This is a genomic window from Enterobacter cloacae complex sp. 277I4 (assembly GCF_050031465.1).
Classification (GTDB): Bacteria; Pseudomonadota; Gammaproteobacteria; order Enterobacterales; family Enterobacteriaceae; genus Enterobacter; species Enterobacter cloacae.
In genome coordinates this window covers 4,912,018-4,969,688 of the sequence record NZ_JBLGWC010000001.1, presented here as the reverse complement: position 1 = coordinate 4,969,688, position 57,671 = coordinate 4,912,018, and the positions used below count along the sequence as shown (strand labels likewise).

General features: G+C 54.8%; 47 protein-coding genes, 8 tRNA genes, 3 rRNA genes and 1 riboswitch (2 of these 59 only partly in view). Of the genes, 45 read left to right on the top strand and 13 right to left on the bottom strand.

The window, feature by feature from the left end; genetic code table 11:
* Together fabR and ACQG19_RS24185 are read left to right on the top strand one after the other, a co-directional pair.
* On the top strand, positions 1-256 hold the final stretch of the coding sequence (gene fabR / locus ACQG19_RS24190) for an HTH-type transcriptional repressor FabR (protein WP_008501784.1). It extends 383 nt beyond the left edge of the window; the window shows 256 of its 639 coding nt (coding positions 384-639); the start codon falls outside the window, past its left edge; the stop codon is at positions 254-256.
* A 9-nt stretch (positions 257-265) separates the two neighbouring features.
* Positions 266-625 carry a YijD family membrane protein gene (locus ACQG19_RS24185; protein ID WP_008501783.1) on the top strand — a complete coding sequence of 120 codons (360 nt, stop codon included), beginning with the start codon at positions 266-268 and terminating at the stop codon, positions 623-625.
* A 79-nt stretch (positions 626-704) separates the two neighbouring features.
* On the opposite strand, the gene trmA is transcribed toward ACQG19_RS24185, so the two are convergent.
* Positions 705-1,805 carry a tRNA (uridine(54)-C5)-methyltransferase TrmA gene (gene trmA, locus ACQG19_RS24180; protein WP_426725987.1) on the bottom strand — a complete coding sequence of 367 codons (1,101 nt, stop codon included), beginning with the start codon at positions 1,803-1,805 and terminating at the stop codon, positions 705-707.
* 104 nt (positions 1,806-1,909) lie between these two features.
* Positions 1,910-2,085, top strand: a riboswitch (cobalamin riboswitch).
* Positions 2,086-2,151: 66 nt separating this feature from the next.
* Here trmA and btuB point away from each other — a divergent pair.
* The 9 genes from btuB (at position 2,152) to ACQG19_RS24135 (ending at position 10,569) form a co-directional block, all read left to right on the top strand.
* The gene (gene btuB, locus ACQG19_RS24175) at positions 2,152-4,005 is read left to right on the top strand and encodes a TonB-dependent vitamin B12 receptor BtuB (RefSeq protein WP_246932927.1); all 1,854 of its coding nucleotides are present in this window, start codon (positions 2,152-2,154) and stop codon (positions 4,003-4,005) included.
* Positions 3,950-4,801 (top strand): glutamate racemase, encoded by an 852-nt coding sequence (gene murI, locus ACQG19_RS24170; RefSeq protein WP_150058075.1) that lies wholly within the window; start codon positions 3,950-3,952, stop codon positions 4,799-4,801. Before btuB ends, murI begins: the two co-directional genes overlap by 56 nt.
* A 384-nt stretch (positions 4,802-5,185) precedes the next feature.
* A 16S ribosomal RNA gene (locus ACQG19_RS24165) occupies positions 5,186-6,725 on the top strand.
* 69 nt (positions 6,726-6,794) lie between these two features.
* Positions 6,795-6,871 (top strand) — tRNA-Ile (locus ACQG19_RS24160).
* Between the two features lie 107 nt (positions 6,872-6,978).
* A tRNA-Ala gene (locus ACQG19_RS24155) sits at positions 6,979-7,054 on the top strand.
* Positions 7,055-7,225: 171 nt separating this feature from the next.
* A 23S ribosomal RNA gene (locus tag ACQG19_RS24150) occupies positions 7,226-10,128 on the top strand.
* Positions 10,129-10,192: 64 nt separating this feature from the next.
* Positions 10,193-10,308: ribosomal RNA gene (gene rrf, locus ACQG19_RS24145) — 5S ribosomal RNA — on the top strand.
* Together the 16S, 23S and 5S rRNA genes with 4 tRNA genes alongside form the textbook arrangement of a ribosomal RNA operon.
* 55 nt (positions 10,309-10,363) lie before the next feature.
* A tRNA-Asp gene (locus ACQG19_RS24140) sits at positions 10,364-10,440 on the top strand.
* A gap of 53 nt (positions 10,441-10,493) precedes the next feature.
* Positions 10,494-10,569 (top strand) — tRNA-Trp (locus ACQG19_RS24135).
* A gap of 102 nt (positions 10,570-10,671) precedes the next feature.
* Here ACQG19_RS24135 and hdfR read toward each other — a convergent pair.
* A complete protein-coding gene (gene hdfR, locus ACQG19_RS24130) occupies positions 10,672-11,493 on the bottom strand; it encodes an HTH-type transcriptional regulator HdfR (protein WP_020685959.1) in 822 nt (273 codons plus the stop codon).
* A gap of 118 nt (positions 11,494-11,611) precedes the next feature.
* Here hdfR and ACQG19_RS24125 point away from each other — a divergent pair, with 118 nt between their 5' ends.
* Positions 11,612-11,950 carry a DUF413 domain-containing protein gene (locus tag ACQG19_RS24125; protein WP_013099290.1) on the top strand — a complete coding sequence of 113 codons (339 nt, stop codon included), beginning with the start codon at positions 11,612-11,614 and terminating at the stop codon, positions 11,948-11,950.
* A 32-nt stretch (positions 11,951-11,982) separates the two neighbouring features.
* Here the strand turns inward: ACQG19_RS24125 and ACQG19_RS24120 are convergent, their stop codons facing one another.
* Positions 11,983-13,503, bottom strand: a complete 1,521-nt coding sequence (locus tag ACQG19_RS24120; protein ID WP_102752780.1) for a YifB family Mg chelatase-like AAA ATPase — start codon at positions 13,501-13,503, stop codon at positions 11,983-11,985.
* Positions 13,504-13,844: 341 nt separating this feature from the next.
* Here ACQG19_RS24120 and ilvL point away from each other — a divergent pair, with 341 nt between their 5' ends.
* The 7 genes from ilvL (at position 13,845) to ilvA (ending at position 20,395) form a co-directional block, all read left to right on the top strand.
* The gene (ilvL, locus tag ACQG19_RS24115; protein ID WP_023620831.1) at positions 13,845-13,943 is read left to right on the top strand and encodes an ilv operon leader peptide; all 99 of its coding nucleotides are present in this window, start codon (positions 13,845-13,847) and stop codon (positions 13,941-13,943) included.
* An 86-nt stretch (positions 13,944-14,029) separates the two neighbouring features.
* On the top strand, positions 14,030-14,080 hold the full coding sequence (ilvX, locus tag ACQG19_RS24110) for a peptide IlvX (protein ID WP_102046757.1): 51 nt from the start codon (positions 14,030-14,032) through the stop codon (positions 14,078-14,080).
* Between the two features lie 2 nt (positions 14,081-14,082).
* Complete coding sequence (ilvG, locus tag ACQG19_RS24105; RefSeq protein WP_023620832.1) at positions 14,083-15,729, top strand: acetolactate synthase 2 catalytic subunit; 1,647 nt, start codon at positions 14,083-14,085, stop codon at positions 15,727-15,729.
* Positions 15,726-15,989 carry an acetolactate synthase 2 small subunit gene (gene ilvM, locus ACQG19_RS24100; RefSeq protein ID WP_003860184.1) on the top strand — a complete coding sequence of 88 codons (264 nt, stop codon included), beginning with the start codon at positions 15,726-15,728 and terminating at the stop codon, positions 15,987-15,989. Before ilvG ends, ilvM begins: the two co-directional genes overlap by 4 nt.
* Positions 15,990-16,007: 18 nt before the next feature.
* Positions 16,008-16,937: a branched-chain-amino-acid transaminase gene (gene ilvE, locus ACQG19_RS24095; protein WP_013099287.1), complete on the top strand. Its 930-nt coding sequence runs from the start codon at positions 16,008-16,010 to the stop codon at positions 16,935-16,937.
* A 60-nt stretch (positions 16,938-16,997) separates the two neighbouring features.
* Positions 16,998-18,848, top strand: a complete 1,851-nt coding sequence (gene ilvD, locus ACQG19_RS24090; RefSeq protein ID WP_013099286.1) for a dihydroxy-acid dehydratase — start codon at positions 16,998-17,000, stop codon at positions 18,846-18,848.
* A gap of 2 nt (positions 18,849-18,850) precedes the next feature.
* Positions 18,851-20,395 carry a threonine ammonia-lyase, biosynthetic gene (gene ilvA / locus ACQG19_RS24085; RefSeq protein WP_014833732.1) on the top strand — a complete coding sequence of 515 codons (1,545 nt, stop codon included), beginning with the start codon at positions 18,851-18,853 and terminating at the stop codon, positions 20,393-20,395.
* 45 nt (positions 20,396-20,440) lie between these two features.
* Here ilvA and ilvY read toward each other — a convergent pair whose 3' ends face one another.
* Positions 20,441-21,331 (bottom strand): HTH-type transcriptional activator IlvY, encoded by an 891-nt coding sequence (ilvY, locus tag ACQG19_RS24080; RefSeq protein WP_038420965.1) that lies wholly within the window; start codon positions 21,329-21,331, stop codon positions 20,441-20,443.
* A gap of 152 nt (positions 21,332-21,483) precedes the next feature.
* Between ilvY and ilvC the strand changes: the two genes are divergently transcribed.
* Entirely contained in the window at positions 21,484-22,959 is a 1,476-nt protein-coding gene (gene ilvC, locus ACQG19_RS24075) for a ketol-acid reductoisomerase (RefSeq protein ID WP_013099283.1), read from the top strand.
* Between the two features lie 85 nt (positions 22,960-23,044).
* On the opposite strand, the gene ppiC is transcribed toward ilvC, so the two are convergent.
* Positions 23,045-23,326, bottom strand: a complete 282-nt coding sequence (gene ppiC / locus ACQG19_RS24070; protein ID WP_013099282.1) for a peptidylprolyl isomerase PpiC — start codon at positions 23,324-23,326, stop codon at positions 23,045-23,047.
* An 85-nt stretch (positions 23,327-23,411) separates the two neighbouring features.
* On the opposite strand from ppiC, the gene rep reads away from it, so the two are divergent.
* Positions 23,412-25,436: a DNA helicase Rep gene (gene rep / locus ACQG19_RS24065; protein WP_013099281.1), complete on the top strand. Its 2,025-nt coding sequence runs from the start codon at positions 23,412-23,414 to the stop codon at positions 25,434-25,436.
* Between the two features lie 51 nt (positions 25,437-25,487).
* On the opposite strand, the gene gppA is transcribed toward rep, so the two are convergent.
* Together gppA and rhlB are read right to left on the bottom strand one after the other, a co-directional pair.
* The gene (gene gppA, locus ACQG19_RS24060; RefSeq protein WP_222169260.1) at positions 25,488-26,972 is read right to left on the bottom strand and encodes a guanosine-5'-triphosphate,3'-diphosphate diphosphatase; all 1,485 of its coding nucleotides are present in this window, start codon (positions 26,970-26,972) and stop codon (positions 25,488-25,490) included.
* Between the two features lie 6 nt (positions 26,973-26,978).
* Complete coding sequence (gene rhlB, locus ACQG19_RS24055; protein ID WP_013099279.1) at positions 26,979-28,244, bottom strand: ATP-dependent RNA helicase RhlB; 1,266 nt, start codon at positions 28,242-28,244, stop codon at positions 26,979-26,981.
* Positions 28,245-28,388: 144 nt separating this feature from the next.
* Here rhlB and trxA point away from each other — a divergent pair, with 144 nt between their 5' ends.
* The 17 genes from trxA to ACQG19_RS23970 all read left to right on the top strand — a co-directional run bounded on the left by trxA (position 28,389) and on the right by ACQG19_RS23970 (position 43,540).
* Positions 28,389-28,718: a thioredoxin TrxA gene (trxA, locus tag ACQG19_RS24050; protein ID WP_004386384.1), complete on the top strand. Its 330-nt coding sequence runs from the start codon at positions 28,389-28,391 to the stop codon at positions 28,716-28,718.
* A 340-nt stretch (positions 28,719-29,058) separates the two neighbouring features.
* Positions 29,059-30,318: a transcription termination factor Rho gene (rho, locus tag ACQG19_RS24045; protein ID WP_001054528.1), complete on the top strand. Its 1,260-nt coding sequence runs from the start codon at positions 29,059-29,061 to the stop codon at positions 30,316-30,318.
* Positions 30,319-30,560: 242 nt separating this feature from the next.
* Positions 30,561-31,664 (top strand): UDP-N-acetylglucosamine--undecaprenyl-phosphate N-acetylglucosaminephosphotransferase, encoded by a 1,104-nt coding sequence (gene wecA / locus ACQG19_RS24040; protein ID WP_014833726.1) that lies wholly within the window; start codon positions 30,561-30,563, stop codon positions 31,662-31,664.
* A 13-nt stretch (positions 31,665-31,677) separates the two neighbouring features.
* Positions 31,678-32,724 carry an ECA polysaccharide chain length modulation protein gene (gene wzzE, locus ACQG19_RS24035; protein ID WP_028028025.1) on the top strand — a complete coding sequence of 349 codons (1,047 nt, stop codon included), beginning with the start codon at positions 31,678-31,680 and terminating at the stop codon, positions 32,722-32,724.
* 56 nt (positions 32,725-32,780) lie between these two features.
* Complete coding sequence (wecB, locus tag ACQG19_RS24030) at positions 32,781-33,911, top strand: non-hydrolyzing UDP-N-acetylglucosamine 2-epimerase (protein WP_028028026.1); 1,131 nt, start codon at positions 32,781-32,783, stop codon at positions 33,909-33,911.
* Complete coding sequence (gene wecC, locus ACQG19_RS24025; protein ID WP_013099275.1) at positions 33,908-35,170, top strand: UDP-N-acetyl-D-mannosamine dehydrogenase; 1,263 nt, start codon at positions 33,908-33,910, stop codon at positions 35,168-35,170. The genes wecB and wecC overlap by 4 nt, the downstream gene beginning before the upstream one ends.
* Entirely contained in the window at positions 35,167-35,844 is a 678-nt protein-coding gene (rffC, locus tag ACQG19_RS24020; RefSeq protein WP_057071198.1) for a dTDP-4-amino-4,6-dideoxy-D-galactose acyltransferase, read from the top strand. The genes wecC and rffC overlap by 4 nt, the downstream gene beginning before the upstream one ends.
* A gap of 4 nt (positions 35,845-35,848) precedes the next feature.
* Positions 35,849-36,979: a dTDP-4-amino-4,6-dideoxygalactose transaminase gene (gene rffA / locus ACQG19_RS24015; protein WP_048971965.1), complete on the top strand. Its 1,131-nt coding sequence runs from the start codon at positions 35,849-35,851 to the stop codon at positions 36,977-36,979.
* 1 nt (position 36,980) lies between these two features.
* Positions 36,981-38,231, top strand: coding sequence for a lipid III flippase WzxE (gene wzxE / locus ACQG19_RS24010; RefSeq protein WP_222169261.1), 1,251 nt, complete (start codon positions 36,981-36,983; stop codon positions 38,229-38,231).
* Positions 38,228-39,307: a TDP-N-acetylfucosamine:lipid II N-acetylfucosaminyltransferase gene (locus tag ACQG19_RS24005; protein ID WP_222169262.1), complete on the top strand. Its 1,080-nt coding sequence runs from the start codon at positions 38,228-38,230 to the stop codon at positions 39,305-39,307. Before wzxE ends, ACQG19_RS24005 begins: the two co-directional genes overlap by 4 nt.
* On the top strand, positions 39,304-40,656 hold the full coding sequence (wzyE, locus tag ACQG19_RS24000) for an ECA oligosaccharide polymerase (RefSeq protein WP_062935472.1): 1,353 nt from the start codon (positions 39,304-39,306) through the stop codon (positions 40,654-40,656). The genes ACQG19_RS24005 and wzyE overlap by 4 nt, the downstream gene beginning before the upstream one ends.
* 12 nt (positions 40,657-40,668) lie before the next feature.
* Complete coding sequence (gene wecG / locus ACQG19_RS23995) at positions 40,669-41,409, top strand: lipopolysaccharide N-acetylmannosaminouronosyltransferase (protein ID WP_013099269.1); 741 nt, start codon at positions 40,669-40,671, stop codon at positions 41,407-41,409.
* 197 nt (positions 41,410-41,606) lie between these two features.
* Positions 41,607-42,992, top strand: a complete 1,386-nt coding sequence (gene thrP, locus ACQG19_RS23990) for a bifunctional threonine/serine APC transporter ThrP (protein WP_222169263.1) — start codon at positions 41,607-41,609, stop codon at positions 42,990-42,992.
* 102 nt (positions 42,993-43,094) lie between these two features.
* Positions 43,095-43,171, top strand: a tRNA-Arg gene (locus ACQG19_RS23985).
* Positions 43,172-43,238: 67 nt separating this feature from the next.
* A tRNA-His gene (locus tag ACQG19_RS23980) sits at positions 43,239-43,314 on the top strand.
* 20 nt (positions 43,315-43,334) lie between these two features.
* A tRNA-Leu gene (locus ACQG19_RS23975) sits at positions 43,335-43,421 on the top strand.
* A 42-nt stretch (positions 43,422-43,463) separates the two neighbouring features.
* Positions 43,464-43,540: transfer RNA gene (locus ACQG19_RS23970), tRNA-Pro, on the top strand.
* Positions 43,541-44,046: 506 nt separating this feature from the next.
* Here ACQG19_RS23970 and ACQG19_RS23965 read toward each other — a convergent pair.
* From ACQG19_RS23965 to hemC, 5 genes are all read right to left on the bottom strand, one after another.
* Positions 44,047-45,258, bottom strand: coding sequence for an MFS transporter (locus tag ACQG19_RS23965; protein ID WP_222169264.1), 1,212 nt, complete (start codon positions 45,256-45,258; stop codon positions 44,047-44,049).
* Positions 45,259-45,413: 155 nt separating this feature from the next.
* Entirely contained in the window at positions 45,414-46,613 is a 1,200-nt protein-coding gene (gene hemY / locus ACQG19_RS23960) for a protoheme IX biogenesis protein HemY (RefSeq protein ID WP_246932788.1), read from the bottom strand.
* 2 nt (positions 46,614-46,615) lie between these two features.
* Complete coding sequence (gene hemX / locus ACQG19_RS23955) at positions 46,616-47,812, bottom strand: uroporphyrinogen-III C-methyltransferase (RefSeq protein ID WP_045902197.1); 1,197 nt, start codon at positions 47,810-47,812, stop codon at positions 46,616-46,618.
* A 21-nt stretch (positions 47,813-47,833) separates the two neighbouring features.
* Positions 47,834-48,574, bottom strand: a complete 741-nt coding sequence (gene hemD / locus ACQG19_RS23950; protein ID WP_222169265.1) for a uroporphyrinogen-III synthase — start codon at positions 48,572-48,574, stop codon at positions 47,834-47,836.
* Positions 48,571-49,512, bottom strand: coding sequence for a hydroxymethylbilane synthase (hemC, locus tag ACQG19_RS23945; RefSeq protein WP_058683738.1), 942 nt, complete (start codon positions 49,510-49,512; stop codon positions 48,571-48,573). The genes hemD and hemC overlap by 4 nt, the downstream gene beginning before the upstream one ends.
* A gap of 350 nt (positions 49,513-49,862) precedes the next feature.
* Between hemC and cyaA the strand changes: the two genes are divergently transcribed.
* Positions 49,863-52,406: a class I adenylate cyclase gene (gene cyaA / locus ACQG19_RS23940; protein WP_013099262.1), complete on the top strand. Its 2,544-nt coding sequence runs from the start codon at positions 49,863-49,865 to the stop codon at positions 52,404-52,406.
* Between the two features lie 73 nt (positions 52,407-52,479).
* On the opposite strand, the gene cyaY is transcribed toward cyaA, so the two are convergent.
* Positions 52,480-52,800, bottom strand: coding sequence for an iron donor protein CyaY (gene cyaY, locus ACQG19_RS23935; RefSeq protein WP_013099261.1), 321 nt, complete (start codon positions 52,798-52,800; stop codon positions 52,480-52,482).
* A 135-nt stretch (positions 52,801-52,935) separates the two neighbouring features.
* Here cyaY and lptM point away from each other — a divergent pair, with 135 nt between their 5' ends.
* The 6 genes from lptM to uvrD all read left to right on the top strand — a co-directional run.
* Positions 52,936-53,139, top strand: a complete 204-nt coding sequence (gene lptM, locus ACQG19_RS23930; RefSeq protein ID WP_013099260.1) for an LPS translocon maturation chaperone LptM — start codon at positions 52,936-52,938, stop codon at positions 53,137-53,139.
* Between the two features lie 35 nt (positions 53,140-53,174).
* On the top strand, positions 53,175-53,999 hold the full coding sequence (gene dapF / locus ACQG19_RS23925; RefSeq protein WP_013099259.1) for a diaminopimelate epimerase: 825 nt from the start codon (positions 53,175-53,177) through the stop codon (positions 53,997-53,999).
* A complete protein-coding gene (locus ACQG19_RS23920; RefSeq protein ID WP_013099258.1) occupies positions 53,996-54,703 on the top strand; it encodes a DUF484 domain-containing protein in 708 nt (235 codons plus the stop codon). The genes dapF and ACQG19_RS23920 overlap by 4 nt, the downstream gene beginning before the upstream one ends.
* On the top strand, positions 54,700-55,602 hold the full coding sequence (xerC, locus tag ACQG19_RS23915) for a tyrosine recombinase XerC (protein WP_013099257.1): 903 nt from the start codon (positions 54,700-54,702) through the stop codon (positions 55,600-55,602). Before ACQG19_RS23920 ends, xerC begins: the two co-directional genes overlap by 4 nt.
* Entirely contained in the window at positions 55,602-56,318 is a 717-nt protein-coding gene (yigB, locus tag ACQG19_RS23910) for a 5-amino-6-(5-phospho-D-ribitylamino)uracil phosphatase YigB (RefSeq protein ID WP_013099256.1), read from the top strand. Before xerC ends, yigB begins: the two co-directional genes overlap by 1 nt.
* A 108-nt stretch (positions 56,319-56,426) precedes the next feature.
* On the top strand, positions 56,427-57,671 hold the 5' portion of the coding sequence (uvrD, locus tag ACQG19_RS23905; RefSeq protein WP_013099255.1) for a DNA helicase II. The gene runs 918 nt beyond the window's last position; only the first 1,245 of its 2,163 coding nucleotides appear in the window; it begins with the start codon at positions 56,427-56,429; its stop codon lies off the right edge, out of view.

The window sequence follows — 57,671 nt, the reverse complement described above, 5'->3', positions numbered from 1 at the left end:
AATTCAGCATTTCATTGCGGAACTTGCCGACTATCTTGAACTCGAAAACCATATGCCGCGTGCGTTCACCGAAGCACAGGCTGAAGCAATGGTGACGATTGTTTTCAGTGCAGGTGCCGAAGCGCTGGATGTCAGCATTGAACAACGTAAGCAACTCGAAGAGCGACTGGTATTGCAGCTCAGGATGATCTCCAAAGGTGCGTACTACTGGTATCGCCGTGAACAAGAGAAACTGGCACATCAAACCGAAGAGTGAAGGTGAGTAATGAAACAGTCAGGTCAGGATAAAGGGACGCTGTTGCTGGCATTGATCGCTGGCTTATCCATTAATGGTACGTTTGCCGCAATTTTTAGCTCCATCGTACCCTTCTCGATTTTCCCGCTTATCGCCCTGGTGCTGACGGTTTACTGCCTGCACCAGCGTTATCTGAACCGCACCATGCCGGTGGGGTTACCGGGCCTGGCCGCTGCCTGCTTTATTCTGGGTGTGTTGCTGTACAGCACGGTGGTGCGTGCAGAGTATCCGGATATCGGCTCTAACTTCTTCCCTGCTGTTCTGTCTGTGGCGCTGGTGTTCTGGATTGGCTCTCGCATGCGCAGCCGTAAGAGCCAGTTGCCGGAGTAAGGAATTATTTGTAGGGCAGGTAAGCGAAGCGCCACCTGCCAAAAACGCCGGATGGCGCTACGCTTATCCGGCCTACAGATCACCGTGCGGTAAGTAAAACACCGCACTCCATATGGTGCGTATACGGGAACTGATCGAACAGCGCCAGACGTTCAACCTTATGCGTCTGGCTTAATGTTTCCAGGTTTTTGCACAGCGTTTCCGGGTTACAGGAAATGTACAAAATACGCGGGTATGCCTGCACCATCTTCTCGGTTTCGCTGTCCAGGCCACTGCGCGGCGGATCGACAAAAATCGTCTCGCACTGATAGCCCTTCAGATCGATCCCCTCAAGACGGTTAAATTCGCGCACGCCGTTCATGGCCTGCGTAAACTCTTCTGCTGCCATACGAATAATCTGCACGTTGTCGATATGGTTGGCGGCAATGTTGTACTGCGCGGCCGCAACGGACGGTTTGGCAATTTCCGTTGCCAGTACGCGCTCGAAATTGCGCGCCAGTGCCAGCGAGAAGTTGCCATTCCCACAGTACAGCTCAAGCAGATCGCCCTTTGACCCTTCGGTCGCTTTCAGCGCCCACTCCAGCATTTGCACGTTCATCGCCGCGTTAGGTTGGGTGAAGCTGTTCTCTACCTGACGGTAAACCATCTCTTTTCCTGCCACCGACAGGCGCTCATCGATGTAATCCTGATCCAGCATGATTTTGGTTTTTGTCGCGCGGCCAATCAGGTGAACGTTGATGTTTTGCGCCCGCAGCGCATCGCGCAGCGCTTCTGCCTGCTCGCGCCACTCGTCGTTAAGCGCCTCGTGGTACAGCAGAGAGACAATGGCCTGATTGCTTTGGGTGGTCAGGTAGTCAATCTGGAACAGCTTATGGCGCAGCACCGGGTTGTTGCGCACACCGTCAATCATCAGAGTCATGAGCTGGTTAATCAGCTCACTCGCCGCCGGGAAGCTGTTAACCCGGATACGGGATTTAGTCTGCTGATCGAAGATGATGTGATACAGGTCGTCGCCATCGTGCCAGATGCGGAACTCGGCGCGCATACGGTAGTGGCTGACGGGGGAACGGAACACCTCAGGAACGGGCGCGTTGAAAGGCGTCATCATACTTTGCAGGCGGACAACTTTCTCTGCCAGCTGTGCGTCGTACTGTTCTGTCGGGAGGTGTTCGGGGGTCATGATGCGTCCTGAGTGATAAAGAATTACGCGAGGATTGTAGGGATTGTGCAGTGGATGTCCAGATTTAATGGCTAATAGCTATCTGGACATCTATACGTGTCTAATTGTAGCATTCTGTTTCCGGTCTCCTGAGAGTGAAAAGGGAATCCAGTGTAAATCTGGAGCTGACGCGCAGCGGTAAAGACTGGCGGGATGAGAGTTGCAGACACTGTGAAAATGGGAAGTCTTCATCCACAAAACGCCACCCAGCCCGAAGACCTGCCGGGATCACGTCGCATTTGGTTTCATCATCGCGTGCTATAGATGAGGCCTGCGGCATCCTTCTTATATTGTGGATGCTTTAACAATGATTAAAAAAGTATCGCTGTTAACGGCGTTGTCCGTTACGGCATTTTCGGGCTGGGCGCAGGATAGCGCTGACTCGTTGGTGGTGACAGCAAATCGTTTTGAACAACCGGCAAAAACAGTTCTGGCACCGACGTCCGTGGTGACGCGTGAAGATATTGAGCGCTGGCAGGCAAAGAGCATTGTGGAGATTATGTCACGTCTGCCGGGTGTAGATATCGCGCAAAGCGGTGGCCTGGGTGCCACCTCTTCTACCTTTATTCGCGGCACTGAATCCCGTCATGTTCTGGTCCTGATTGACGGTGTACCGTTGAACAGCGCCGGGATTAGCAACGTTCCCGATCTGAGCCAAATCCCAACCTCGCTGATTCAGCGAATCGAATACGTCCGTGGCCCGCGTTCTGCGCTGTATGGCTCCGACGCGATTGGCGGCGTGATTAACATCATCACCGGGCGTGATAAGCCGGGTGCGGAAATCTCAGCGGGCGTCGGCTCTAAGGGCTACCAGACCTATGATGGCGCTTTCCAGCAGGTGCTGAATAAAACCAAAATCACTATGGCGGGTAACTACATCTATACCCGCGGCTTTGATATTGCTGCCCAGGATGCGCCGCGCCAGCCTGACCGCGATGGTTTTATGAGTAAATCGCTGTACGGCTCCGTGGAACAGCAAATTACCGACAGCGTGAGCGGGTTCTTCCGTGGCTTTGGTTATGACAACCGCACCGCGTATGACGGTTACGATCATTACGACGCCAATTTTATGGTGGATGGCCGACCTGATACTCGCCAGCTTTACAGCCAGAACTGGGATACCGGTTTGCGTTACAGCCAGGGGATTTTCCAGTCACAGCTGGTGGCGGGCTACGGCCGCAGTAAAGATCAGAACTATGATCCGAAGAAAGGGCGCTACGCTGATTCCGCAACCATGGATGACGTGAAGCAGTACACCACCCAATGGCTCAACACTATAGAAGTTGGCCATGGCAATATCGGCGCAGGCCTGGACTGGCAAAAGCAGAAGACGCAGGCCGGGACCGGTTACCTGGAAAAAGGTTACGAGCAGCGTAATACCGGTGTGTTCGCGTCTGCGATGCAGCAGTTCAACAGCGTGACGCTGGAAGCGGCGGCGCGTAATGACGACAACTCCAACTTTGGCAACCATGGCACGTGGCAAACCAGCGCAGCGTGGGAGTTTGTGGATGGCTATCGCGTGATTGCCTCCTACGGCACCGCTTTTAAAGCACCGACGATGAGCCAGATCCACAGCGCTTCTTACGGCAATCCGGACCTTAAACCGGAGGAGAGTAAACAGTGGGAAGGGGGCTTTGAAGGCCTGACGGGACCGGTCAACTGGCGTATCACTGGTTATCGTAATGATATTGATAACCTGATTAGCAGCGATCCGCATACGTATCGGTACTACAACGTTGACGAAGCGCGTATTAAAGGTGTGGAAGCGACGGCACAGTTCGAAACTGGACCGGTTGGACACCAGATCTCCTATGATTATGTTGACCCGCGTAACGCCAAAACTCATGAAGTGCTGGCCCGCCGTTCTAAGCAGCAGGTTAAGTATCAGCTTGACTGGCAGGTATGGGATCTCGACTGGAACCTCGCTTACCGTTACCTCGGCACCCGCTATGATGTCGCGATCGATCCAGACACTTATGCGTCAGAACGCGTGAAAATGGGCGGGGTAAGCCTGTGGGATGTCGCAGTTTCATATCCTGTCACCTCTCACCTTACAGTTCGTGGTAAAATAGCCAACCTGTTCGATAAAGATTACGAGACAGTTTATGGCTACCAAACTGCAGGACGGGAATACACCTTGTCTGGCAGCTACACCTTCTAATCCGCGTCCCACCGTGCTGGTATTTGATTCCGGCGTCGGTGGGCTTTCGGTCTATGATGAGATTCGGCATCTCCTGCCGGATCTCCATTATATCTACGCCTTCGATAACGTCGCTTTCCCTTATGGGGAGAAGAGCGAGGACTTTATTGTTGAGCGTGTCGTTGAAATCGTCACCGCGGTACAGCAGCGTTATCCCCTGGCGCTGGCGGTCATCGCCTGTAATACGGCAAGCACGGTATCGCTGCCAGCCTTGCGCGCAAAATTTCAGTTCCCGGTTGTGGGCGTGGTTCCCGCAATAAAGCCTGCTGCGCGCCTGACTGCGAATGGTATTGTGGGTCTGCTGGCTACGCGCGGCACGGTGAAGCGTCCTTATACGCGTGAATTGATCGATCGTTTTGCCAATGAATGTCAGATCGCGATGCTCGGTTCGGCAGAGCTGGTGGAGATGGCTGAAGCGAAGCTGCATGGCAAGACGGTGCCACTTGAGGAGCTGCGTCGTATTCTTCGCCCGTGGCTGCGTATGCCGGAACCGCCGGATACCGTCGTTCTGGGCTGCACTCATTTCCCGCTCTTACAGGACGAATTGTTAGAAGTACTGCCGGAGGGGACGCGTCTGGTGGATTCCGGTGCGGCTATTGCCCGTCGTACTGCCTGGCTGCTGGAACATGAAGCGCCGGATGCCAAATCTGCCGATGCGAATATCGCGTTTTGTATGGCACTAACAAACGAGACTGAACAACTTTTACCCGTTTTGCGCCGTTATGGGTTTGAAACGCTCGAAAAACTCGCGCTGTAGCACGGTTTTGAGCAAAAAAGAGACGGTTGAACGTTTTTTTTTAAAGAGGGGTTGTCAACGTCTGAGAACTCCCTATAATGCGCCTCCACTGACACGGAACAACGGCTTGCAAGCCGCCGGGTTAGCGGGGTTCAGAGATGAATGCCGACAGAGAAAAGTGAAAATAATCACTTGACTCTGAATGAGGAAAACGTATTATACGTGACCTCGCAACGGTGAGCGAAAGCCGCGTTGCACTGCTCTTTAACAATTTATCAGACAATCTGTGTGGGCACTCAAAGTGACATGGATTCTTAATGTCTTCGGACAAAAAATGAATACCAAGTCTCAACGAGTGAACACGTAATTCATTACGAAGTTTAATTCATTGAGCATCAAACTTTTAAATTGAAGAGTTTGATCATGGCTCAGATTGAACGCTGGCGGCAGGCCTAACACATGCAAGTCGAACGGTAGCACAGAGAGCTTGCTCTCGGGTGACGAGTGGCGGACGGGTGAGTAATGTCTGGGAAACTGCCTGATGGAGGGGGATAACTACTGGAAACGGTAGCTAATACCGCATAACGTCGCAAGACCAAAGAGGGGGACCTTCGGGCCTCTTGCCATCAGATGTGCCCAGATGGGATTAGCTAGTAGGTGGGGTAACGGCTCACCTAGGCGACGATCCCTAGCTGGTCTGAGAGGATGACCAGCCACACTGGAACTGAGACACGGTCCAGACTCCTACGGGAGGCAGCAGTGGGGAATATTGCACAATGGGCGCAAGCCTGATGCAGCCATGCCGCGTGTATGAAGAAGGCCTTCGGGTTGTAAAGTACTTTCAGCGGGGAGGAAGGTGTTGTGGTTAATAACCGCAGCAATTGACGTTACCCGCAGAAGAAGCACCGGCTAACTCCGTGCCAGCAGCCGCGGTAATACGGAGGGTGCAAGCGTTAATCGGAATTACTGGGCGTAAAGCGCACGCAGGCGGTCTGTCAAGTCGGATGTGAAATCCCCGGGCTCAACCTGGGAACTGCATTCGAAACTGGCAGGCTGGAGTCTTGTAGAGGGGGGTAGAATTCCAGGTGTAGCGGTGAAATGCGTAGAGATCTGGAGGAATACCGGTGGCGAAGGCGGCCCCCTGGACAAAGACTGACGCTCAGGTGCGAAAGCGTGGGGAGCAAACAGGATTAGATACCCTGGTAGTCCACGCCGTAAACGATGTCGATTTGGAGGTTGTGCCCTTGAGGCGTGGCTTCCGGAGCTAACGCGTTAAATCGACCGCCTGGGGAGTACGGCCGCAAGGTTAAAACTCAAATGAATTGACGGGGGCCCGCACAAGCGGTGGAGCATGTGGTTTAATTCGATGCAACGCGAAGAACCTTACCTGGTCTTGACATCCACAGAACTTTCCAGAGATGGATTGGTGCCTTCGGGAACTGTGAGACAGGTGCTGCATGGCTGTCGTCAGCTCGTGTTGTGAAATGTTGGGTTAAGTCCCGCAACGAGCGCAACCCTTATCCTTTGTTGCCAGCGGTCCGGCCGGGAACTCAAAGGAGACTGCCAGTGATAAACTGGAGGAAGGTGGGGATGACGTCAAGTCATCATGGCCCTTACGACCAGGGCTACACACGTGCTACAATGGCGCATACAAAGAGAAGCGACCTCGCGAGAGCAAGCGGACCTCATAAAGTGCGTCGTAGTCCGGATTGGAGTCTGCAACTCGACTCCATGAAGTCGGAATCGCTAGTAATCGTAGATCAGAATGCTACGGTGAATACGTTCCCGGGCCTTGTACACACCGCCCGTCACACCATGGGAGTGGGTTGCAAAAGAAGTAGGTAGCTTAACCTTCGGGAGGGCGCTTACCACTTTGTGATTCATGACTGGGGTGAAGTCGTAACAAGGTAACCGTAGGGGAACCTGCGGTTGGATCACCTCCTTACCTTAAAGAACCTGCCTTTGCAGTGCTCACACAGATTGTCTGATGAAAAACAGCAGTAAAAACCTCTACAGGCTTGTAGCTCAGGTGGTTAGAGCGCACCCCTGATAAGGGTGAGGTCGGTGGTTCAAGTCCACTCAGGCCTACCAAATTTTCCCTGATACTGCGTTGCGGCAACGCTCACATACTGATGTATGCGTCGCGTTACCACGCCTTGTCTCAGGAAAAATTACCGGTACAGAGGTTTGCAAACGATGGGGCTATAGCTCAGCTGGGAGAGCGCCTGCTTTGCACGCAGGAGGTCTGCGGTTCGATCCCGCATAGCTCCACCATCTTTTACTGCGAACACAAGAAAACTTCAGAGTGAACCTGAAAAGGTGCACTGCGAAGTTTTGCTCTTTAAAAATCTGGATCAAGCTGAAAATTGAAACGACACATCTTTAATGGTGTGTTCGAGTCTCTCAAATTTTCGCAATCAGAAGTGAAACATCTTCGGGTTGTGAGGTTAAGCGACTAAGCGTACACGGTGGATGCCCTGGCAGTCAGAGGCGATGAAGGACGTGCTAATCTGCGAAAAGCGCCGGCGAGGTGATATGAACCCTTGACCCGGCGATGTCCGAATGGGGAAACCCAGTGTGATTCGTCACACTATCGTTAACTGAATACATAGGTTAACGAGGCGAACCGGGGGAACTGAAACATCTAAGTACCCCGAGGAAAAGAAATCAACCGAGATTCCCCCAGTAGCGGCGAGCGAACGGGGAGCAGCCCAGAGTCTGAATCAGCTTGTGTGTTAGTGGAAGCGTCTGGAAAGTCGCACGGTACAGGGTGAAAGTCCCGTACACGAAAACACACAGGCTGTGAACTCGAAGAGTAGGGCGGGACACGTGGTATCCTGTCTGAATATGGGGGGACCATCCTCCAAGGCTAAATACTCCTGACTGACCGATAGTGAACCAGTACCGTGAGGGAAAGGCGAAAAGAACCCCGGCGAGGGGAGTGAAAAAGAACCTGAAACCGTGTACGTACAAGCAGTGGGAGCACCTTCGGGTGTGACTGCGTACCTTTTGTATAATGGGTCAGCGACTTATATTCTGTAGCAAGGTTAACCGTATAGGGGAGCCGAAGGGAAACCGAGTCTTAACTGGGCGTTAAGTTGCAGGGTATAGACCCGAAACCCGGTGATCTAGCCATGGGCAGGTTGAAGGTTGGGTAACACTAACTGGAGGACCGAACCGACTAATGTTGAAAAATTAGCGGATGACCTGTGGCTGGGGGTGAAAGGCCAATCAAACCGGGAGATAGCTGGTTCTCCCCGAAAGCTATTTAGGTAGCGCCTCGTGAACTCATCTTCGGGGGTAGAGCACTGTTTCGGCTAGGGGGCCATCCCGGCTTACCAACCCGATGCAAACTACGAATACCGAAGAATGTTATCACGGGAGACACACGGCGGGTGCTAACGTCCGTCGTGAAGAGGGAAACAACCCAGACCGCCAGCTAAGGTCCCAAAGTCATGGTTAAGTGGGAAACGATGTGGGAAGGCCCAGACAGCCAGGATGTTGGCTTAGAAGCAGCCATCATTTAAAGAAAGCGTAATAGCTCACTGGTCGAGTCGGCCTGCGCGGAAGATGTAACGGGGCTAAACCATGCACCGAAGCTGCGGCAGCGACACTCTGTGTTGTTGGGTAGGGGAGCGTTCTGTAAGCCGTTGAAGGTGGCCTGTGAGGGCTGCTGGAGGTATCAGAAGTGCGAATGCTGACATAAGTAACGATAAAGCGGGTGAAAAGCCCGCTCGCCGGAAGACCAAGGGTTCCTGTCCAACGTTAATCGGGGCAGGGTGAGTCGACCCCTAAGGCGAGGCCGAAAGGCGTAGTCGATGGGAAACAGGTTAATATTCCTGTACTTGGTGTTACTGCGAAGGGGGGACGGAGAAGGCTATGTTAGCCGGGCGACGGTTGTCCCGGTTTAAGCATGTAGGCGGAGGTTCCAGGTAAATCCGGTACCTTTTAACGCTGAGGTGTGATGACGAGGCACTACGGTGCTGAAGTAACAAATGCCCTGCTTCCAGGAAAAGCCTCTAAGCATCAGGTAACACGAAATCGTACCCCAAACCGACACAGGTGGTCAGGTAGAGAATACCAAGGCGCTTGAGAGAACTCGGGTGAAGGAACTAGGCAAAATGGTGCCGTAACTTCGGGAGAAGGCACGCTGATATGTAGGTGAAGCCCCTGCGGGTGGAGCTGAAATCAGTCGAAGATACCAGCTGGCTGCAACTGTTTATTAAAAACACAGCACTGTGCAAACACGAAAGTGGACGTATACGGTGTGACGCCTGCCCGGTGCCGGAAGGTTAATTGATGGGGTTAGCGGTAACGCGAAGCTCTTGATCGAAGCCCCGGTAAACGGCGGCCGTAACTATAACGGTCCTAAGGTAGCGAAATTCCTTGTCGGGTAAGTTCCGACCTGCACGAATGGCGTAATGATGGCCAGGCTGTCTCCACCCGAGACTCAGTGAAATTGAACTCGCTGTGAAGATGCAGTGTACCCGCGGCAAGACGGAAAGACCCCGTGAACCTTTACTATAGCTTGACACTGAACACTGGTCCTTGATGTGTAGGATAGGTGGGAGGCTTTGAAGCGTGGACGCCAGTCTGCGTGGAGCCATCCTTGAAATACCACCCTTTAATGGCTGGTGTTCTAACGTAGACCCGTTACCCGGGTTGCGGACAGTGTCTGGTGGGTAGTTTGACTGGGGCGGTCTCCTCCCAAAGAGTAACGGAGGAGCACGAAGGTTAGCTAATCCTGGTCGGACATCAGGAGGTTAGTGCAATGGCATAAGCTAGCTTGACTGCGAGAGTGACGGCTCGAGCAGGTGCGAAAGCAGGTCATAGTGATCCGGTGGTTCTGAATGGAAGGGCCATCGCTCAACGGATAAAAGGTACTCCGGGGATAACAGGCTGATACCGCCCAAGAGTTCATATCGACGGCGGTGTTTGGCACCTCGATGTCGGCTCATCACATCCTGGGGCTGAAGTAGGTCCCAAGGGTATGGCTGTTCGCCATTTAAAGTGGTACGCGAGCTGGGTTTAGAACGTCGTGAGACAGTTCGGTCCCTATCTGCCGTGGGCGCTGGAGAATTGAGGGGGGCTGCTCCTAGTACGAGAGGACCGGAGTGGACGCATCACTGGTGTTCGGGTTGTCATGCCAATGGCACTGCCCGGTAGCTAAATGCGGAAGAGATAAGTGCTGAAAGCATCTAAGCACGAAACTTGCCCCGAGATGAGTTCTCCCTGAGACTTAAAGTCTCCTGAAGGAACGTTGAAGACGACGACGTTGATAGGTCGGGTGTGTAAGCGCAGCGATGCGTTGAGCTAACCGATACTAATGAACCGTGAGGCTTAACCTTACAACGCCGAAGGTGTTTTGGCGAAGAGACAGATTTTCAGCCTGATACAGATTAACAGAATTTGCCTGGCGGCTTTAGCGCGGTGGTCCCACCTGACCCCATGCCGAACTCAGAAGTGAAACGCCGTAGCGCCGATGGTAGTGTGGGGTCTCCCCATGTGAGAGTAGGGAACTGCCAGGCATCAAATTAAGTAGTAAGCCGGTGCATCAATCCGGTGGTTACAGCAGTCTTCGGTGGAGCGGTAGTTCAGTCGGTTAGAATACCTGCCTGTCACGCAGGGGGTCGCGGGTTCGAGTCCCGTCCGTTCCGCCACTTATTAAGACATTAAGCCTGCCTTATCGGCAGGCTTAATGGCAAAAAACTTTAGGGGCGTAGCTCAGTTGGTAGAGCACCGGTCTCCAAAACCGGGTGTCGCGAGTTCGAGTCTCTCCGCCCCTGCCATATAGAATCCTTTGCTTCGGCAAAGGATTTTTTTTGCCTTCAACATGGCCAAAATCCCTTCCTAATCAAAAACTGCAGCCAGCTATTATGCTGGCTGGTCAATCATTCCATAATATTGATTTTTAATAGATCTTTTATCTGCGATTGCTTATCGCTGTTCTGCAGCCAGATTGCATACAGCGGCCTGGAAAGCGTAGTGGAATCCAGTACGGTATGGAGTCCCGGTTTACTGTCTGCCCAGCAAACGGGTAACCACGTGCAGCCCTTTAGCAAGGAAAGCTGTTGGCAGGCGATCTCCGCTGAGCTGGTTGTTAGCTGTGGAACATCGTCAGGGGCGATCAAACCGGTTTCATGCTGTTGAAAATCGGGGCCCCATTCAAGCCGCAGATAGGTTAGATCGGACTTCATCATCGCAGGCTCAGAAGCATACAGAGCCAGACCAAACTGCCCAACAATCTGGCTGCTAAATTCGTCCATCTTGGGGGCTTCAGTGGTGATCAGCAGATCAAGCTGGCGCTCGTGAAGTTGCTTAACCAGCGACTGCCGTTGCGCAATTCTGGCCTCAAATTGCAAATGCCCATGCGAATGGTATAACCGCGAAAGCCACTGACTGAGCATACATTCCCACAGGGAGGCGCTGGCCCCGATCGAGAACTCATTGTGCCTGGACGTATGAGCCACCTCTTTACGGGCCGCCTGCCAGGTATTCATCAACGTTTCTGCATACGGGAGCAGTTTCTCACCGGCCGGCGTTAAGCGGATATTGTTGCGGTGGCGGGTAAATAGATTCACACCCAATTGATTTTCCAGCTGTCGAATACGAAAACTGACCGCTGACTGCGTCAGATAGAGGGCTTCAGCTGCTCGCCCGAAGTGGCGTGTCCTGCTCACTTCAAGGAAAGTTTTTAGCAATTCCGTATCCACATCTTTCTCCACAAAATTATTTGTCGTTATGATTTAAATGTTTTGTTTTACACTCTGTCAAGCGTAACTAATACTCCGCGCCATAAATAGCTCGGCCAAAGAATTAGGAGCGTGTAGGATGGCGGAAAGCTTTACGACGACTAATCGTTTTTTCGACAATAAAAATTATCCACGCGGGTTCTCTCGTCACGGCGATTTCACCATCAAAGAGGCGCAATTGCTTGAGCGTCATGGTTATGCCTTTAACGAGCTGGATCTGGGTAAACGTGAGCCTGCGACTGAAGACGAAAAACAGTTTGTTGCTGTTTGTCGCGGTGAGCGTGAGCCGCAGTCTGAAGCAGAACGTGTATGGATCAAGTACATGGCACGCATCAAGCGTCCAAAGCGTTTCCATACGCTGTCTGGCGGTAAGCCGCAGATGGAAGGTGCTGAAGACTACACCGAGTCTGACGACTAAGTTGATGAGAAAAGGAGCTTCGGCTCCTTTTTTTATGCCAGTAATTTTTGCAGGTGCAGCAACAACCGATCTATGGCGCGATAGCTCAGCGCTTCCTGCAGATGGTGTTTTTCAATCTCTGGGTCTCCTTCCACATCGGCAATAGTGCGAGCCACTTTCAGCAGGCGCTGCCATGCACGGATCGAGAGCCCAAATCGCGTCAATGTCTCTTCAAGCCAGCAGGCATCCTCAGCCTTAAGATGGCAAAACTGCCGAATCTCAGCATTATCCAGACGCGCATTCAGCTTATGTTGACGAGCGTACTGTCGGGCCTGTGAGGCGATAACCCGTTCGCGAACCTTCGCTGTGCTCTCACCGCGTATCGTTGTCTGGCTGAGCAAACCAGGGGGCGGTAATGGGATCTCCAGGGATAAATCAAAACGATCGAGGAAAGGGCCTGACAGCTTCCCCAGATAGCGCAGCGTCTGCTCAGGCGTGCAGCGATTATGATTTCCCTGATAATGGCCTGATGGGCTGGGGTTCATGGCGGCAACCAGCTGGAACTGTGCCGGGTAGCTTATTTTGGCGCGCGTGCGGGAGATATGGATCTCGCCAGATTCGATAGGTTCCCGCAGGGCATCCAGTACGCGGCGTTCAAACTCAGGCAGTTCATCAAGGAACAGGATGCCATTGTGTGCCAGCGAGATCTCTCCCGGCCCCGGAATGGAGCCCCCTCCGACCATGGCCGTCAGGGAGGCACTGTGATGGGGAGAGCGAAAAGGGCGTCGTCGCCACTGTTTTTGCAATGATGCAGAGCTCACCAGGCTAAATATCGCTGCGCTTTCAAGTGCCTCATGATTATTGAGTGGTGGCAATAACCCATTCAGCCTGCTCGCCAGCATGGTTTTCCCTGTTCCCGGCGGGCCAATCAGCAACAGGTTATGTCCTCCGGCTGCGGTGATCTCCAGTGCCCGCTTCCCCTGCTCCTGCCCGATAATATCGCTGAGGTCGTCCGGGCTTTCAGGCAGGATATCTCCGGTTTCCTCTGGCTCGGAGAGCGTATGTCGGCCTTCAAGGTGCGCGCAGACTTCCTGCAAATGCCCCGCGACCAGGCACCCTTTCTCGGCAATCAGGCTCACTTCTGAGGCATTTTCATTGGCTACAATAATTTGTCGACCAGCATGAATGGCTTCCAGCGCACCAGAGATGGCGCCAGGAACGCCTCTTAACGCGCCTGTAAGCGCCAGTTCGCCAATGAACTCGTACGAGCCTAGCCTCGCTGTGTTGAGCTGCTCAGAGGCTGCGAGAAGCGCAATAGCGATAGGTAAATCGTATCGTCCGCCCTCCTTGGGCAGATCCGCGGGGGCAAGATTGATCGTAATCTTCTTTGCGGGGAAGGTATAACCGCTATTGATAATTGCGCTGCGAACCCGATCTCTGGCTTCTTTGACCGTGGTTTCTGGCAAGCCGACAAGCGTTAGCCCAGGGAGCCCATTACTCAGATGAACCTCCACAGAAATAAGCGGTGCCTTTACTCCGATCGCCGCACGCGTGTAAACAACTGACAGTGACATAAGCACCTCCTCAGTGAGTCACTATGTCAGTATTGATTTTGCCTGTTGAGCGTCAGTTGGCTGATTTACGACGCTCATTCCTGCTTTTTAGCGACATAGTGTAACTATTTCACTCATTCGGAAGCCATCTCGCAAAGAGAAGGACGGAACGTTGCAGAGTGCTAAAACACGCCAAAAAAATGAAAAATATTCACTATCTAATTTCCTTATATAAAACAAAGCTTTTCAGGAATATGATTTGCCTGCTAATCAAATCCGTCATAAATAAATCTTGTGTTTGGTTTGATAACTGTGATAACTCTTTAGGCATTCCTTCGAACAAGATGCACAAAGAACTGAAAATGACAGCCCTTCTACTAGTGATTAGCCTGGTCGTGATTAGCGTGGTGGTGATTATTATCCCACCGTGCGGGGCTGCACTTGGACGAGGAAAGGCTTAGAAATCAAGCCTTAACGAACTAAGACCCCCGCACCGAAAGGTCCGGGGGTTTTTTTATGACTAAAAAACTTAAACGAGGAGCAGAGAATGACAAATAGCACAAAATTCTGTTTCTCCCGATTTATGACGGGGAACTAACTATGAATGGGGCACAGTGGGTAGTACATGCGTTGCGCGCACAGGGAGTCGAAACCGTCTTTGGTTATCCGGGAGGCGCAATTATGCCGATTTACGATGCACTGTATGACGGCGGCGTGGAACACCTCTTGTGCCGACACGAGCAGGGCGCAGCCATGGCGGCCATTGGCTATGCACGTGCCACCGGTAAAACGGGCGTCTGCATGGCAACGTCTGGACCGGGCGCCACAAACCTGATCACCGGTCTGGCTGACGCGCTGCTCGATTCCGTTCCCGTGGTGGCGATCACCGGCCAGGTGGCCTCACCCTTCATCGGTACCGATGCCTTCCAGGAAGTCGATGTGCTCGGCTTGTCGCTGGCCTGTACCAAACACAGCTTCCTCGTGCAGTCCCTCGAAGAACTGCCTGGCGTGATGGCGGAAGCGTTCCGTATTGCCAGCTCTGGCCGTCCTGGCCCGGTTCTGGTGGATATCCCGAAAGATATTCAGGTCGCACTCGGCGAGCTGGAACCGCACTTCTCCACCGTTGAAAGTGACGACGCGTTCCCACATGCGGAAGTCGAAGAGGCGCGTCGGATGCTGGCGCAGGCAGCCCAGCCGATGCTGTACGTCGGCGGCGGCGTTGGCATGGCACAGGCAGTTCCGGCCCTGCGCGAATTTATCGCGGTAACGCAAATGCCTGCCACCTGCACGCTGAAAGGGTTGGGCGCAGTGGATGCTGACTACCCATACTACCTGGGCATGCTGGGGATGCACGGCACCAAAGCGGCAAACCTGGCGGTGCAGGAGTGTGATTTGCTGATTGCCGTCGGTGCCCGTTTTGACGATCGCGTGACCGGCAAGCTGAATACCTTCGCGCCAAACGCCAAAGTTATCCATATGGATATCGACCCGGCGGAAATGAACAAGCTGCGTCAGGCGCATGTTGCGCTGCAGGGCGATCTCAACACGCTGCTGCCGGCGTTACAGCAGCCTCTGAATATCGGCGAGTGGCGCCAGCACACGGCTGAAATGCGTGCCGAGCACGCCTGGCGTTACGACCATCCGGGTGAGGCCATCTATGCGCCGCTGTTGTTGAAGCAGTTGTCTGACCGTAAACCGGCAGACAGTGTAGTGACGACCGATGTCGGCCAGCACCAGATGTGGTCTGCGCAGCACATGACCTACACCCGCCCGGAAAACTTCATCACCTCCAGCGGATTAGGCACGATGGGCTTCGGCCTGCCTGCCGCGGTGGGTGCTCAGGTTGCGCGTCCAAACGATACGGTCATCTGTATCTCCGGTGACGGCTCCTTCATGATGAACGTTCAGGAGTTGGGCACCGTTAAGCGTAAACAATTGCCGCTGAAGATCGTGTTGCTTGATAACCAGCGTTTAGGGATGGTGCGCCAGTGGCAGCAGCTGTTCTTCGAGGAGCGCTACAGCGAAACCACCCTGACTGATAACCCCGATTTCCTCACTCTGGCCAGCGCCTTTGGCATTCCTGGACAGCACATCACCCGTAAAGACCAGGTTGAAGCGGCACTCGACACCATGCTGTCAAGCGAAGGGCCTTACCTGCTTCATGTCTCAATCGACGAGCTTGAGAACGTCTGGCCGTTGGTACCGCCAGGTGCCAGTAACTCACAAATGCTGGAGAAATTATCATGATGCAACATCAGGTCGCCGTTCAGGCTCGCTTCAATCCAGAGACATTAGAACGCGTTTTGCGCGTGGTCCGTCATCGTGGCTTTCAGATTTGCTCTATGAATATGGAGACGGCCACTGACGCACAAAATATCAGTATCGAATTAACCGTTGCCAGCCCGCGCCCGGTCGACTTACTGTTTAGTCAATTATCAAAGCTGGTGGATGTTGCCCATGTTGCCATCTGCCAGAGCACAACCACATCACAACAAATCCGCGCCTGAGCGTGACAGGAAGAGAAAATGACGACAAAAAAAGCTGATTACATTTGGTTCAATGGTGAGATGGTTCGTTGGGAGGACGCGAAGGTCCACGTGATGTCCCATGCGCTGCACTACGGTACGTCTGTGTTTGAAGGCATCCGTTGCTACGACTCTCACAAAGGGCCAGTGGTGTTCCGTCATCGTGAACATATGCAGCGTCTGCATGACTCAGCCAAAATTTATCGTTTCCCGGTTTCTCAGAGCGTTGATGAGCTGATGGAAGCCTGCCGCGAGGTGATTCGTAAGAACAACCTGACCAGCGCCTATATTCGTCCGCTGGTCTTCGTGGGTGACGTGGGCATGGGCGTAAACCCGCCAGCTGGTTACACCACTGACGTGATCATTGCTGCGTTCCCGTGGGGGGCGTACCTGGGTGCAGAAGCGCTGGAGCAGGGGATCGACGCAATGGTCTCGTCCTGGAACCGCGTGGCGCCTAATACCATCCCAACTGCGGCCAAGGCGGGCGGTAACTACCTCTCCTCACTGCTGGTCGGCAGTGAAGCGCGCCGCCACGGCTATCAGGAAGGCATCGCGCTGGATGTGAACGGTTATATCTCTGAAGGCGCAGGTGAAAACCTGTTTGAAGTGAAAGACGGTATCCTGTTCACCCCGCCATTTACCTCTTCAGCCCTGCCGGGTATTACCCGTGACGCCATCATTAAGCTGGCGAAAGATCTGGGTATCGAAGTGCGTGAACAGGTTCTGTCCCGCGAATCCCTGTATCTGGCCGATGAAGTCTTTATGTCCGGTACGGCGGCTGAGATCACGCCGGTTCGCAGTGTAGACGGTATTCAGGTGGGCGCAGGCCGCTGTGGCCCGGTTACCAAACGTATTCAGCAAGCCTTCTTTGGCCTCTTCACCGGCGAAACAGAAGATAAATACGGCTGGTTGGATCAGGTTAATCAATAAGCATAAATATGGGACGGCACGCACCGTCCCATTTAATAGTCAGACGGGAGTAAATAAAGCATGCCTAAGTATCGTTCCGCCACCACCACCCACGGCCGTAACATGGCGGGTGCCCGCGCACTGTGGCGCGCCACCGGGATGACCGACGCTGATTTCGGTAAACCTATTATCGCCGTGGTGAACTCCTTCACCCAGTTTGTGCCGGGCCATGTGCACCTGCGCGATCTCGGCAAACTGGTTGCTGAGCAAATTGAAGCTGCGGGCGGTGTGGCGAAAGAATTCAACACCATTGCGGTGGATGACGGTATCGCGATGGGGCACGGGGGCATGCTCTATTCACTGCCGTCGCGCGAGCTGATTGCCGACTCGGTGGAATATATGGTTAACGCTCACTGTGCGGATGCCATGGTCTGTATCTCCAACTGCGACAAAATCACCCCGGGGATGCTGATGGCTTCCCTGCGTCTGAACATTCCGGTAATTTTCGTCTCCGGTGGTCCTATGGAAGCGGGCAAGACCAAGCTTTCTGACAAAATCATCAAGCTCGACCTGGTCGATGCGATGATCCAGGGCGCGGATCCAAAAGTGTCTGACGAGCAGAGCAACCAGGTGGAACGCTCCGCGTGCCCAACCTGCGGCTCCTGTTCCGGGATGTTCACTGCCAACTCCATGAACTGTCTGACCGAAGCACTGGGCCTCTCTCAGCCGGGCAACGGTTCGCTGCTGGCGACGCACGCTGACCGTAAAGCGTTGTTCCTCAACGCCGGTAAGCGCATTGTTGAACTGACCAAACGTTACTACGAGCAGGACGATGCCAGCGCGCTGCCGCGCAACATCGCCAGCAAGGCGGCGTTCGAAAATGCCATGACGCTGGATATCGCCATGGGCGGTTCTACTAACACCGTTTTGCACCTGCTGGCTGCGGCGCAGGAAGCGGAAATCGACTTCACCATGAGCGATATCGATAAGCTGTCCCGCAAAGTGCCGCAACTGTGTAAAGTCGCGCCAAGCACCCAGAAATACCACATGGAAGACGTACACCGTGCGGGTGGCGTCATCGGTATTCTTGGCGAGCTGGATCGCGCCGGGCTGCTGAACCGCGATGTGAAGAACGTTCTCGGTCTGACGTTGCCGCAGACGCTGGATAAATATGACGTGATGCTGACTCAGGATGAGGCGGTGAAAAACATGTTCCGCGCGGGTCCGGCCGGTATTCGTACCACGCAGGCCTTCTCCCAGGATTGTCGCTGGGACACCCTGGATGATGACCGCGCCGAAGGCTGCATCCGTTCGCTGGAGCACGCCTACAGCAAAGACGGCGGTCTGGCCGTGCTGTACGGCAACTTTGCGGAAAACGGCTGTATCGTAAAAACCGCGGGCGTGGATGACAGCATCCTGAAATTCACCGGCCCGGCCAAAGTGTACGAAAGCCAGGACGAGGCGGTAGACGCCATCCTGGGCGGCAAAGTTGTGGAAGGCGACGTGGTAGTCATCCGTTACGAAGGGCCGAAAGGCGGTCCAGGCATGCAGGAGATGCTCTACCCAACCACCTTCCTGAAATCGATGGGCCTTGGTAAAGCCTGTGCGTTGATCACCGACGGACGTTTCTCGGGCGGTACGTCCGGCCTCTCCATCGGCCACGTATCACCGGAAGCAGCGAGCGGCGGCAACATTGCGATCATCGAAGACGGTGACCTGATCGAAATCGACATTCCGAATCGCGGGATCCAGCTCAAGCTGAGCGATCAGGAGATCGCGGCTCGGCGTGAAGCACAGGAAGCGCGCGGCGATAAAGCCTGGACGCCGAAGGACCGCCAGCGTGAAGTCTCCTTCGCCCTGCGCGCTTACGCGAGCCTTGCGACCAGTGCAGACAAAGGCGCGGTACGCGATAAATCGAAACTTGGGGGCTAATGATGGCCGAGTCACAACCCTTATCCGCCGCCCCTGAGGGGGCGGAATATCTCCGGGCAGTGCTACGCGCGCCGGTCTATGAAGCGGTGCAGGTCACCCCGCTGCAGAAAATGGAAAAACTCTCTTCGCGCCTCGACAACGTGATTCTGGTGAAGCGCGAAGACCGTCAGCCGGTGCACAGCTTCAAGCTGCGCGGGGCCTACGCGATGATGGCCGGGTTGACCGACGAGCAAAAAGCACGCGGCGTGATTACCGCGTCGGCGGGCAACCACGCGCAGGGTGTGGCGTTCTCGTCTGCCCGTTTGGGGTTGAAAGCGCTGATCGTGATGCCGGTTGCCACGGCGGATATCAAAGTGGATGCGGTGCGTGGTTTCGGCGGCGAAGTGCTGCTCCACGGCGCTAACTTTGACGAAGCAAAAGCCAAAGCGATCGAGCTGGCGCAGCAGCAGGGCTTTACCTGGGTACCGCCGTTCGATCATCCGATGGTGATTGCAGGACAAGGTACCCTGGCGCTGGAACTGCTGCAGCAGGATGCCCATCTTGACCGCGTTTTTGTTCCGGTGGGCGGCGGTGGCTTAGCCGCAGGCGTGGCGGTGCTGATCAAACAGCTGATGCCGCAGATCAAAGTGATTGCCGTGGAAGCGGAAGATTCAGCCTGCCTGAAGGCCGCGCTGGATGCGGGTCATCCGGTCGATCTTCCGCGCGTTGGGCTGTTTGCCGAAGGCGTGGCGGTGAAACGTATTGGCGACGAAACCTTCCGTCTGTGCCAGGAGTATCTTGACGACATCGTCACCGTCGACAGCGATGCGATCTGTGCGGCGATGAAAGATCTCTTCGAGGATGTGCGTGCGGTGGCGGAACCGTCCGGCGCGCTGGCATTGGCTGGAATGAAAAAATACATCGCCCAGCACAACATTCGCGGCGAGCGCCTGGCGCACGTGCTCTCGGGCGCTAACGTCAACTTCCATGGTCTGCGTTACGTTTCTGAACGCTGCGAGCTGGGTGAGCAGCGTGAGGCCCTGCTGGCGGTGACCATTCCGGAAGAGAAGGGCAGCTTCCTGAAGTTCTGTCAGCTGCTTGGCGGCCGTTCGGTAACGGAGTTCAACTACCGTTTTGCCGATGCGAAAGACGCCTGTATTTTTGTCGGCGTGCGTTTAAGCCGCGGTCTGGAAGAGCGCAAAGAGATCCTCAACCTGCTGCACGAAGGCGGCTACAGCGTGGTCGATCTCTCTGACGATGAGATGGCGAAGCTGCACGTGCGTTATATGGTCGGTGGTCGTCCGTCGAAGCCGCTTAAAGAACGTCTTTACAGCTTTGAATTCCCGGAATCCCCGGGCGCGTTGCTGAAGTTCCTGCATACGCTGGGCACGCACTGGAACATCTCGCTGTTCCACTACCGCAGCCACGGCACCGACTATGGCCGCGTGCTGGCCGCGTTTGAACTGGCCGAGCACGAGCCGGATTTCGAAACGCGTCTGAACGAGCTGGGCTATGAGTGCCATGATGAAACCCACAACCCGGCGTTCCGCTTCTTCCTCGCGGGCTAAGGGGAGGTCTGCGTATAGGTCGGGTAAGCGTAGCGCCACCCGACTTTAATGGTTCGGCAATATCTTCCAGAACGCATCAATAAGCGGCTCATGCAGCCGCTTTTTTTGTGCACACACGCCAAGCTCGAACGGCGTCTTTTCGTCGCTGCGCTCCAGAATCATCACGCGATTGCGCACCGGTTCCGGGCTGTTTTCCAGCACCACTTCCGGCAGCAGCGCCACGCCGCAGCCAAGCGCCACCATTGAGACCATCGCCTCGTGTCCACCCACCGTCGCGTAAATCGACGGATTACTGATTTTCTGACGACGGAACCAGAGTTCGATACGGCGTCGCACCGGACCCTGATCGGCCATGATAAACGGCACCGATGACCAGTCCGGCTTTTCCACCGACACCTGATTACGCACCGGGCAGGGTAGCGCCGGGGCGATCAGCACCACCGCCAGATTCTCCAGCATAGAGAACGCCACCGCGCCCGGCAGGGTTTCGGGCTTCCCGGCAATGGCCAGATCGGCTTCGCCTGTGACGACTTTTTCCATGGCATCGGCGGCATCGCCGGTGGTGAGCTTAATTTCAACCGAGGGATGCTCCGCGCGGAAACGGTCAAGGATAGGGGGAAGATGGCTATAGGCGGCCGTTACGGAGCAGAAAATATGTAGCTCGCCGGATAAAGACGGCCCTTTCTGATCGATGGCGTGTCGAAGCTGCTGATACTGCAGCAACGTCTGCTGAGCAAAGATCCGCAGCTCTTCGCCCGCTTCCGTGAGGGTAACGGTGCGATTATCCCGCACAAACAGCGGCTGGCCGAGGTCCTCTTCAAGGCGCTGGATCTGGCGCGAAAGCGTGGACGGGCTAACGTGCATGGCCCGGGCGCTACGGCCAAAATGGCGGCTTTCCGCCAGATGCAGGAACATTTTCAGATCGCGTAAATCCACGGATTCCACTCCCCCTTTTTACATTGCAGATATTGCAACGTGACGTTGTGAATATATCAATTTCCGCAATAAATTTCCTGTTGTAATGTGGGTACATTCTCGCTGAAACGCGAACCGAACAATAAGACACACAACATCACGAGGTATCACCCATGGCTAACTACTTTAATACACTGAACTTGCGCCAGCAGCTGGCGCAGCTGGGCAAATGCCGCTTCATGGCGCGCGATGAATTTGCTGATGGCGCGAGCTACCTTCAGGGTAAAAAAGTGGTCATCGTCGGCTGTGGCGCGCAGGGTCTGAACCAGGGCCTGAACATGCGTGACTCCGGGCTGGATATCTCTTACGCCCTGCGCAAAGAAGCAATTGCTGAAAAACGCGCTTCCTGGCGTAAAGCGACCGAAAACGGCTTCAAAGTGGGTACCTACGAAGAGCTGATCCCGCAGGCGGATCTGGTTGTTAACCTGACGCCAGACAAACAGCACTCTGATGTTGTGCGCTCCGTTCAGCCGCTGATGAAAGACGGCGCGGCGCTGGGTTACTCTCACGGCTTCAACATCGTTGAAGTGGGCGAGCAGATCCGTAAAGACATCACCGTAGTGATGGTGGCTCCGAAGTGTCCGGGTACAGAAGTCCGTGAAGAGTACAAGCGTGGCTTCGGCGTGCCGACGCTGATCGCGGTTCACCCGGAAAACGATCCGAAAGGCGAAGGGATGGCGATCGCTAAAGCATGGGCAGCGGCTACCGGTGGCCACCGTGCGGGCGTTCTGGAATCTTCCTTCGTGGCTGAAGTGAAATCTGACCTGATGGGCGAGCAGACCATTCTGTGCGGCATGCTGCAGGCCGGTTCACTGCTGTGCTTCGATAAGCTGGTGGAAGAGGGTACCGACCCGGCATACGCAGAAAAACTGATTCAGTTCGGCTGGGAAACCATCACCGAAGCGCTGAAGCAGGGCGGTATCACGCTGATGATGGATCGTCTGTCCAACCCGGCGAAACTGCGTGCTTTCGCGCTGTCCGAACAGCTGAAAACCATTATGGCGCCGCTGTTCCAGAAACATATGGACGACATCATCTCCGGCGAGTTCTCTTCCGGCATGATGGCTGACTGGGCGAATGATGATAAGAAACTGCTGACCTGGCGTGAAGAGACCGGTAAGACCGCGTTCGAAACTGCGCCACAGTATGAAGGTAAAATCGGCGAGCAAGAGTACTTCGACAAAGGCGTACTGATGATCGCGATGGTAAAAGCGGGTGTTGAGCTGGCGTTCGAAACCATGGTGGATTCCGGCATCATCGAAGAGTCTGCGTACTACGAATCACTGCACGAGCTGCCGCTGATCGCGAACACCATCGCCCGTAAGCGTCTGTACGAAATGAACGTGGTTATCTCCGATACCGCTGAGTACGGCAACTACCTGTTCTCTTATGCATGCGTACCGCTGCTGAAAGAGTTCATGACCACCCTGCAACCGGGCGATCTGGGCAAAGCCATTGCGGAAGGTGCGGTAGATAACGCGCAACTGCGCGATGTGAACGAAGCGATTCGCAGCCACCAGATCGAGAAAGTAGGTCACAAACTGCGTGGCTACATGACTGATATGAAACGTATCGCGGTAGCGGGTTAACAACCTTGTCGGGTGACGCTTCGCTTACCCGACCTACAAAACGCTAAGACGTAGGCCGGGTAAGGCGCAGCCGCCACCCGGCTTTTTATTTGCGATAGAGGACCTTGATCACGTGATAGCCGAACTGCGTATGCAGTGGGCCAGTCGGCTCCAGTACCGGGCAGGAGAAGACCACTTTGTCGAACGCCGGAACCATCTGACCCTGACGGAATTCACCTAAGTCACCGCCGCGTTTGCCTGACGGACAAATGGAGTGCTTCTTCGCCAGCTTGCCGAAGTCGGCGCCGTTTTTGAGCTGCTCCAGAAGATCCAGAGCCAGTTTCTCTTCTTTAACAAGGATATGCAGTGCTGCTGCTGTTTTTGCCATGATCGTGCCTTGAGTGGTATGGATTAGGCTCGCTATACTACCACGCTGTTATTCTCCCCTCCTGACTTTCATTGAGTGATCATTTATGCGTTTAAACCCCGGACAACAACAAGCTGTCGAATTTGTCACCGGACCGTGTCTGGTGCTGGCGGGGGCTGGCTCCGGCAAAACGCGTGTGATCACGAACAAAATCGCCCACCTGATCCGCGGCTGCGGCTATCAGGCCCGGCATATCGCTGCGGTGACCTTTACCAACAAAGCGGCGCGCGAAATGAAAGAGCGTGTCGGCCAGACGCTGGGGCGTAAAGAGGCGCGAGGCCTGATGATCTCCACGTTCCACACGCTGGGGCTGGATATCATCAAACGTGAATACGCGGCGCTGGGGATGAAGTCTAACTTCTCGCTCTTCGACGACACCGATCAGGTGGCATTGCTTAAAGAGCTTACCGAGGGGCTGATTGAAGATGACAAAGTGCTGTTGCAGCAGCTGATCTCGACGATCTCCAACTGGAAAAACGATCTGATGACCCCCGCTCAGGCGGCGGCAAGCGCCAAAGGTGAGCGGGATCGGATCTTCGCTCACTGCTACGGTCTGTACGATGCACATATGAAAGCGTGTAACGTGCTGGATTTTGACGATCTGATCCTGCTGCCCACGCTGCTGTTGCAGCGTAATGAAGAGGTGCGTGAACGCTGGCAGAACAAAATCCGCTATCTGCTGGTGGATGAATACCAGGACACCAACACCAGCCAGTATGAGCTGGTGAAGCTGTTGGTGGGACAGCGCGCGCGTTTCACCGTGGTAGGCGATGACGACCAGTCAATCTACTCCTGGCGCGGTGCGCGCCCACAAAACCTGGTGCTGCTGAGCAAAGATTTTCCGGCGCTGCAGGTGATCAAGCTGGAACAGAACTACCGCTCATCCGGGCGCATCCTGAAAGCGGCAAATATCCTGATTGCCAATAACCCGCACGTCTTCGAAAAACGCCTTTTCTCGGAACTTGGCTATGGCACGGAGCTCAAAGTGCTCAGTGCCAATAATGAAGAGCATGAAGCGGAGCGCGTGACGGGCGAGCTGATTGCGCACCACTTCGTCAATAAAACGGAATATAAAGATTACGCGATCCTGTATCGCGGCAACCACCAGTCGCGCGTCTTTGAAAAGATGCTGATGCAGAACCGCATCCCCTACAAAATTTCCGGCGGAACCTCCTTCTTCTCGCGCCCTGAAATCAAAGATCTGCTGGCCTATCTGCGTGTACTCACCAACCCGGATGACGACAGCGCCTTTCTGCGTATCGTGAACACGCCGAAACGTGAAATCGGCCCGGCGACGCTGCAAAAGCTCGGTGAATGGGCGATGACGCGCAACAAAAGCCTGTTCACCGCCAGCTTCGATATGGGGCTGAGCCAGACGTTAACCGGGCGCGGTTATGATTCCTTAACCCGCTTTACCCACTGGCTTGGCGAAGTCCAGCGTCTGGCGGAGCGCGAACCGGTTGCTGCCGTTCGCGATCTGATCCACGGCATCGATTATGAGTCCTGGCTGTATGAAACCTCTGCCAGCCCGAAGGCGGCAGAGATGCGCATGAAAAACGTTAACCAGCTGTTCAGCTGGATGACGGAAATGCTGGAAGGCTCAGAAATCGACGAGCCGATGACCCTGACCCAGGTCGTTACCCGCTTTACGCTGCGCGACATGATGGAGCGCGGTGAGAGCGAAGAGGAAGCCGATCAGGTTCAGCTGATGACGCTGCATGCGTCTAAAGGGCTGGAGTTTCCGTATGTCTACCTGGTCGGCATGGAAGAGGGCTTACTGCCGCACCAGAGCAGCATTGATGAAGATAACGTCGATGAAGAGCGTCGTCTGGCCTACGTGGGCATTACCCGCGCACAGAAAGAACTAACGTTCACGCTGTGTAAAGAGCGCCGTCAGTATGGCGAACTGGTTCGCCCTGAGCCGAGCCGTTTCCTGCTGGAGTTGCCGCAGGATGACCTGATCTGGGAGCAGGAGCGCAAAGTGATTACCGCTGAAGAACGGATGCACAAAGGTCAGGCTAACGTCGCGAACATTCGCGCCATGCTGGCAAAAGCCAAAGAGAAGGGATAAGAACTTGCAGGCCGGGTCAGGCGAAGCCGCCGCCCGGCAATGCACAGCGTGTTACTTCACTTCAAGCGCCCAGTGGACATAGCTCTGCCACTGGCACTCCTGCTCAATCATCTCTGCCCCAAGCGGGTGATTATCAATCCAGTTTTCCGGCAGCGTCAGAGACAGTCTTTCGTCATCCGCCACCAGATGAATATTGGGCAGCAAATCATCGCGGCGCCGGCTGGCAAACAGAATTGCCAGACGCAGCAGGCGGCACAGATGCTCGGCCACGCGCGGCGGCACGGCGTTTTGCTGATGTAACGAGGAGAGGTCAACGGCGTTGGTCTGGTTCAGCAGTAACGTTGCCAGCAGCTTCTTTTGTGCCGGCGTGTAGCCCGGCAGATCGAGATTACGCACCAGCCATGCTGCGTGCAGCGGCGCCTGCTTATACTCGACGCTCAGCCCAATTTCATGCAGCGCGCAGGCACTTAGCAGCAGATCGCGGCTTAACGGGTCAATATCCCAGCTGTTTTTTACCTGATCGGCAAACAGTGATGCCAGCTGACCTACCCGTTGCGCTTGATCGGTATCGACAATAAAGCGACGCTGTACGTTACGCAGGGTTCGGGTGCGGATGTCCTGATCAACCGAAAGATGCAGCATTCCGTAGACCAGCCCTTCACGCAGCGCACCACCGGCCAGCGTCATACACTGGATGCTCAGCTCGGTAAAAATGGCGATCAAAATGGCCAGGCCGCTCGGGAAGACCAGCGCGCGTTCCAGCGTCAGGCCTTCTATTTCCAGCTCTTCCAGGCGACCACATTGAATCGCGCGCTGTTTTAACTGCTGGAGCTTGGTAAGCGTGATCCGCTCGTCCATCCCCTGGGCCATCATGATTTCCTGCAACGCCTGCACGGTACCTGACGCACCCACGCAAACTTTCCAGCCGTGATAGCGCAGTTCGTCCATTACCGGACGTAACACCTCGCGGGCAGCATTTTCCGCTTCGTCGAAGTTCTCTTTACCCAGATTTCGATCGGCAAAGTAGCGCTCAAGCCAGGTCACACAGCCCATCGACAGGCTGAACAGCGAAGTCGCCTGCGCGCCCGTGCCGGTGACGAGCTCGGTGCTGGCACCCCCGATATCGACGACCAGACGGCGATCGTCGCCGCCCGTCGTGTGCGCAACACCCTGATAGATCAGACGTGCTTCTTCTTCACCGCTGATAACCTGAACCGGGCACCCGAGAATTTCCTGCGCTTTGGCAATAAAATCCACGGCATTGACTGCCAGGCGCAGCGTCGCGGTGGCGACAACGGTAATTTGCGAATGGGGAATATCCTGCAGGCGTTCGGCAAAGAGACGTAGACACTGCCAGCCACGTTCCATGGCTTCGGGAGAGAGATAATTATCGCTGCTCAGGCCCGCCGCGAGGCGGACCTTGCGCTTAATGCGCGTCAGCGTTTGTATGCTTCCCGCCACCTCGCGCACAACCAGCATATGAAAACTATTCGAACCGAGATCAATTGCCGCATAAAGCGAGGTGGAGCTGAGCATATTTTCTTAACCTGAACGACGACGATTACGCGGTGCGCCAGAACGACGCGGGCCATTGCCGGAGCGGGCGCGGGTAAGGCGCTTAGGCGGCGGCAGTTCGCTTAACAGCGCATCCGGATTGTATTTACTCTGTGGAATAGAGTGACCAATGTAGGCCTCAATCGCCGGGAGATTCAGCGCATATTCTTCACACGCAAGGCTAATGGAGTGACCGCTTGCGCCAGCACGACCGGTACGACCAATGCGGTGTACGTAGTCTTCGCAGTCATCCGGCAGGTCATAGTTGAAGACGTGCGTGACGGCGGGAATGTGCAGACCACGCGCGGCCACGTCGGTTGCGACCAGAATATCGAGATCGCCACGGGTAAATTCGTCGAGAATACGCAGGCGTTTTTTCTGTGCCACATCGCCGGTCAGCAGACCCACACGGTGACCATCCGCAGCCAGATGGCCCCAGATATCTTCACAGCGGTGTTTGGTGTTCGCGAAGATAATGGCGCGATCTGGCCACTCTTCTTCGATCAGCGTTTGCAGCAGACGCATTTTCTCTTCATTGGAAGGATAGAAGAGCTCTTCTTTAATGCGGTGACCTGTTTTCTGCTCCGGCTCCACTTCCACATATTCGGCGTTGTTCATCTGCTCGAACGCCAGCTCGCGTACGCGATAAGAAAGGGTAGCGGAGAACAGCATGTTCAGACGCTGGTTCGCTGGGGGCATGCGACGGAACAGCCAGCGGATGTCTTTGATAAAGCCCAGATCGTACATGCGGTCGGCTTCATCCAGCACCACAACCTGGATTGCGCCGAGGTTAATGTGATTCTGTTTTGCATAATCTATAAGACGGCCAGTGGTACCGATCAGGATATCCACGCCGCTTTCCAGCACTTTCAGCTGCTTATCGTAGCCATCGCCGCCGTAAGCCAGGCCAATCTTCAGGCCGGTCGCCTGCGTCAGAGGTTCAGCGTCTGCGTGGATCTGTACCGCCAGTTCTCGCGTCGGAGCCATGATAAGCGCGCGCGGCTGGTTAACTTTGCGGTCTGCAATCGCTGGATGAGAAAGTAAATAATGAAACGTTGACGTTAAAAACGCCATCGTTTTGCCAGTACCGGTTTGCGCCTGCCCTGCTACGTCACGACCGGCCAGCGTCAGCGGCAGGGCGAGAGCCTGAATGGGCGTGCAGTTATGAAACCCTTTATTTTCAAGGGCTTCAATCACTTTTGGGTGCAGGGCGAAGTCGGAAAACTTCTGTTCTGTTAAATGTGTTTTGCTCATAGTGTGGTAGAATATCAGCTTACTATTGCTTTACGAAAGCGTATCCGGTGAAATAAAGTCAACCTTTAGTTGGTTAATGCGACATCAACACGTCGTTGATGAAGGCGAAACCAACGCACCAGGCTTATTCCTGTGGAGTTATATATGAGCGATAAAATTATTCACCTGACTGACGACAGTTTTGACACGGACGTACTTAAGGCTGACGGGCTGACCCTCGTCGATTTCTGGGCTGAATGGTGTGGTCCTTGCAAAATGATCGCCCCGATTCTGGATGAGATCGCTGACGAATATCAGGGCAAACTGACCGTTGCCAAGCTGAACATCGACCAGAACCCGGGTACCGCGCCAAAATACGGTATCCGTGGCATCCCGACCCTGCTGTTGTTTAAAAACGGCGAAGTGGCGGCGACCAAAGTGGGCGCACTGTCCAAAGGTCAACTGAAAGAGTTCCTCGACGCTAACCTGGCGTAAGGTTTCTCCGCTGCGCGTCCAGAGGCCAAAATGATGTGCAACTCTGGACGCCCGGCTTAAGTCGTGCTAAGTTAGCTATGACTTCGTTTTAAACATATCTTGTTGTTTGAATCTTGTTTTACCCGAAACTTCCCGTTGTTAACTTAAACAGTGCGTGAAGTGGCTAAATTCCGGGCTTGTCACTCAATCCGTCTTGTCGTTTCAGATCTGCGTTCTTTCCCTGTGACCAGACAGCGAACAGACATGAGTTGATGGCCGCTAAACAGGCATGGATGACCCTGCCATACCATTCACAACATTAAGTTCGAGAATCACCCCGAGTTTAAGAACCCACACCATTATGAATCTTACCGAATTAAAGAATACGCCGGTTTCTGAGCTGATCACTCTCGGCGAAAATATGGGACTGGAAAACCAGGCTCGTATGCGCAAGCAGGACATCATTTTCGCCATCCTGAAGCAGCACGCTAAGAGTGGCGAAGATATCTTTGGCGACGGTGTGCTGGAGATATTGCAAGACGGATTTGGTTTCCTCCGCTCTGCAGACAGCTCCTACCTCGCCGGCCCTGACGACATCTACGTATCCCCCAGCCAAATCCGCCGTTTCAACCTCCGCACTGGTGACACCATTTCAGGTAAGATTCGTCCTCCAAAAGAGGGTGAACGCTACTTTGCGCTGTTGAAAGTTAACGAAGTTAACTACGACAAACCGGAAAACTCGCGTAATAAGATCCTCTTCGAGAACTTAACGCCGCTGCATGCGAACTCTCGTCTGCGTATGGAGCGTGGTAACGGTTCTACCGAAGACTTAACCGCGCGCGTGCTGGATCTGGCTTCGCCAATTGGTCGTGGTCAACGTGGTCTGATTGTGGCACCGCCAAAAGCGGGTAAAACCATGCTGCTGCAGAACATCGCGCAGAGCATTGCCTACAACCACCCTGACTGTGTGCTAATGGTACTGCTGATTGACGAACGTCCGGAAGAAGTGACCGAGATGCAGCGTCTGGTGAAAGGTGAAGTTGTGGCGTCGACCTTTGACGAGCCAGCATCCCGTCACGTTCAGGTTGCGGAAATGGTTATTGAGAAGGCGAAACGCCTGGTTGAGCACAAGAAAGACGTTATCATTCTGCTCGACTCCATCACCCGTCTGGCGCGTGCCTACAACACCGTGGTTCCGGCTTCCGGTAAAGTACTGACCGGTGGTGTGGATGCCAACGCCCTGCATCGTCCGAAGCGCTTCTTCGGTGCTGCACGTAATGTGGAAGAGGGCGGTAGCCTGACCATCATCGCGACGGCGCTGATCGATACTGGCTCCAAAATGGACGAAGTGATCTACGAAGAGTTTAAAGGGACAGGTAACATGGAACTGCACCTCTCTCGTAAGATTGCAGAAAAACGTGTCTTCCCGGCTATCGACTACAACCGTTCCGGTACCCGTAAGGAAGAGCTGCTCACCACTCAGGAAGAGCTGCAGAAAATGTGGATCCTGCGCAAAATTATCCACCCAATGGGTGAAATCGACGCAATGGAATTCCTCATTAACAAACTGGCGATGACCAAAACCAACGACGATTTCTTCGACATGATGAAGCGCTCGTAACGCAAATAAAGCCAGTGAACGCCACGTTTTTACGTGGCGTTTTTCTTTTATGGACTATACGCTATTACCACACACTCCCAATTTTGACCGGTCGGTGCGACAATAGGACCTTTTGTACAGTCAAAGAAATAATTGATTGAAAAACATACAAAGGGAGTTGTAAGAAGCCACCTTTAATACTTCTGAGGCGGAGGCTTCATGGTTATACTTCCGGGACTAACATTTGTTGAGAGCAATCCATTGTGAATCTACTCACCGCCGTTACTGAGCTGATCAGTATTTTTTTATTCACAACCTGTTTTTTGTTCATCGCGCGTAAGGTGGCAAAAAGAATAGGGTTGGTGGATAAGCCCAATTTCCGTAAACGTCATCAGGGACTTATTCCTCTGGTTGGAGGGATTTCTGTTTACGCTGGCATTTGTTTCACATTTGGCATTGCGGATTATTATATTCCACACGCAGCACTCTATCTTGCCTGTGCGGGTGTCCTGGTCCTTGTCGGGGCACTAGATGACCGATTCGATATCGCGGTGAAAATCCGCGCCACCGTTCAGGCGGCGATTGGCGTGATAATGATGGTCGTCGGCGGACTTTACCTGAGAAGCCTCGGCTATGTCTTTGGCCCATGGGAGTTAGTCCTGGGTCCATTTGGCTTCTTCCTGACGCTTTTTGCCGTCTGGGCGGCGATTAACGCTTTCAACATGGTGGATGGTATTGACGGTCTGCTTGGCGGATTGTCATCGGTTTCGTTTGCCGCAATCGGCATCATTCTCTGGTTTGATGGTCAGTACAGCCTGTCAATGTGGTGTTTTGCCATGATTGCCGCCATCCTGCCTTATATTCTCCTTAATCTCGGTGCGCTGGGGCGTCGCTATAAAGTCTTTATGGGTGACGCCGGCAGTACGCTAATCGGTTTTACCGTTATCTGGATTTTGCTCGAAACTACGCAGGGTAAAACTCACCCGATTAGCCCGGTAACCGCGCTGTGGATTATCGCCATTCCATTAATGGATATGGTGGCGATTATGTATCGCCGTCTGCGTAAAGGGATGAGTCCTTTCTCTCCCGATCGCCAGCATATTCATCATCTCATCATGCGTGCGGGCTTTACTTCCCGTCAGGCGTTTGTCCTGATTACCCTTGCCGCCGCTATTCTGGCCGCGATTGGCGTTGCCGCAGAATATGCTCATTTCATTCCTGAATGGGTAATGTTGGTATTATTCTTGCTAGCATTTTTCCTGTACGGCTACTGCATTAAGCGCGCATGGAAAGTGGCGCGATTCATTAAACGTCTGAAACGCAGGATGCGTCGTAACAATGACAAAAACACAACATTAACTAAGTAAAACCGGGACTATGATGACTCAACCGTTGGCGGGAGCGAAATCAGTGGTAACTGAGAATGAACTGGATATTCGGGGTTTGTTTCGCGTGTTATGGGCAGGCAAACTTTGGATTGCGGGGATCGCGCTGGGGTTCGCACTGTTAGCGCTGGCCTACACTTTCTTTGCAAAGCAGGAGTGGAGCGCCACGGCAATTACAGACAGACCAACGGTTAACATGCTCGGCGGGTTTTATTCCCAGCAGCAGTTCCTGCGCAACCTGGATATCAAGGCGAATCTGGCGACGCCCGATCAGGCTTCCGTTATGGATGAGGCGTATAAAGAGTTTGTCATGCAGCTGGCCTCCTGGGACACGCGTCGTGATTTCTGGAGCCAGACGGATTATTACAAGCAACGCATGGTGGGCAACAGCAAAGCCGATGCCGCGCTACTGGATGACCTGATTAACAACATTCAGTTTATGCCGGGCGATGCGCTGCGTAATGTTAATGACAGCGTCAAACTGATTGCAGAGACGGCGCCGGATGCCAATAACCTGTTGCGCCAGTATGTCGCTTTTGCCAGCCAGCGCGCCGCAAGTCATCTTAATGAAGAACTCAAAGGCGCCTGGGCGGCCCGTACCATCCAGATGAAAGCGCAGGTAAAACGTCAGGAAGAGGTGGCTAAAGCCATATTCTCCCGCCGTGTTCATAACATTGAACAGGCACTCAAAATTGCGGAACAGCACAATATTTCTCGCAGCGAAACGGACGTTCCGGCGGATGAACTGCCTGATTCTGAAATGTTCCTGCTTGGTCGTCCAATGCTGCAGGCTCGTCTGGAAAACCTGCAGGCCGTTGGCCCTGATTTTGACCTCGACTACGATCAAAACCGCGCCATGCTCACCACCCTGAATGTTGGTCCAACGCTGGACCCGCGTTTTCAGACCTATCGTTATTTGCGAACGCCTGAAGAACCTGTAAAACGCGATAGTCCGCGTCGTGCATTCCTGATGATCATGTGGGGGATTGTAGGCGCACTGACGGGCGCTGGCGTGGCGTTAATACGTCGTCGCACAAATTAAGAACGCCGTCTACGATGAAGGCTACGGCCTTCATCGCCTAATCGAAGAGAATCGATGTGAAAGTACTTACCGTATTTGGCACCAGGCCGGAGGCCATCAAGATGGCGCCTCTGGTGCATGCGCTGGCCAGCGATCCTGATATTGAAGCGAAAGTGTGCGTCACGGCGCAACACCGGGAGATGCTCGATCAGGTTTTAACGCTCTTTTCCATCGTCCCGGACTATGACCTCAATATAATGAAGCCGGGGCAGGGATTAACGGAGATTACCTGCCGTATCTTGCAAGAGTTAAAGCCCATTCTGGAATCCTTTAAGCCTGATGTCGTGCTGGTGCATGGCGACACCACCACCACTGTGGCAACCAGTCTGGCAGCGTTTTATCAACGTATTCCTGTCGGCCACGTTGAAGCGGGCCTGCGTACCGGCAACCTTTATTCGCCGTGGCCGGAAGAAGCCAACCGCACGCTTACCGGGCACCTGGCGATGTACCACTTTGCACCCACCGAAAATTCGCGCCAGAACCTGCTGCGTGAAAATATTGCCGACAAAAAAATCTTTGTGACCGGCAATACGGTTATTGATGCCCTGATTTGGGTGCGTGACCGTGTGCTGGCTAACAACGAACTTCAGGCAGAACTCGCTGCGCGCTACCCGTTCCTGAACAACGGCAAAAAAACCATTCTTGTCACCGGCCACCGTCGTGAAAGCTTTGGCCGGGGTTTCGAGCAAATCTGTCATGCGCTGGCTGAAATCGCCGCGCAAAACGAAGATGTGCAGATTGTCTATCCGGTGCATCTCAACCCTAACGTCAGCGAGCCGGTCAACCGCATTCTGGGACATGTTGAAAATGTCCTTTTAATTGAGCCGCAGGACTACATGCCGTTTGTCTGGCTTATGAATCATGCCTGGCTGATCCTCACCGATTCAGGCGGTATTCAGGAAGAAGCACCTTCACTCGGCAAGCCGGTGCTGGTAATGCGTGAAACCACCGAGCGCCCGGAGGCGGTAAAAGCGGGCACGGTGCGTCTGGTCGGCACGGATAAGCAGCGTATCGTCGATGAAGTGACACACCTGCTGCACGACGAAGAAGCGTATCAGGCGATGAGCCGGGCCCATAACCCGTACGGTGATGGGCTGGCTTGTGGCCGTATTTTGCATGCACTTAAACACAATCGGGTATCGCTATGAGTTTTACTACCATCTCTGTCATTGGTCTTGGCTATATTGGCTTGCCTACTGCGGCAGCATTTGCCTCTCGTCAAAAACAGGTTGTAGGCGTGGACATCAATGCGCGCGCGGTGGAAACCATTAACCGTGGCGAAATCCATATTGTGGAGCCCGATCTCGACCGCGTGGTCAAAGAGGCCGTTGATGGGGGATACCTGCGCGCCAGTACCACGCCGGTTGAAGCCGATGCTTATCTCATTGCTGTGCCGACGCCATTCAAAGGCGACCATGAACCCGACATGGTCTACGTCGAGGCCGCTGCGAAATCTATTGCACCTGTGCTCAAGAAAGGGGCGCTGGTGATCCTGGAGTCCACTTCTCCGGTTGGCGCAACCGAGCAGATGGCACAGTGGCTGGCAGAAGCCCGGCCGGATTTAAGCTTCCCGCAGCAGGCGGGAGAGCAGGCCGATATCAATATTGCCTACTGTCCGGAGCGCGTGCTGCCGGGGCAGGTGATGGTCGAACTGATTAAAAACGACCGCGTGATTGGCGGGATGACGCCTGTTTGTTCCGCTCGTGCCAGCGCGCTGTACAAGATTTTCCTCGAAGGCGAATGCGTGGTGACGAACTCCCGTACCGCAGAAATGTGCAAACTGACGGAAAACAGCTTCCGCGACGTGAACATCGCTTTTGCCAACGAACTGTCGCTCATTTGTGCCGATCAGGGGATTAACGTCTGGGAATTAATCAGCCTGGCGAATCGTCATCCGCGCGTTAACATTCTGCAGCCAGGCCCGGGCGTGGGCGGTCACTGTATCGCCGTCGATCCATGGTTTATCGTGGCGCAAAACCCCGATCAGGCACGCCTGATCCGCACCGCGCGCGAAGTTAACGACAGCAAGCCACACTGGGTTCTCAACCAGGTTAAAACCACGGTGGCAGATTGTCTGGCTGAGAGTGGCAAACGGGCCAGCGAACTGAAAATTGCCTGTTTTGGCCTGGCATTCAAACCTAACATCGACGATCTGCGCGAAAGCCCGGCGATGGAAATTGCTGAGATGATTGCCCAATGGCACACGGGCGAAACGCTGGTAGTCGAGCCGAATATTCATGAACTGCCGGCAAAACTGGCGGGGAACTGCACGCTTACCGCGCTGGATGACGCGCTGGCCACGGCGGACGTACTGGTGCTGCTGGTGGATCATAAAGAGTTTAAAGCGACCCCCGCTGATGCCGTACAGCAGCGTTACATTGTTGATACCAAAGGTGTCTGGCGTTGAGCAACCTGAACGGGACGCTTGAGTCCCTTGAGTGGGAGAGCCATTTTTTTGGCCTGCCTTCAGCCATTCTGCGTCTGCGCGAAACTGCACCGGCACTGACTGACGCCGACTTTCGCGTCTGGCAGCGGGTACAGGCGAAGATCCCGGCGGACCGCGCCGACCTGCTTGATGCGCTTCAGCAACACGGTTTTCAGCTGGTGGAAGGCGAAGTCGATCTTGCCATTACGCTAACCCGGCATGAGGCGCCAGGTGCGGAGGTTGCCGCTAAGCAGGATATCCCGGTGCTGCGCGAAATGGCGGCGCAGGCGTTTGCCCGCAGCCGCTTTCGTGCCCCCTGGTATGCACCTGAGGACAGCGGACGTTTCTATGCCCAGTGGATTGAGAATGCGGTAAAAGGGACGTTCGATCATGTTTGTCTGGTGTTCCGCGCGGCGGACGGCCAGATCCAGGGTTTTGTTTCGCTTCGCAAGCTCAACGAGCGCGAGGCGCGTATCGGCTTATTAGCCGGCCGGGGTATGGGCGAGAAACTCATGCAGGCGGCGCTACACTGGGCGCAGCAGCAACAGGTCTCGACGCTGCGGGTGGCAACCCAGATGGGCAACACCGCTGCGCTTAAACGTTATATTGCGAGTGGTGCCAACATCGACGCCACCGCCTACTGGTTATACAGGTGACAAGATGATTCCATTTAACGCACCACCCGTCGTGGGAACCGAACTCGACTATATGCAGTCTGCTATGGGCAGCGGCAAACTCTGCGGTGATGGTGGGTTTACCCGTCGCTGCCAGCAGTGGATGGAACAGCGTTTTCACAGCGCTAAAGTGCTGCTGACCCCTTCCTGTACGGCGTCGCTGGAAATGGCTGCGCTGTTGCTGGATATTCAGCCCGGTGATGAAGTCATTATGCCGAGCTACACCTTCGTCTCCACGGCGAACGCGTTTGTGTTACGCGGGGCGAAAATCGTCTTTGTGGATATTCGTCCGGACACCATGAATATCGATGAAACGCTGATTGAAGCGGCGATCACTGATAAAACGCGGGCGATTGTTCCGGTGCATTACGCGGGCGTGGCCTGTGAAATGGACACCATTATGGCGCTCGCGAAAAAGCATAACCTGTTTGTGGTGGAAGATGCCGCTCAGGGCGTGATGTCCACCTACAAAGGACGCGCGCTCGGCACCATCGGCCATATCGGCTGCTTTAGCTTCCACGAAACCAAAAACTATACCGCAGGTGGTGAAGGCGGCGCGACGCTGATTAACGACCGCGCGTTGGTTGAGCGTGCGGAAGTGATCCGCGAAAAAGGCACCAACCGCAGCCAGTTCTTCCGTGGCCAGGTTGATAAGTATACCTGGCGCGATATTGGCTCAAGCTATCTGATGGCGGATCTGCAGGCGGCGTACCTGTGGGCACAGCTGGAGGCGGCAGAGCGCATTAACCTGCAGCGTTTGTCCCTGTGGCAGACCTATTACGACGCGCTGGCACCGCTGGCAAAAGCCGGGCGTATTGCGCTGCCGACCATTCCAGCAGACTGCGTCCACAATGCCCATATGTTCTACATCAAACTGCGCGATAACGACGATCGCAGCAAGCTGATTGCCTGGCTGAAAGAGGCTGAGATTATGGCGGTGTTCCACTACATTCCGCTGCACTCCAGCCCGGCCGGTGAAGCGTTCGGGACATTCGCGGGTGAAGACCGCTATACCACGAAAGAAAGTGAGCGTTTGCTTCGCTTGCCACTGTTCTACAACCTCGCGCCGGTTAACCAGCGTACGGTGATTAATACCCTTCTGAGCTATTTCGGCTGATATGTCTCTGGCAAAAGCATCGGTGTGGACCGCCGCGTCCACGCTTGTCAAAATTGGCGCCGGGCTGCTGGTCGTCAAGCTGCTGGCCGTCTCATTCGGCCCTTCTGGGGTGGGTCTGGCGGGCAATTTCCGCCAGCTTGTCACCGTCCTTGGGGTATTGGCCGGCGCCGGGATCTTCAACGGCGTTACGAAATACGTTGCACAGTATCAGGATGACGCAGCGCAGCTGCGCAAAGTCGTCGGCACATCGTCGGCGATGGTGTTAGGTTTCTCTACTCTGCTGGCCGCGGTGTTTCTGCTGGCGGCGGCCCCCATTAGCCAGGGGCTGTTTGGACACACGCATTATGAAGGGCTGGTGCGTCTGGTCGCTCTGGTTCAGATGGGGATCGCGTGGGCTAACCTGCTACTGGCGCTGATGAAAGGGTTTCGTGATGCTGCCGGGAACGCGCTTGCGCTGATCCTGGGCAGCGTTATAGGTGTTATCGCCTATTACTTCTGCTATCGCTTGGGCGGGTATGAAGGCGCGCTACTGGGTCTGGCGCTGGTACCTGCGTTAGTGGTCGTTCCGGCGGCGTTTATGCTCATGCGTCGTGGCGTTATCCCCTTAAGCTACCTGAAACCGCAGTGGGACAAGGTGCTTGCGGGTCAACTGGGTAAATTTACCCTGATGGCGCTCATTACCTCTGTTACGCTGCCGGTGGCTTACGTGATGATGCGAAACCTGCTGGCGGCGCATTACAGCTGGGATGAGGTGGGAATTTGGCAGGGCGTAAGTAGCATTTCTGACGCCTACCTCCAATTTATAACGGCTTCCTTTAGCGTCTGGTTGCTGCCAACCTTATCGCGTCTGAGCTCCCGACAGGATATTACCCGCGAGATTACCCGCTCGCTGCGTTTTGTACTTCCCGCCGTGGCGGCGGCCAGTTTTACCGTGTGGTTATTGCGCGATGTCGCCATCTGGCTGCTCTTTTCGGCGAAATTCATCGCCATGCGCGATCTATTTGCCTGGCAGCTGGTGGGGGATGTACTGAAAGTAGGCGCTTACGTATTCGGGTATCTGGTGATTGCGAAAGCCTCGCTGCGTTTGTATATCCTGGCAGAGATAAGCCAGTTTACGCTCCTGACGGCTTTCTCACACTGGCTGATCCCGGCACACGGTGCGCTGGGGGCGGCTCAGGCCTATATGGCAACCTATATCGTTTATTTCGCTGCCTGTTGCGGCGTATTTTTACTTTGGCGTAAACGCGCATGACTGCACTGATTCACATACTGGGATCGGATATCCCACACCATAACCAGACCGTTTTGCGGTTCTTCAACGATGAGCTGGCCCCGGGCAATCCCGATGCACGCGAGTTTATGGTTGCAGGCCAGGACAGGGGGCTGAGCGAGATGTGTCCGGCGCTGACGCTTACCTTCTGGCCGGATAAAGCCGCCCTGGCGAAGGCAGTTGTCGCGAAAGCGAAAGCGGATCGTGAGCAGCGCTTCTTCTTCCATGGACAATTTAATACCGGTCTGTGGCTGGCTCTCCTGAGCGGCGGGATTAAACCTTCCCAGTGCAGCTGGCATATCTGGGGAGCCGATCTCTATGAAGTCTCCCGCGGCTGGAAGTTCCGACTCTTCTACCCGCTACGGCGTATGGCGCAGGGGCGGGTTGGCTGTGTTTTCGCCACCCGTGGCGATCTCAATTACTTCGCGAAACAGCGCCCCAACGTTCGCGGTGAGCTGCTCTATTTCCCGACACGCATGAACCCGGCGCTGAATAACATGGCAAACGATACGCCGCGTGAGGGTAAGCTGACGATCCTGGTGGGTAACTCTGGCGATCGCAGCAATGAGCATATTGCTGCGCTGAAGGCGGTACATCAGCAGTTTGGCGACACGGTAAATGTCGTTGTGCCGATGGGCTATCCGGCCAATAATGATGCTTACATCAATGACGTTCGCCAGCAGGCTCTGGGATTGTTTAGCCCGGAGAATGTGAACATCCTGCGCGATAAGCTGGAATTTGATGAATATCTGGCGCTGCTTCGCCAGTGCGATCTCGGCTATTTCATCTTTGCCCGCCAGCAGGGAATTGGCACGCTGTGCCTGCTGATTCAGGCAGGCGTTCCCTGTGTGCTTAATCGCAATAATCCGTTCTGGCAGGATATGGCTGAACAACACATTCCGGTGCTGTTCACCACGGATACCCTGAACGTGGAGGTGGTACGCGAAGCTCAGCGTCAACTGGCGCTGGTGGATAAAAGTACCATCGATTTCTTTAGCCCGAACTATCTTACGCCGTGGCATCGTGCGCTGCGTATCGCTTCAGGAGACAACGCATGAGCCAGTTGCAATTCAGCGGCTTGTTAGTGGTATGGCTTCTGAGCACGCTATTTATCGCCACTCTGACCTGGTTTGAGTTCCGCCGCGTGCGTTTTAACTTTAACGTCTTCTTCTCGTTACTGTTTCTTCTGACCTTCTTCTTCGGTTTTCCGCTGACCAGTATTCTGGTTTTCCGTTTTGACGTGAGCGTCGCGCCGCCGGAAATCCTGCTCCAGGCACTCTTGTCGGCGACCTGCTTCTATGCGGTGTACTACGTCACCTATAAAACGCGTCTGTGTGCGGTGAAAGCGAGTGCGCCGCGTCGTCCGCTGTTCACCATGAACCGGGTAGAGACCCATCTGACGTGGGTAATGCTGATGACCATCGCGCTGGTCAGCGTGGGGATCTTCTTCATGCATAACGGCTTTTTGCTGTTTAAGCTGCACTCCTACAGTCAGATTTTTTCTGCCGAAGTTTCGGGCGTGGCGCTTAAGCGCTTCTTCTATTTCTTCATCCCGGCAATGCTGGTGATCTTTTTCCTGCGCCAGGACAGTAAGGCCTGGCTCTTCTTCCTGGTGAGCACGGTCGCCTTTGGTTTCCTGACCTACATGATTGTGGGTGGGACGCGCGCCAACATTATTATCGCCTTTGCGATCTTCCTGTTTATCGGCATCATTCGCGGGTGGATCTCCCTGTGGATGCTGGCGGCAGCGGGCGTGTTTGGCATTGTGGGGATGTTCTGGCTGGCCCTTAAGCGCTATGGACTGAACGTGGCCGGTGACGAAGCGTTTTACACCTTCCTGTATCTCACGCGCGATACCTTCTCGCCGTGGGAAAACCTCGCTTTACTGCTGCAAAACTACGACAAAATCGATTTCCAGGGGCTGGCGCCCATTGTGCGTGACTTCTATGTGTTTATCCCGTCGTGGCTGTGGCCTGACCGCCCGGGTGCCGTGCTCAACACAGCGAACTACTTCACCTGGGAAGTACTGAACAACCATTCAGGTCTGGCCATTTCCCCTACGCTGATTGGTTCGCTGGTGGTGATGGGCGGAAGCTGGTTTATTCTGCCGGGCGCGGTTGTGGTAGGGCTGATTATCAAATGGTTTGACTGGCTCTATGTGCTCGGCAACGAAGAGACTAACCGCTACAAGGCCGCCATTTTGCACAGTTTCTGCTTTGGTGCCATTTTCAATATGATCGTTCTGGCGCGCGAGGGGCTGGATTCATTTGTCTCGCGCGTGGTTTTCTTCATGGTCGTTTTCGGCGTCTGCCTGCTGCTGGCCAAACTGCTGTACTGGCTGTTTGACAGTGCAGGGCTTGTGCATAAGCGCGAGCCACAGGGCAGCAGAACGCTGTCGCAAGTCTGAGTAAGGATAGTCATGACCGACACAACCTCTGCACCGCGCTACGCGTTGCGTGGCCTGCAGCTTATTGGCTGGCGCGATATGCAACACGCGCTGGATTTTCTCTTTGCGGGTGGCCAGATGAAATCCGGTACGCTGGTCGCCATCAATGCGGAGAAGATGCTGGCGGTAGAAGATAACGCTGAAGTCAGAAGTCTGATCGAGGCCGCCGAGTTTAAATACGCGGACGGTATCAGCGTGGTACGCTCGATCCGCAAAAAGTTTCCTGGTGCTAATGTTTCACGCGTCGCGGGGGCCGATCTCTGGGAACAGCTGATGGCACGTGCAGGGGCAGAAGGCACGCCCGTATTTCTTATTGGCGGTAAGCCTGAGGTCCTGGCGCAGACCGAGCAGAAGCTGCGGCGTCAGTGGAATGTTAATATTGTGGGTAGTCAGGACGGCTATTTTAAACCAGAGGATCGGCAGGCGCTTTTTGACCGCGTGCGCGACAGCGGGGCGAAAATTGTCACCGTGGCGATGGGCTCACCGCGCCAGGAAATTTTGATGCGTGATTGCCGTCTGGTTTGCCCGGATGCCCTCTATATGGGCGTCGGCGGGACCTATGACGTCTTCACTGGCCATGTAAAACGTGCGCCGAAGGTATGGCAAAACCTGGGACTGGAGTGGCTGTACCGCCTGCTGTCGCAACCAACACGTATTAAACGCCAGCTCCGTCTGCTGCGTTATCTCGCCTGGCACTACACCGGGAAAATGTAATCAAAATGTAGCGCGATATGCTGTTCGCGCTGCAACTCCCCTGCAAAACTGCTGCGAAACTGTGCAATGCATTTATTTTTTTAATGCATTGTTTGCCATTTTGCAGAATTTAAGAAACCATTCGCTCCGTATTTTAGTACCCCTAAAAAACAATACCTGGTATTAAGCCGGGAAACAGCAAACACAACCGAGGATCTATGGCAGAGAAAAAACCGGAGCTACAGCGTGGGCTGGAAGCTCGTCATATTGAACTGATAGCGCTGGGCGGCACTATTGGTGTGGGCCTGTTTATGGGCTCTGCAAGCACGCTCAAATGGGCCGGGCCATCCGTTCTGCTGGCATATATTATTGCTGGCCTGTTCGTTTTCTTCATCATGCGTTCGATGGGCGAAATGCTCTTCCTGGAGCCAGTGACCGGCTCTTTCGCCGTCTATGCGCACCGCTACATGAGCCCGTTCTTCGGCTACCTGACGGCCTGGTCATACTGGTTTATGTGGATGGCGGTGGGTATCTCGGAGATTACCGCAATCGGGGTGTATGTGCAGTTCTGGTTCCCGGACATGGTCCAGTGGATACCGGCGCTGATTGCTGTGGGGCTGGTGGCAATGGCAAACCTGGCAGCCGTTCGCCTTTATGGTGAAATCGAGTTCTGGTTTGCGATGATTAAAGTCACCACCATCATCGTGATGATTGTGGTTGGACTCGGCGTCATCTTCTTCGGCTTTGGCAACGGCGGTCACGCGATTGGTTTCGGTAACCTGACCGAACACGGCGGCTTCTTCGCTGGTGGCTGGAAAGGCTTCCTGACGGCGCTGTGTATCGTTGTCGCGTCCTATCAGGGCGTTGAGCTTATCGGTATTACGGCCGGTGAAGCGAAGAACCCGCAGGTCACGCTGCGTAGTGCAGTGGGTAAGGTGCTGTGGCGTATCCTGATTTTCTATGTGGGGGCGATCTTCGTTATCGTGACCATCTTCCCGTGGAATGAGATCGGCACGACAGGCAGCCCGTTTGTCTTAACATTCGCGAAGATAGGTATTACGGCGGCAGCAGGTATCATCAACTTTGTCGTCCTGACGGCGGCGTTGTCTGGCTGTAACAGCGGAATGTACAGCTGTGGTCGTATGCTCTATGCGCTTTCGAAGAACAATCAATTGCCTGCGGCAATGAGTAAAGTGTCCCGCGCGGGTGTGCCTGTTGCGGGTGTGGCGGTGTCGATTGCCATCCTGCTGATTGGCTCATGCCTGAACTACATTATTCCAAACCCGCAGCGCGTATTTGTTTATGTCTACAGCGCCAGCGTGCTGCCGGGGATGGTGCCGTGGTTCGTTATTCTGATTAGCCAGCTGCGTTTCCGCCATGCGCATAAACAGGCGATTGCCAGCCATCCGTTCCGCTCGATTCTGTTCCCGTATGCGAACTATTTGACGATGGCGTTCCTGATTTGCGTATTAATCGGGATGTACTTTAATGATGATACCCGCATGTCGCTGTTTGTCGGGATGATCTTCCTGGCGGCAGTCACTGCAGCCTATAAGCTATTTGGGCTGGGGCGCCGCGGCACCACGCAGAAAGTGGAGGAATAAGCGGCAAAATGTGCAAACCATAACCAAACGCGCATTTTTTTCAAAAAAGCACTAGACAGCGGGGTCGGAGGTACGTAATATCCAGCCCCGCAACGGCGCTAAGCGCCCGTAGCTCAGCTGGATAGAGCGCTGCCCTCCGGAGGCAGAGGTCTCAGGTTCGAATCCTGTCGGGCGCGCCATTTTAGTCCCGGCGCTAGAGCTGCGGTGGTCTGAGAAGTAGTCAGTACCGCGTGAAAGAATACAGTGGTGGCTATAGCTCAGTTGGTAGAGCCCTGGATTGTGATTCCAGTTGTCGTGGGTTCGAATCCCATTAGCCACCCCATTATTGAAGAGTTGTGAATTGCGAAGGTGGCGGAATTGGTAGACGCGCTAGCTTCAGGTGTTAGTGTTCTTACGGACGTGGGGGTTCAAGTCCCCCCCCTCGCACCACGACTTTAATGAATTGAACTAAAAATTCAAAAAGCAGTACATCGGCGAGTAGCGCAGCTTGGTAGCGCAACTGGTTTGGGACCAGTGGGTCGGAGGTTCGAATCCTCTCTCGCCGACCAATTTTGAACCCCGCTTCGGCGGGGTTTTTTGTTTTCTGCGGCTTTTCACCTCTGTATCCATTCCCCAACATACGCGTTTCCTGTTGTCGCGAACCAGCGACACTTAATTACTTGAAAACTAAAATAATATTTCATCAGCGTCTTAACCGTCTCTTTCTGACGACACTTCTGCGCTTTTACCGATATCTTATGGTGCGTCAGACGGGTCTTAGCAGCAGAAATTCCTTTTATCTTAAAATGTTGCGCGATGTAAAATTTCTTCGTGTAACGTTGGCATGTAACGTGCAATAATATACGTGTAGATGCTCATTCCATCTCTTATGTTCGCCTTCGTGCCTCATAAACTCAGGAATGATGCAGAGCCATTTACGGTGCTTATCGTCCACTGACAGATGTCGCTTCGGCCTCATCAGACACCATGGGCATAACGTTGAGTGAAGCACCAAATATGTTGTCTTACAGACCTGTTTTAACGCCTGCTTTTATAGCAGGCGTTTTTTTATGCCTTATTCACGGTAACGAAACATGACCAGGGCTGCCAGAAGCAGCGCACCCGCAGAGACAATATACATTGCCTGTAGTGCCTCTAACGCGGCGGTTAATGCCGCTGCAATACCGGTGAACAAAGAGGCACTGAGCGTTTGCCAGCGCCAGACTTTTCCACTCGCTGAAGCAGTCTGCGTAGAGTGAAAGTTGCTGAGCACACCATATGTTCCCACCGCGAAAACAACGTTTGATGCCAGATGTGCAATAAAAATCATCCCCAGTGCACACACCATCCAACCAGATAAAAACGGGATCACACCGTAAGCCGCTAAAAAGAGGCTAAGGCAGAGCATTAACAATGGTGTGTGCGCAGTGAGCCGCGGCAGGCTGTCTCTCTTCAGCAGTATAGGGCCGCAAAGCTGCCCCATACTCCTGGCAAAGAGAAGCGGTAAGGCGAGATCCGCAGCATCCTCCGGTTGGATCTGCTGCGCTAGCGCCGGTAAAAGCGCCATGGCGGGTGAACCGACGGCTGCCAGAACGGGCAAAATGAGTAAACTGCGTTTTTGCCGGAGGGTCAGCGCATGCCACCGCAGCATAACCGGGGAGCCTTCGTCTGGGGATAAAGAGCGTGCTTGCGCAGTAAATGTCCTTCCAGCCAGCCACAGCATAAACATTGACCCCAGAAAGCTGGCAGCATCGATTGCCAGCAATGTCATCACCGATATTCGCTGGAAAAGTACTACGCCCAGTCCGGTACCGAGCAGTACCTGAGCCGCAAAAATCACGTTTTCAAGACAGGTTGCTGCAGGAAGCTCTGCTTTACTGAGTCCGCGTTTAAAGAGCAACGTTAGGGCCGGCCAGCTCATCCCATTCAACAGGGCTTCGGTGGATTGCACAGCAAGCAGCGCTGAAATACTGTGATAATGAATACCCAGCAGTGGGAATAACAGGGCGAGTAAGCCCAACCCCTCTGACAGGATCAACAAAGAGACGGGAGAATAGTGTGCGCACAGTTTTTCGCTGATGATGCTGCCGATAAAACCAGGCACCGTTGCAAAAAGAAAGGCGAGCGTAAGCAGAGTGGCTGGTGCCGACCAGTCTAAAAGTAAACCGAAGACAACAACCTGAGTTAACCCATTTCCCAACGACGTAAAAATAAAGGCGCAGGCCAGCAAACGCAGCCAGCGATGACAGCGCAGCGCTTCAACAAGCGCATACAAAAGCGAGTTCATGACGATTTCCTTTCAAAAACGATTTAGTCCACGCGGCTGATGCGCGTGTGTGTAAAAAGGTTAATGAAAAGAGATCGTTACATTGGTCGGAACGTTTCCTGATGGATATGCAAAAAGGGTGCGTAAAAAAGGAGGCCGTCCGGCCTCCTTAACGATTATTGCTGATTTCCGTTATTCTGCAATGTCAAAAGCAGACCGTCGCGCCGCATGGCGGCAGCTTCTTCCGGTTTATGCTGTTTGTCGAGCGTATCGGCAAGCCACGCGTAGTCAAACGCATCCGGGCGCTGTTTTAACGCCGCACGGAAGGCGAGGCTCGCCTCCTGCCATTCACCGTGTTTCATCAGCGACTGGCCCAGCGTGCTCCAGAGCAGCGGACGATCGCCAACGGTTTTGATCTGTTGACGCAGCACTTTTTCGATTTGCTCAGGGTTGTTGGTTTTCAGACGCGGGATCACCATGACCAGACGATCGTCGTACTGGCGCTTCAGACCGTCGAGGAGGATCTCCTGAGCCGTGTCATGATCGTCACATTCAATCAGGTGTTCCGCCATTGCCACCTGCAGAGGAACCTGCTGACGTGTTTTGCGGCTCTGATTCTTCCACCAGGTTTTCAGACCATCGCTGCCCAGATCGGCACGCGCCTGATCCATCAAACCAATCCACGCCATGCGCTGGAGTTCGTCACGATGTTCATCATCACCCACGTCGGCTTTCGCCATCGAAGGAATAATGTCCAGCAGTGAACCCCATGCACCGGTACGGATATAGGCCTGCTCGGCAAGGCGCAGCACTTCAGGGTGGCGAGGGGTGATTTCCAGCAGACGGTCAACGCCGTGGCGCGCCGCATGGTTTTCATTACGTGCCAGCTGCAGGCGAACGCGGGTGATCTCAACCGGGATCTGGTTGTCAAACGCCATCTCCGATGCGCGCTCCAGATGCTGATTGGCACGGGCCTCGTCACCACGCTGTTGAGCTGCTTCAGCAGCCAACAGATAGTTCACGACGGGTTGTTCAGCGTGGTCGGCGTTTTTGGACATCAGCTTTTCCACCTGCTGATAGTCGCCCTCGGCGAGCTTAATCAGCGCCTGCTCGGTCTGCTTACGGGCGCGACGGCGCTTGCGGCCAACGAACCAGCCACGGGTATGGGCACCGGTGCGGAAAATACGGCGCAGGATCCACTCCAGCGCCAGCAATACCACAACGCCCAGGATCAGAATGATCACCAGACCCGTTACGCTGGTTTCGATGTTGTAATTGTCGGTCTGGATCAACACGTAACCCTGGTGACCGGCAAGCATCGGCCCAAGGACGATCCCGGCGATCAGCAGGATAAAGAGTAAGAGTACTTTAAGCATCGTTACTCTCCTTGTGGGGCGCTTTCAGGCGCGGGCGCGGCGGCTGGTGCAGGTTCACCCGTCTGCGCAGCCGGAACGCCCGGCTGTGCCAGCAGGTTACGTACGCGCGTTTGCATCAGCTTTTCCAGAATCGGCTGGCTGGCCAGTTTATCCGGCACGTTCATGGTGATGTTCTGCTGACTCAGTTTGTCGATGTCATCGAGGAACGCCGTGGTGGTGGCATCATCGGTATCGTAGTAAGCACGTACCCATGTGGAGACGTTATCCAGCGCCTGTTTGTAGGTCTCTTCCTGATGACGTGGCACGGCCTGGGCCGCGACCAGCAGACGGGAACGAATGTTCTCACGCAGGTAGATATCCTGGTTCGGCGCTAACAGCGGCACGGCGGTTTCATCACGGCGACGAATGGTGATGAAGCTGTCCATAAAGTTCTGCCAGCTTTTTTGCAGGTTTACACGCCACTCGCTCAGGGAGCTGGACAGCTCGGTGCCGTCGGAATCCATGGGAGAATCGTCGTCGTTATTATCTGCCAGTTGCAGGTTATCAATCTGGTTCGAGAGCTGATTTACCTTGAGGATGATGCCGTCATAATCCACCTGAGAAACGGCGGAGAGGCTGGCGATGTCTTCGGTAATGGCGCGACGTGCGGTGATGAGGCTTGGATCGTTCATGTCCGCCAGGCTCGCATCTGCGCTTTTCAGCAGAGCGGCGGCGGTGGTGACATCCTGATCGCTCCAGAGCTTACGCCCGGCCAGTTTCACCAGAAAATCAGCCTGAGAAAGCAGCCAGGTTTTGGCATCGGTACCGGAAATGGTGGCCACTTTTTGCTGTACTTCGTCCAGCTGTTTGGTTAGCTCTTCCTGTTTGCTGTTCGCATCGGCAAGCGCGGCAGCCTGCTGTTTGATGACGCCTTCCAGCTCGGTTTTTTGTGTCTCCTGCGCTTTTTGCAGCGCGGCGAGCTGATTAACCAGCGCGTCGCTGGTTGCCGTCTGATTGGTGCTTTGCTGTTTCACCAGGCCGTAGAGGCTGACGCCTGCTGCCAGCGCAATGGCGATGGCAATCGCGCTCAGCGCAAGGCTGGTCTTGTTGCTGCCGTTTTTCTTCTCAACGGTTTTCTCAGTCGTTTCTGACTGTGGCGTCATGTCCACAGTCTCCCTGGTCTCTTCAACCACGGCGGAGGATTTGTCGTGTTCCGTCATTATGGCATCCCATTATGAGAGTTATTGTAATGCGCGCAGCAGCGCATCGTTGTCGGCGTTATCAGCGATCCGAATATCTTGCCAGCCCAGTTCCCGGGCGAGGTTCGCCAGACGCTCACTGACGACCAAAAGCCGACAGTGGAGTAACCAGTTTTCACGATACCAAAGCGGCACCAGCGACCAGAGTTGCTGCAGCATTTCGCCGCTGGTCACCACCAGCGTTGTAATGCCGCGCGTATGCCAGCGCATCGCCTCTTGTGCACCATCGTAATGTTTTGCACAGCGTTGATAACATTCGCAAAACGTGACGTCAGCTCCGCGTTCACGCAGCGTTTCGCCTAACAGCTCGCGTCCGCTGTTACCGCGTAAAATCAGCGCACGTTTTCCGATTAGGGTTTGTAATTCAGGTAATTGTAGCAAGACTTCGCTGGTTTCCCGATCTAACGGGTAACGTACGTCTGCTCCACTTACGGTATGCAGCGCCAGGGCGGTGGAACGGCCAATCGCGAAATAGCGTGGCGCGGTAGGCCAGTTCAGTCCCTGCTGTTGTAGCTGCGCATGGGCAAATTCCACGGCATGTTGCGACAAGGCAAACAGCAGGTCGCCTTCCTGAAGGGTATTCATATGGTCGGCGAGCGCGGACAACTCCCGACCCGGGGAGAATTCAATAAGCGGAAAACTCCAGGCCACCTGCCCCAGTGCGCGCAGACGGCTCACTAACTGCTCTCCTGCGGGAGAAGGGCGGGTGACGAGAATACTCATGCAGGGGGCTCTCCATCGTAAACGTCAGCCAGAATCTCGCGGGCACCGTTATCCAGTAACTCTTCCGCCAGCGAAATGCCAAGCTGCTCAGCATCTTGCGGTTTACCGCGGCGCTCACCGCGTACCATCTGCGAACCGTCCGGCGCGCCAACCAGCGCACGCAGCCACAGTTCACCGTTAATTAATTCAGCATAGCTGCCAATCGGCACCTGGCACCCCCCTTCAAGGCGGGTATTCATCGCACGCTCGGCTTTGACGCGAATGGCCGTCTCGTCATGATTCAGCGGCGCAAGCAGTTCACGGGTACGCCTGTCATCCAGACGGCACTCAATACCTACAGCGCCCTGTCCCACGGCCGGCAAAGAGAGCTCCGGTGGCAACGCGACGCGAATGCGTGACTCCAGCCCCAGACGCTTAAGTCCTGCTACCGCGAGGATAATGGCATCGTAATCGCCGTTATCCAGCTTGCCCAGACGCGTGCCAACGTTACCGCGCAGCGAGCGTATGATCAGATCCGGACGGCGTTCAGCCAACTGACACTGGCGGCGTAAACTGGACGTGCCAACCACGCTGCCTTTGGGCAACGCATCAAGCGAGTCAAACTGGTTAGAGACAAACGCATCGCGCGGATCCTCGCGCTCGCAAATGGTCACCAGTCCCAGCCCTTCCGGGAACTCGACGGGCACGTCTTTCATCGAATGCACGGCGATATCGGCGCGGTTCTCAAGCAATGCCAGTTCCAGTTCTTTGACAAACAAGCCTTTGCCGCCCACTTTCGCCAGCGGCGTATCAAGAATCACATCGCCGCGCGTGACCATGGGCACCAGCTCGACGCGCAAGCCGCTGTGGCAGGCTTCCAGGCGCTGCTTAACATAATGTGCCTGCCAGAGCGCAAGAGGGCTTTGGCGTGTGGCAATTCTCAAAACATTGTCTAACATGCTTGTTACCGTCATTATCAATCGCTAACCATCCTAACATTGTTGACTCTGGGATGGCAGTTTTACGGTGATGAAGAAGAGAGGGACAGGGCGGGAGTTCTCGTCAGCCACAGCCGTATTAAGGAATTTACACGTACAGAACGGTGCTACACTTTGTATGTAGCGCAACTTTCTTTACGGTCAATCGGCAAGGTGTTAAATTGATCACGTTTTAGACCATTTTTTCGTCGGTACCAGCATAATGATAAGGGCGAAAAAGGGTAACGGTTATCTTTTTGAAATACTGCGGGCTCGCTGTTATTTTTGTTTTTGAATAGCTTGCGACACCCGGAAACATCAGGCGATACGTCTTGTACCTCTATATTGAGACTCTGAAACAGAGACTGGATGCCATCAATCAACTGCGTGTGGATCGCGCGCTTGCTGCCATGGGCCCTGCTTTCCAGCAGGTATACAGTCTGCTGCCGACATTATTGCACTATCACCATCCGCTGATGCCGGGTTACCTTGACGGTAACGTTCCCAAGGGCATTTGCCTTTTCACGCCTGATGAAACCCAACAGCATTATCTCAACGAACTTGAACTCTACCGTGGCATGCCGCCGCAGGAATCCCCGAAAGGTGAACTGCCTATCACCGGCGTTTACTCCATGGGGAGCACCTCTTCGGTAGGGCAAAGCTGTTCGTCTGACCTGGACATCTGGGTCTGTCATCAATCCTGGCTCGATAACGAAGAGCGTCAGTTGCTGCAGCGTAAATGTAGCCTGCTGGAAAGCTGGGCGGCATCGCTTGGCGTGGAAGTGAGCTTCTTCCTGATTGATGAAAACCGTTTCCGCCATAACGAAAGCGGCAGTCTGGGTGGTGAGGACTGTGGCTCCACGCAGCACATTTTATTGCTGGACGAATTTTACCGTACGGCAGTGCGTCTGGCCGGGAAGCGTATTCTGTGGAATATGGTCCCGTGCGAAGAAGAAGAGCATTACGATGATTACGTGATGTCGCTTTACGCGCAGGGCGTACTGACGCCAAACGAATGGCTGGATTTGGGCGGCCTGAGCTCCCTGTCAGCCGAAGAGTACTTTGGCGCGAGCCTCTGGCAGCTTTATAAGAGCATCGACTCACCATACAAAGCGGTGCTGAAAACGTTGTTGCTCGAAGCCTATTCCTGGGAATACCCAACCCCACGCCTGCTGGCGAAAGATATCAAGCAGCGTCTGCACGACGGGGAGATTGTCTCCTTTGGGCTTGATGCCTACTGCATGATGCTGGAACGCGTTACCGAATACCTGAAAGCCATTGATGACACCACGCGTCTCGACCTGGTGCGTCGATGTTTCTATCTCAAAGTTTGTGAGAAATTGAGCCGCGAACGCGCCTGCGTGGGCTGGCGTCGTGAAGTGGTTTCTCAGCTCGTCAAAGAGTGGGGATGGGGCGAAGAGCGTCTCTCCATGCTCGACAATCGCGCCAACTGGAAAATCGATCAGGTGCGTGAAGCGCACAACGAACTGCTTGATGCGATGATGCAAAGCTACCGTAACCTGATCCGCTTTGCGCGCCGTAACAACCTCAGCGTGTCCGCCAGCCCGCAGGACATCGGGGTATTGACCCGCAAACTGTATGCCGCGTTTGAAGCGCTGCCGGGCAAAGTCACCCTGGTTAACCCGCAAATTTCGCCCGATCTGTCAGAGCCAAACCTGACCTTTATCTATGTGCCGCCGGGCCGCGCGAACCGCACCGGGTGGTATCTGTATAACCGTGCCCCAAGCATGGATTCGATCATTAGCCATCAGCCGCTGGAGTATAACCGCTACCTGAACAAGCTGGTGGCCTGGGCCTGGTTTAACGGCCTGCTGACCTCGCGCACCCGCCTGTTTATCAAAGGCAACGAGGTGGTCGATTTAGCCAAACTGCAGGAGATGGTGGCGGATGTCTCCCATCACTTCCCGCTGCGTCTGCCTGCACCCACGCCAAAAGCGCTCTACAGCCCGTGTGAAATTCGTCATCTGGCGATTATCGTCAACCTGGAATATGACCCGACGGCGGCCTTCCGCAATCAGGTCGTGCATTTTGACTTCCGCAAGCTGGACGTCTTCAGCTTTGGCGAGCAGCAAAACTGCCTGGTTGGCAGCGTGGATCTGCTGTACCGCAACTCGTGGAACGAAGTGCGTACGCTGCACTTCAACGGCGAGCAGGCGATGATCGAAGCGTTGAAAACCATTCTCGGTAAGATGCACCAGGATGCCGCGCCGCCGGACAGCGTGGAAGTGTTCTGCTACAGCCAGCACCTGCGTGGTTTGATTCGTACCCGCGTGCAGCAGTTAGTTTCAGAGTGTATTGAGCTGCGTCTTTCCAGTACCCGTCAGGAAACCGGTCGCTTTAAAGCGCTGCGTGTTTCAGGGCAAACCTGGGGTCTGTTCTTCGAACGCCTGAACGTGTCGGTGCAGAAGCTGGAGAACGCCATTGAGTTTTACGGCGCGATTTCCCATAACAAACTGCATGGCCTGTCGGTTCAGGTGGAGACTAACCACGTCAAGTTGCCGCAGGTGGTGGATGGATTTGCCAGTGAAGGGATTATCCAGTTCTTCTTTGAAGAGTCGGGAGACGATGCTGGTTTCAACATCTATATTCTTGATGAGACCAACCGCGCAGAGGTGTATCACCACTGCGAAGGCAGTAAAGAGGAACTGGTGCGTGACGTTAGCCGCTTCTACTCCTCATCACATGACCGCTTCACCTACGGCTCCAGCTTCATCAACTTCAACCTGCCGCAGTTCTACCAGATTGTGAATGTCGATGGCCGTGCGCAGGTGATTCCGTTCCGTACTCAGGCCGTCACGCCTGCCGTGCCTGCGAATCAGGATACCGCACCGCTGTTGCAGCAGTATTTCTCGTGATGCTTTTCGCCGGGTGGCTACGGTCCGAGCCGTTGTAGGCCCGGTAAGGCGTAGCCGCCACCGGGCAGCAAAACTACCTGAAACTCACATCTTCACCCGCCTGCGCGGTTGCAGCCTGCTCCAGCAGATCCCAGAAGGTTTCGCCGCTACGGTCACAAACCCATTCATCCCCTTTCAGATCGAAATGGTAGCCACCCTGTCTGGCCGCCAGCCATACCTGGTGAAGCGGCTCCTGGCGGTTAATAATAATTTTGCTGCCGTTTTCGAAACTGAGGGTCAGGATACCGCCGTTGATTTCACAATCGATATCGCTGTCGCCTTCCCAGTCGTCCAGGCGCTCTTCAATGGTCATCCACAGGGTGTCGGCAAGGCGATGGAATTCACTGTCGTTCATGGTTTTGTTCCTGTTTTTCGTGATGCCGGCAGTATAACCCTAAATAATTCCCGTTGCAGGAAAGCGGCAAACTCTTGCTTTTGTGTCTTCTCCTGCGATGATAGAAACAGATTTGAACTTACGGGCAACTTTATAATGAAAAACGCTTTCCGAACGCTTGCCGTTCTCATCACGCTGTTTAGTCTGACTGGCTGTGGGCTGAAGGGGCCGCTGTACTTCCCGCCAGCGGATAAAACCGCGCCGCCGCCGACGAAACCTGTGAACAGCGGCATTGAGTCATCCACGCCAGACACTAACGATCGTGGCAACAACGGTGGCCCGACCCAGGTTAATCTCTGACGATCACGTTCTGTACCCGCGCAATGGAGCAAATGATGCAGTTCTCTAAAATGCATGGCCTTGGTAACGATTTTATGGTCGTCGACGCGGTAACGCAGAATGTCTTTTTCTCCCCGGAACTGATCCGCCGCCTGGCGGATCGACACCTGGGCGTGGGGTTCGATCAGCTGCTGGTGGTTGAACCGCCGTACGATCCCGACCTCGATTTCCACTACCGTATTTTCAATGCGGATGGCAGCGAGGTGAATCAGTGCGGCAACGGCGCGCGCTGTTTTGCCCGCTTTGTCCGCCTGAAAGGGTTGACCAACAAACGCGATATCCGTGTCAGCACGGCGAATGGCCGCATGGTGCTCAGCGTTACTGATGACGAGCTGGTGCGCGTGAACATGGGCGAACCAAACTTCGAGCCTTCTGCGGTGCCGTTTCGCGCAAACAAAGCGGAAAAGACCTATATTATGCGTGCGGCCGAGCAGACAGTATTGTGTGGCGTCGTCTCGATGGGCAACCCACACTGTGTGATTCAGGTCGATAACGTGGAAACGGCCGCGGTTGAAACCCTGGGTCCGGTGCTGGAAAGCCATGAACGTTTCCCGGAACGGGCGAATATCGGTTTTATGCAGGTGGTGAAGCGTGAGCATATCCGTCTGCGCGTGTACGAGCGCGGCGCGGGCGAAACGCAGGCTTGCGGAAGCGGTGCCTGTGCTGCGGTGGCCGTCGGCATCTCTCAGGGGTTACTGGCCGAAGAGGTTCGCGTGGAGTTACCAGGCGGTCGTCTTGATATCGCCTGGAAAGGACCGGGTCATCCACTGTATATGACTGGCCCGGCGGCACATGTCTATGACGGGTTTATCCATCTATGAAACAACCAGGGGAAGAACTGCAGGAAACGGTGACGGAACTGGACGACAGGGCTGTTGTTGATTATCTGCTGCGCAATCCTGAGTTTTTTATTCGCAATGCACGCGTCGTCGAAGCGATGCGTGTGCCGCATCCGGTTCGCGGGACCGTGTCGCTGGTCGAATGGCACATGGCACGCTCGCGCAACCACATCAATCAGCTTGAAGAGAACATGACGTTGCTGATGGAGCAGGCCAACACGAACGAAAGCCTGTTCTATCGTCTTCTGCATCTGCAGGCGCGTCTGGCCTCGGCGCACAGCCTTGAAGAATTTCTCAGCCGCTTCCACCGCTGGGCGCGTGAACTGGGGCTGGCTGGCGCAACGATTCGTCTTTTCCCTGACCGCTGGCGCATTGGCGCGCCGTCCGGTTTTACCCATCTGGCGTTGAGTCGCCAGGCGTTTGAACCCCTGCGTATTCAGCGTCTGGGCCACGAACATCACTATCTTGGGCCGCTTAACGGGCCGGAACTGCTGGTGGTACTGCCGGAGGCGAAAGCGATAGGCTCGGTGGCGATGTCGATGATGGGGCGTGATGGCGATCTGGGGGTGATGTTATTTACCAGCCGCGACGCGCATCATTACGAGCAGGGACAAGGCACGCAGCTGCTGCAGGAGATCGCCCTGATGCTGCCTGAGCTGCTGGAGCGCTGGATTGAACGTGTATGACGGACGCCCTGCTCGCGACTGACGTCTCGCGCTTTCTGCGCTACCTGGGCGTTGAACGTCAGCTAAGCCCCATTACGCTGCTGAACTATCAGCGTCAGCTTGATGCCATCATGCAGATTGCCGATGAGATCGGCCTGAAAAGCTGGCAACAATGTGACGCTGCGACCGTCCGTGGGTTTGTTGTGCGCAGCCGTAAAAAAAACCTAAGCCCGGCGAGTCTGGCGCTCAGGCTTTCTGCGCTGCGCAGTTTCTTCGACTGGCTGGTGAGCCAGGGCGGCTTAAAAGCCAACCCGGCGAAAGGCATCGCCACGCCGAAAGCCCCGCGTCACCTGCCGAAAAATATCGACGTCGACGATGTAAACCGCCTGCTGGATATTGACCTCAACGACCCGCTGGCCGTGCGCGATCGCGCGATGCTGGAGGTCATGTACGGTGCGGGTCTGCGTCTTTCCGAACTGGTTAATCTCGATTTAAAACATCTCGATCTGGAGTCCGGCGAAGTGTGGGTGATGGGTAAGGGCAGCAAAGAGCGCCGCCTGCCGATTGGCCGTAATGCCGTCTCGTGGATTGAGCACTGGCTGGATCTGCGCGGGCTGTTTGGCGCCGAGGAGGATGCGCTGTTCCTGTCGAAACTCGGCAAGCGGATCTCGGCGCGTAACGTGCAGAAACGCTTTGCAGAGTGGGGCATTAAGCAGGGGCTCAACAGCCACGTACATCCACATAAGCTGCGCCACTCCTTTGCCACCCATATGCTGGAATCGAGTGGCGATCTGCGTGGCGTGCAGGAGCTGCTCGGCCACGCGAATCTCTCCACCACCCAAATCTATACCCACTTAGACTTTCAACACCTTGCGTCGGTGTATGACGCGGCGCATCCACGCGCCAAACGGGGGAAATAATGCGTTTTTACCGCCCACTGGGTCACATCTCAGCCCTGACTTTTGATCTTGATGACACCCTTTATGACAACCGTGAAGTGATCCTGCGAACTGAGCAGGAGTCACTGGCGTTTGTTCAGAACTACCATCCGGCGCTAAAGACGATGCAGAACAAGGACTTTCAGCTGCTGCGCCAGTCCCTGCGTGAGACCGAGCCGGATATTTATCACGATGTAACCGAATGGCGTCGCCGTGCGGTGGAGCAGGCGATGCTCAACGCTGGGCTGAGCGCACAGGATGCGGCCGTCGGGGCTGAAGCCGCAATGGAAAACTTCGCCAAATGGCGCAGCCGTATCGACGTGCCGCAGGAAACGCACGACACCCTGGCAAAACTGGCAGAAAAATGGCCGCTGGTCGCCATCACCAATGGCAATGCGCAGCCGGAGCTGTTTGGTCTGGGGGATTACTTCGAATTTGTGCTGCGGGCGGGTCCGCACGGGCGCTCGAAGCCGTTTAACGATATGTATCATCTGGCGGCGGAGAAGCTGAACCTGCCGCTCGGCGAAATGTTGCATGTGGGTGATGACCTGACCACAGACGTAGCGGGTGCCATCCGCTGCGGTATGCAGGCCTGCTGGATCAAGCCAGAAAAGACGGACCTGATGATCGCCCCGGACAGCCGTCTTCTGCCGCACCTGGAAATTTCACGGTTGGCATCCCTCACGACGCTGATATAATCACCAGTAATATTGTATAAATTACCAGGGTTTTTGCAGTTGTAGGCCCGGTAAGCAAAGCGCCACCGGGCGCTTTGCTGTGTTCCTGAATACTATGTGACGGTGCCAATGGACGTTTCTTACCTGCTCGACAGCCTTAATGACAAACAGCGTGACGCGGTTGCCGCCTCGCGTACCAACCTGCTGGTGCTGGCTGGGGCGGGCAGTGGTAAGACGCGCGTGCTGGTTCACCGTATCGCCTGGCTGCAGAGCGTGGAAAACTGCTCTCCGTACTCCATCATGGCGGTCACGTTCACCAACAAGGCGGCGGCGGAGATGCGCCACCGTATCGCCCAACTGATGGGCACCAGCCAGGGCGGCATGTGGGTCGGCACCTTCCACGGTCTGGCGCACCGTCTGCTGCGCGCGCACCATATGGATGCCAATCTGCCGCAGGATTTCCAGATCCTCGACAGTGAAGACCAGCTCCGTCTGCTGAAACGCCTGATTAAAGCGATGAATCTCGACGAGAAACAGTGGCCGCCGCGTCAGGCGATGTGGTACATCAACGGCCAGAAAGACGAAGGGTTGCGCCCGCACCATATTCAGAGCTTTGGCAATCCGGTGGAGCAGACCTGGCAGAACGTTTACAAGGCCTACCAGGAAGCGTGTGACCGCGCCGGGCTGGTGGACTTTGCCGAACTGTTGCTGCGCGCCCACGAGCTGTGGCTGAACAAACCGCATATCCTGCAGCACTACCGTGAACGCTTCACCAACATCCTGGTGGACGAATTCCAGGATACCAACAACATCCAGTACGCCTGGATCCGCCTGCTGGCCGGGGATACCGGCAAGGTGATGATCGTAGGCGATGACGATCAGTCCATCTACGGCTGGCGTGGCGCGCAGGTGGAAAACATTCAGCGCTTCCTCAACGACTTCCCCGGCGCCGAAACCATCCGTCTGGAGCAGAACTACCGCTCGACCAGCAATATCCTCAGCGCGGCCAACGCCCTGATTGAAAACAACAACGGGCGCCTGGGTAAAAAGCTGTGGACCGATGGGGTCGACGGTGAGCCGATTTCCATTTACTGCGCCTTCAACGAGCTCGACGAAGCACGTTTCGTGGTGAACCGCATCAAAACCTGGCAGGACAACGGTGGCGCGCTGGAACAGTGCGCCATTCTCTACCGCAGCAACGCCCAGTCGCGCGTGCTGGAAGAGGCGCTGCTGCAGGTGAGCATGCCGTACCGTATCTACGGCGGCATGCGCTTCTTCGAACGTCAGGAGATCAAAGACGCGCTCTCGTATCTGCGCCTGATCGCTAACCGAAACGACGATGCGGCGTTTGAACGTGTGGTGAATACGCCAACC

Bases quoted from the DNA above. Each gene is read 5' to 3' on its own strand.
- yigB (WP_013099256.1), top strand. From the start codon at position 55,602: ATGCGTTTTTACCGCCCACTGGGTCACATCTCAGCCCTGACTTTTGAT.
- hemY (WP_246932788.1), bottom strand. From the start codon at position 46,613: ATGCTTAAAGTACTCTTACTCTTTATCCTGCTGATCGCCGGGATCGTC.
- ilvM (WP_003860184.1), top strand. From the start codon at position 15,726: ATGATGCAACATCAGGTCGCCGTTCAGGCTCGCTTCAATCCAGAGACA.
- ACQG19_RS24125 (WP_013099290.1), top strand. From the start codon at position 11,612: ATGGCGGAAAGCTTTACGACGACTAATCGTTTTTTCGACAATAAAAAT.
- dapF (WP_013099259.1), top strand. From the start codon at position 53,175: ATGCAGTTCTCTAAAATGCATGGCCTTGGTAACGATTTTATGGTCGTC.
- gppA (WP_222169260.1), bottom strand. From the start codon at position 26,972: ATGCTCAGCTCCACCTCGCTTTATGCGGCAATTGATCTCGGTTCGAAT.
- murI (WP_150058075.1), top strand. From the start codon at position 3,950: ATGGCTACCAAACTGCAGGACGGGAATACACCTTGTCTGGCAGCTACA.
- hemC (WP_058683738.1), bottom strand. From the start codon at position 49,512: ATGTTAGACAATGTTTTGAGAATTGCCACACGCCAAAGCCCTCTTGCG.
- wzxE (WP_222169261.1), top strand. From the start codon at position 36,981: ATGTCTCTGGCAAAAGCATCGGTGTGGACCGCCGCGTCCACGCTTGTC.
- hemD (WP_222169265.1), bottom strand. From the start codon at position 48,574: ATGAGTATTCTCGTCACCCGCCCTTCTCCCGCAGGAGAGCAGTTAGTG.
- ilvD (WP_013099286.1), top strand. From the start codon at position 16,998: ATGCCTAAGTATCGTTCCGCCACCACCACCCACGGCCGTAACATGGCG.
- ilvC (WP_013099283.1), top strand. From the start codon at position 21,484: ATGGCTAACTACTTTAATACACTGAACTTGCGCCAGCAGCTGGCGCAG.
- ACQG19_RS24185 (WP_008501783.1), top strand. From the start codon at position 266: ATGAAACAGTCAGGTCAGGATAAAGGGACGCTGTTGCTGGCATTGATC.
- hemX (WP_045902197.1), bottom strand. From the start codon at position 47,812: ATGACGGAACACGACAAATCCTCCGCCGTGGTTGAAGAGACCAGGGAG.
- rep (WP_013099281.1), top strand. From the start codon at position 23,412: ATGCGTTTAAACCCCGGACAACAACAAGCTGTCGAATTTGTCACCGGA.
- rhlB (WP_013099279.1), bottom strand. From the start codon at position 28,244: ATGAGCAAAACACATTTAACAGAACAGAAGTTTTCCGACTTCGCCCTG.
- lptM (WP_013099260.1), top strand. From the start codon at position 52,936: ATGAAAAACGCTTTCCGAACGCTTGCCGTTCTCATCACGCTGTTTAGT.
- ACQG19_RS23965 (WP_222169264.1), bottom strand. From the start codon at position 45,258: ATGAACTCGCTTTTGTATGCGCTTGTTGAAGCGCTGCGCTGTCATCGC.
- ACQG19_RS24005 (WP_222169262.1), top strand. From the start codon at position 38,228: ATGACTGCACTGATTCACATACTGGGATCGGATATCCCACACCATAAC.
- wzzE (WP_028028025.1), top strand. From the start codon at position 31,678: ATGACTCAACCGTTGGCGGGAGCGAAATCAGTGGTAACTGAGAATGAA.
- rffA (WP_048971965.1), top strand. From the start codon at position 35,849: ATGATTCCATTTAACGCACCACCCGTCGTGGGAACCGAACTCGACTAT.
- thrP (WP_222169263.1), top strand. From the start codon at position 41,607: ATGGCAGAGAAAAAACCGGAGCTACAGCGTGGGCTGGAAGCTCGTCAT.
- wzyE (WP_062935472.1), top strand. From the start codon at position 39,304: ATGAGCCAGTTGCAATTCAGCGGCTTGTTAGTGGTATGGCTTCTGAGC.
- cyaY (WP_013099261.1), bottom strand. From the start codon at position 52,800: ATGAACGACAGTGAATTCCATCGCCTTGCCGACACCCTGTGGATGACC.
- trmA (WP_426725987.1), bottom strand. From the start codon at position 1,805: ATGACCCCCGAACACCTCCCGACAGAACAGTACGACGCACAGCTGGCA.
- ACQG19_RS24120 (WP_102752780.1), bottom strand. From the start codon at position 13,503: ATGTCACTGTCAGTTGTTTACACGCGTGCGGCGATCGGAGTAAAGGCA.
- wecG (WP_013099269.1), top strand. From the start codon at position 40,669: ATGACCGACACAACCTCTGCACCGCGCTACGCGTTGCGTGGCCTGCAG.
- wecC (WP_013099275.1), top strand. From the start codon at position 33,908: ATGAGTTTTACTACCATCTCTGTCATTGGTCTTGGCTATATTGGCTTG.
- btuB (WP_246932927.1), top strand. From the start codon at position 2,152: ATGATTAAAAAAGTATCGCTGTTAACGGCGTTGTCCGTTACGGCATTT.
- ilvL (WP_023620831.1), top strand. From the start codon at position 13,845: ATGACAGCCCTTCTACTAGTGATTAGCCTGGTCGTGATTAGCGTGGTG.
- ilvG (WP_023620832.1), top strand. From the start codon at position 14,083: ATGAATGGGGCACAGTGGGTAGTACATGCGTTGCGCGCACAGGGAGTC.
- ilvA (WP_014833732.1), top strand. From the start codon at position 18,851: ATGGCCGAGTCACAACCCTTATCCGCCGCCCCTGAGGGGGCGGAATAT.
- ppiC (WP_013099282.1), bottom strand. From the start codon at position 23,326: ATGGCAAAAACAGCAGCAGCACTGCATATCCTTGTTAAAGAAGAGAAA.
- rho (WP_001054528.1), top strand. From the start codon at position 29,059: ATGAATCTTACCGAATTAAAGAATACGCCGGTTTCTGAGCTGATCACT.
- ilvE (WP_013099287.1), top strand. From the start codon at position 16,008: ATGACGACAAAAAAAGCTGATTACATTTGGTTCAATGGTGAGATGGTT.
- xerC (WP_013099257.1), top strand. From the start codon at position 54,700: ATGACGGACGCCCTGCTCGCGACTGACGTCTCGCGCTTTCTGCGCTAC.
- ACQG19_RS23920 (WP_013099258.1), top strand. From the start codon at position 53,996: ATGAAACAACCAGGGGAAGAACTGCAGGAAACGGTGACGGAACTGGAC.
- trxA (WP_004386384.1), top strand. From the start codon at position 28,389: ATGAGCGATAAAATTATTCACCTGACTGACGACAGTTTTGACACGGAC.